The following is a 56,337-nucleotide window of genomic DNA, read 5'->3' on the forward strand; positions in this document are numbered from 1 at the left end:
GTCGGTGCTCGAAGGGCTCCCGCCGGAGATCGTGGAGCCCCTGCTTCGTCGCGTGAACGAGTTGGCCGCGCCCGCCCTTCGCAGGGAGACTGGCTGGATGGCTGACTACGTACGTCTACGCTTTGCCGCTGTTCGGCGTTGATGCGTTGTACATGATGCGTAGGGCTGATTTGCCGGACTATGGTCTGTTCCGTGGGCGGCGAGATTATGGCTGCACCGCTGCGGCGGCGTGAGGGGCTGGTGAACGGAACGGGATGAACTTCTGCCTGAGCGACCTCGTACCACCGTTGAGGTGGAGCGACGCCACGACGATCACGCTGCTCACGGGGCAGCCGGAGCTGCCCGACGCGTGGTGGCGCAGCATGCCCATGCCACGCGTCCTGGCGGCCATCGGCCCCGAGTCGCTGGGCGAGCTGCTGACGGAGATCGCCCTGGAGCACTGGCCCGCGGCGGCGGTGGGTGACGTCCTGCCGGCGCTGCACGTGCTGGATCCCGACGAGGCCGACGAGCCCGCCGTCGCGATCGCCCTCGACCGTGCCGGATCGTGGGCCGGGCTGCTGGCGCTGACCAGCAGGGAGCTGGTGGACCAGCCCTTCATCCAGGCGCGGCCGGTGCTGAACACCCTGTTCTCGGCGGTCCTCGTACATCTGGCGCACCCGCGGGTGGCGCAGCCCGCGCTGCCGGCGCCGGTTGCCGTGGCGAGCGAGCAGGCGGCGCAGGCCGAGCACCGGCACGCCGCGGTGCCCGAGCCGGAGCCCGTGGCCGGGCCTGAGGCCGTGCTCGAGCCGGTGTCCGTGGCCGAGCCGGTGTCCGTGGCCGAGCCGGTGTCCGTGGCCGAGCCGGTGTCCGTGGCCGAGCCTGAGCCCGTCGCCGAGCCTGAGCCCATCGCCGAGGAGCCGGTCGAGGAGCCCGACCCCGTGGTCAGGTTCGCCGCCGTCGGGTCGGTGATCGACGACCCCGAGCCCGCAGCCCACTTCGTCCCCGCCGGGTCGGTGATCGACGATCCCGAGCCCGACGAGGGCGCGGCCGCTCCCGAACCCGCCGAGGCCCCGCACGCCGTCGAGGACGGGCACCCGGCGGACGAGGCGGCCGGGGCCTCCCACGAGGCCGCCGCTCCCCAGGAGGACGAGCCCGAGGCCGCCGCGTCGCACGAGGACGTCCTCCAGAGCGCCGCTCCCCAGGACGACGTCCTCGAGACCGCCGCTCCCCAGGAGGACAGCTCCGAGGCTGTCGCTTCCCACGAAGGCGAGCCCGAGGCTGTCGCTCCCTCGGAGGGCGAGCCCGAGGCCGCCGCTCCCGAGGCCGCTGCTCCCGAGGCTGTAGCACCCGAGGCTGTCGCTTCGGACGAGGGCGAGTCCGAGGCCGTCGCTTCGCAGCAGGGCGCGTCCGAGGGCGCCGAGCCGGTGCTGGACGCCGACGCCGAGCCGGTCGCCGACGAGGCGCGCGAGCCCGAGCCTCAGCCCGTGCTCGACGCCGCCGAGGAGCCCGCCCCCGAACCGGCCGCCCAGGAGGCAGCTGCCCTGGAAGAGGCGGCGGACCAGGAGGCCGGGAACGCGCACGAGGCCCCCGCCCCGGACGGGGCCGAGGCGCCCGGGCCGGAGCCCGCCCAGGCGATCGCCTCCGAGCAGGAGCCCGCCCCGGAGCAGGGGCAGCCGCTGCCCGACCTCATCGAGGCCGCGTTCGCCGGGCTCGACGACAAGAGCTGGGCCGTCGCCCAGAACCGCGTCTTCACCGACGAGCCCTCCGCCGTGGACCAGCTGGCCAAGCTCTTCGCCGTCCCCCCGGCCGAGATCTCCGCCACCGAGGACGAGCTCCGTACCCGCCTCGACCACTGGCTGGCCAGCGAGGAGGCGGCCCCGTACCGGGCCCATCTGGAGGAGCTGCGCAGGACCCTGGGCCCGGCCGCCCACAAGGAGCAGCTCATCGGCGCGGCCGACTGGCACAACGTGGAGATCCGCGCCCTGGAGGTCCCGGCCTGGCAGTTCGTGCTGGCGACGCTGTCACCGCAGCCGCAGCCCCAGTTGCAGCCGCAGTCGGCGTTCGGCGCGCCCCCGATGCCGCCGCCGCCTCCCCCGGGCCCGCCCCAGTTCCAGGCGTTCACCCCGGCCGCCCCGCCGGTGGAGGAGGCCAACGGCGACGGCGAGCACAAGCCGTACCAGCCGCTGAAGGACGTCTCGCAGACCAGGCGCTGCTTCAGGCAGCCCGACGGGCGCTGGTGGCTGCGCATCGACGTGACGGCCGAGCAGCTGGCCGGCGGCGAGTGCGCGCTGCCGACGGGGTTCGCCTCGTACCTGGGCCTGTCCCCCGGCGAGAGCCGGACGGTCAGGAGCGCCGCGGGCGAGCTGACCATGACGTGGCACGGCCGGCCGGTGCTCGAATCCATCGAACGCCTCCTCGTGGACGTGGGCGCGCGAGAGGGCGGGCACCTGTTCCTGACGCTGTCGGACGAAGGCGTGCTCAGGGCTCGGCACCTCCCGGTCGCCGCGCAGGGCGCCGAGAAGATCACCAAGGCGCTCAGGCTGGTCGGGTACACGGCCCCGGGCGGCACCCGAGATCAGGCTGCCAGGGTGATCGCCACCAGGATCGGCATGACAGGACCGGTCGCGCTCCCTGACCTGCTCACCAGGCTCCGCGAGCGCGGGGACCGCGACCTGCTCGCCCTCCTGGACTGAGCCGGTGCCGCGGCTCGCGATCGGCCCGGAGTTTCCCGGGGAGCTCCGCGCACTGGCTCAGCCGGTGCGCAGGGACGCCGTGGTCGCGCTGCGCCGGTTCCTGCTGAACGTGGCCGGCGCCCCGCACCCCGAGCGGGTCAGGGGCGGCCGGGATCCGCGGGTCGCGACACTGCGGCTGGCCGAGGGCCATCGCGGGGTGGTGGTGCGGCAGCGGGACGTGTACTGGCTGCGTACGGTGCTGCCCGACCCCGAGGCCTGGTCATACGCGCGGCGCTTCAGGTTCGGGGTCAACCCGGTGATCGGCGCGGTCGAGGAGTGGGACGCCGAGGCGCTCGAGCGCGTCGAGCCCGCATTACGCCGTTCGGCCAGATCGTCCCGGCTGTTCGACCCGATCTGCGACGGCGATCTGATGGGGCTCGGCCTGGACGTGCACGCGCTGCCGCTGTTCAGGCTGATCACGACCGAGGCCGACGTGGCCGCCCTCGAACCGCTGCTCCCGCCGACCCAGCACGTCCCGCTCGCCGTGCTGGCCCGTGGCGGCACGCTCGCCGAGGCGTGGCGGGAGCTGGACGCCTGGCGCGCGTCCGACGACGAGACGGGGCCGATCGACCCCGACGACCTGCACGCGGCGCTGCGCCGCAGCCCCGACCGGGCGGTGTTCGTCGCCGACAAGGTGGAGCTGGACCGGGTGCTCGGTGCGCCTTCCTGGTGCACGTTTCTCGACCCGCCGCAGCACCGGCTGGCCAGGGCCGCCCGCTTCGAACAGCCGGTGCTGGTCGTGGGCGGGGCGGGCACCGGCAAGACGGTCGTCGCCCTGCAGCGGGCGGCCCACCTGGCCGCGCACGGGTCGGGGCCCGTCCTGCTCGTGACGTTCTCCCAGGCGCTGGCCGAGGACCTGTCGGCCAAGCTGGACCTGCTGATCGAGGACGAGGTGCTCCGCAAGCGGGTCGAGGTCGGCAACACCGAACGCCTGGCCCTGCGCATCGTGGCCGACGCCGAGGGCCGCCGCCCCGCGCTGGTCGGCCCGGGGGCGCGGACGCTGGCCCAGCTGACGGACGAGGCGCTCAGGCTGCTCTCCCTGGCGACGGGCGGCCTGCTCGACGACGTGGATCCGGGGCGCAAGCCGTACCGTCACATCGTCGTGGACGAGGCGCAGGACATCAGCCCGTCGCAGTGGCGGCTGCTGCGCGCGGCGGTACCGCGGGCGCACGACGACCTGTTCGTGGTCGGCGACCCGCACCAGCGGATCACCGACGCGCGGGTGGCGCTCGGCGCGGTCGGCATCCCCGCCGTCCAGCGCACGCTGCGGCTCTCCTACCGGCTGCCCCAGGAGCTGCTGTCCTTCGTGGTACGGCTGCGCGGCGGCGGCCCGGCCAGCGGCCTGGTCAAGGGCACGACCAACATGTACGGCTTCCACTCGACGCGTAACGGCGACCGGCCCGTTGTCAGGGCCTATGAGACGCCGGAGTCGGAGCTGGCCGGGCTGCGGAGCACGGTCGAGTCGTGGCTGGCGGACGGCGTGCCCGCGGACGAGATCGCCGTCGGCGCGCGCAACCCGCGGCTCGTGCGGGATGCCAGGCGGGCGCTGGAAGGGCTGGACGTACGGGCCTCGACGTTCCAACATCTCAAGGGGCTGGAATTCGAGCGGGTGGCACTCATCGGAGTGGCGGAGGGCGTGGTGCCCGAGCCGCCGCCCGAGGATCCGGACGCTCGGGCTCGTGCCCTGCAACGCGAACGGAGCATACTGTTCGTCGCCTGCACGCGGGCTCGTGCGATGCTCTATATCTCCCATTCCGGAAGAGGCAGCCCGTTTTTGTCACTCTAATCACATAGTCTGAACTGCGGATATATCTTCCCTTTGCCGGTTGGACGTCAATGAACCTCAGCCTGAGCGACCTCGCGCCACCCCTGCGATGGACCTCCCCTGGTCAGATCGCGCCGATCGTGGAGGAGCCACAGCTGCCCGAGGCCTGGTGGCAGGCGATCCCCCTCGATCGTGCGTGCGCCATGGTCGGGACGCAGGCCGTGGCCGGCCGCCTGGCCGACCTCGCCGTGGCCTGCTGGGGTCATCTGATGGTCGGCGACATCCTCCCGTTGCTGCGCTTCTCCGACCCCGCCGAGGCCGAGCGGACGCCGGAGACGCTGGGCAAGGACGTGGTGCAGAAGCTGTTCACCGGCGTGTTCGAGCGGTTGCTCGAGCCCGCGCCCGAGACGGCGCCCGCGCCGTCCAGGCCGGACCGGCCGCTGCCCGAGCTGATCGACGACCTGTTCGGGGCGTTGGACGACCGGCAGCGAGCCATCGCCCGCGACCGGCTCTACGCCGCGCAGCGGGCCACGCTGGACGAGCTGGCCCAGCGCTTCTCGGTCACGCGGGAGCGGATCCGGCAGATCGAACGCGACCTGCGCGACCACGTGGAGGCCTGGCTCGGCAAGCCGGACGCCTCCGCCCTCGTCGCGCACGTCTCCTGGCTGCGTGGCCGGCTCGGCTCCGCGGTCCCGGCCGACGACCTGCAGGCCGCCGTGCCGTGGCACCGGGCCGAGCTGCGCTCGCTGGGGATCCCGGCGTGGCGGTTCGTGCGTACGCTGCTGACCGGCTACGAGCAGTCCGACGGATGGCTCGTGGCGGGCGGGGCCGACGAGCTCCGGGAGAAGACGCGGCAGCTGTTCACCGACGGGCCGCGGCCGCTCGGCGAGGCGGTGGCCATGGTCGCCCAGCTCGGCGTGCGCGAGGACCTGGCCGAGCGGTGGATCCTGGCGGTGCCGCAGCTGCGCGTGCTGGGCCAGCACGTCGTGCCGTGGCCGCGCAGCATCAACGAGAAGGCCGAGGCGGTGCTGGCGGTGGCGGGCGCGCCGCTGTCGCCCGAGGAGATCCAGGAGCGCATCGGCGAGGACTACAGCCTGGTCGGCATCCGCAACCAGCTCACCGCCGACGAGCGCTTCCGCCGGGTCGACCGCAACAAGTACGGCCTGACGCGATGGGGCGGCGACGAATACCTGGGGATCAGGGAGATGATCGCCAGGGAGATCGAGCGGGCCGGGGGCGAGGCCTCGGTGAGCACGATCGTCACCAACCTGACCGCCAAGTACGACGTCAGCGAGAGCTCGGTGCGGGCCTACTCGGGCGGGCCGGGCTTCGAGCGGACGCAACGGGGCTGGATCCGGGTGGCCGGCACCTCGCCGACCGGGGAGGCGGAGCCGTACCAGCCGCGCAAGGACGTCTCGGAGACGCGGCGCAGCTTCCGCTCCCGCGACGGCCGCTGGTGGCACCGGGTGGACGTCAACGCCGAGCACCTGCGCGGGTCCGGTTCGCCGCTGCCCACCGGGTTCGCGGCGTACCTGGGGATGGCGCCGGGCGGGCAGCTCACCGCCTCCACCCCGTCCGGGGACGTGGTGATCAGCTGGCACAACCAGCCGACCATGGGGTCGATCCGCAACGTGCTGGCCGACTTCAAGGCGAGCGAGGGCGACCACGTGTTCCTGACCGTGTCGGACGGGGGCGAGCTGCTGACCCGCTACCTGCCGGCCGCGCCGGTCGGGATGCCGCCCGTCAACCGCGCCCTCTACCTCATCGGCTACACCGCCCCCGTCAGCTCTGAGCTGGAGGGGCTGCGGCTGATCGGGGCCAGGATCGGGATGCCCGACACGGCCGCGCGCGAGGAAGTGCTGGGCAGGCTGCGCGAGCGCGGCGACCGGGACATCCTCGGCTTCCTCGGGGGCTGACGCGGCTAGGCTCGGAGGATGCTCCGGATCTACGACACGCGTGCCCGGCAGGTCGAGGAGATCGCCGCGGGACGGGCGGTGCGCATGTACACGTGCGGGCCGACCGTCTACCGCCACGCGCACGTGGGCAACCTCCGCACGTACCTGCTGTCCGACCTGATCAGGCGGGTGCTCGAACGACGGCGGGTACGCGTGCTGGCCTGCCAGAACATCACCGACGTGGGCCACCTGACCGACTCCGGCTCCGACAAGGTCCTGGAGCAGGCGCGGACGGAGGGGCGCTCGGTGGGCGAGCTCGCCCGCTTCTACGAGGACGCCTTCAGGAACGACACCTCGGCGCTCAACCTCCGCCCGCCGGAGCACACGCCCCGGGCGAGCGAGACCGTCGACCTGATGATCGAGCTGATCGCCAAGCTGGTCGAGCGGGGGCACGCGTACGAGGTGCCGGACGGGTCGGTGTTCTTCGACGTCCAGACCTTCCCCACCTACGGCGAAATTTCGGGAAATCGCCTGGATTCGCTCAGGCCCGCCCACCGCATCGACGCCGTCGACCCGCGCAAGCGCTTCCACGCCGACTGGGCGCTGTGGAAGCCCTCCACGGGAGACCTGACGTGGGACTCACCCTGGGGCCGCGGCTTCCCCGGGTGGCACGTGGAATGCTCGGCCATGTCGCTCCGCTTCCTCGGCTCCAGCTTCGAGCTCCATGTCGGCGGGATCGACCTTCGTTTCCCGCACCATGAGGACGAGCGGGCCCAGTCCGACTCGGCGACCGGGCACGAGGTGGTGCGGCACTGGGTGCACGGCGAGCACCTGCTGTTCGACGGCCGCAAGATGGCCAAGTCCACGGGGAACGTGGTGCTGCTCTCGGACGTGGTCGCGGCCGGGCTCGACCCGCTCGCCGTACGCATGGCGTTCCTGGAGCACCGCTACCGGCAGCAGCTCAACCTGACGTGGGACACCCTGCGAGCCGCCGACCGCACGGTGCGGCGGTGGCGCGCCCGGGTGGCCGAATGGTCGGAGTCGCCCAGCGCGCCGATGGCCGCGGACTATGCCGAACGGGTCGAGGCCGCCTTCTCCGACGACCTGGACACGCCGTCCGCGCTGCTGGTCCTCCGGGACCTCGAACGCGACGAGTCCGTCGCGCCCGGGGCCAAGTTCGAGACGTTCCTGCATCTGGACCAGGTGCTGGGGCTCGACCTCTCGACGGAGATCGGCAAGGCGCGGGCGCTGCCTCCCGGGGCCGGGGAGCTCTTGGAGGCGCGCTCCCGTGCCCGGGACGCTCGGGACTGGGAGGAGGCGGACCGGCTCCGGGAGGAGCTGGCGGAGATGGGGGTACGCGTCGCGGACACCCCCGACGGCCAGACCTGGACCTGACCCCACCCGCCCGGGCACGCGCGCAAGACGCGTCACGCGCCGGCTGGCCGGGAGAAGGCGGCCAGGGCGATGCGCAGCGTTCTGTCGTTCTTGCCGGATGCCTTGGCGTCGGTGGAGTTGACCGAGTAGACGAGGGTCCGGCTCAGGTCGCGGGTCGCGCCGACACCGGCGGCGTAGCCGTAGCGGGCGCCGGTCTTGCCGTAGGCGACGATCCCGCCCGGCAGCACGAGCCGCGTCATGCCCGAGGTGTAGACGGCCGGCTGGTTGCCGCACTCGTCGTACATCGTCACGTCCGGGACCGTGAACATCGGCTCCAGTCGCGCGGGCGGCACGACCTTCCCCGAGAACAGCGCCTTGACGAACTTCTCCAGGTCCGCTGCGGTGGAGATGAGATCGCCCGAGGCCCAGGTCGAGGTGACGCTGGTCTCGGTCATGTCGACCACGTGGCCCGCGCCGTAGGCGATGGCGCCGTCGAAGCCCGCGGGCACGGACTGGTAGCCCTTGTGGTGCGGGCCGCGGATGCGGGGCGAGGTGCCGGGCAGGTAGCTGTCCCGCATGCCGAGCGGGCGCAGGATCCTGGACGTGACCTCGTGCTCGTACGAGCGCCCGGTGATCTTCTCGATCAGCAGGCCGGCCACGAACGTGTTGGTGTTGAGGTAGTGCTGCCTGGTGCCGGGCGTGAACTCGATCGGGTTGCGCACGGCCAGCCCGACGTACTCCTCCGGCGTCCAGGTCCTGAACCGGGTCCGGTAGATCCAGTCGAACGTACCGGGCAGGTCGGGCGACGGCAGCCCGCTGGTGTGGTTGAGCAGCTGGCCGACGCGGACCTCGGGGTAGGAGTCGGGCAGCAGGCCGGGCAGGTGGTCCTGGACGGCTCCGTCGAGTGAGATCTTGCCCTCGGCCACGAGCTGCAGCACGACCGCGGTGGTGAACATCTTGGTCACGCTGCCCGCCCGGAACCGTACGTGTGCGGAGGCCTCGCGCCGGGTGGTGAGGTCGGCCACGCCGGTCACGCCCCGCCACGAGCCCTTCGTTCCGCCCACCCGGACGATCGCGGCGGTGGCGTCGGCCGCGGGCAGGTCCTTGATGGACTGCTCCAGCGCGGGGGCGTTGACGGGAGGGACCGGCGCGGTGGGATCGGGCTGGACCACGGCCGGTGGCGGGCACGTACTCGGCGTGGGAGCCGGAGTCGTGGCGGCTGCTTGAGCGGGCGTGGCCACGAGGAGGGTGGCCAGGGCGAGGCAGGCGGCTGACAGCTTCATCGGAGTGTCTCCAAGGGAGGGGGCGCTGGTGGAATGCGCCCATCCTGTCGATCAGCGCTGCCGCCGCGGATCGCCGGTGCGATCGATTTCTCCCTCACTCTTACGAGGGAGCGCCCCTCCCTGCCCTCCGCTACCGCGCCGTGCATCGCCGCGTGCGCCCTCCGCTACCGCGCCGTCCATCCCCGCGTACGCCGCACCGGCGCGGCGCCACCCGCCCACACCGCCCTCTCCCCGTACGGCCGCGTCCCCCGCCTCACCCCACTGGCGCCGGGTCGGCGAGGAGCGGAACGGCCCGGCCCGGCGCAACGCGGACGAAGGCCAGTCAACCCACCACACCGCGGCCCGGCGCAACCCTGCGACGCCCAGCCCGCCCGCACCGGGACCCGGCGCAACGCGCACGCCGCCCCCGGCCGGGCGCGGCGAGTGAGGGAGGGGTGATCGCCCGTAGCCGGGCGGCTCAAAGTCCTCTGCCAGGGTTCGGGAAGGCGGCCGGAGGAGTGATCCCGGACTGACAGACTTAGTGCCAGTTCGGCGGAGATGGAGGTGTCGGTGAGGCCCTATGCGTGGATGCCGCGTTCGTTGCGGTGGTTCGCTCGGGTGCTGTCCGTAGTGCTCGCGCTGGTCCTGGTACTGGCAGGGGTCCTCGTCTACACGGTGCGGAAGTCGTTCCCGCAGGTGGACGGATCACTGCGGCTGCCGGGCCTAACCGGGAATGTGGAGATTTATCGTGATAAATACGGAATCCCGCACATCTACGCCGACACCGCAGCGGACCTGTTCACGGCTCAGGGGTTCGTCCACGCCCAGGACCGCTTCTACGAGATGGACTTCCGCCGCCACCTGACCTCCGGCCGCCTTTCGGAGCTCTACGGCAAGGCCACCCTCGAGAACGACAAGGCCATCAGGACCATGGGCTGGCGCAAGGTCGCCGAGGAGGAGCTGCCCGAACTGTCCCAGGAGACCCGGGACTACATGGACGCGTACGCGCGAGGCGTGAACGCCTGGCTCAGCGCCAACCCCAACGCCTCAGACCGCAGCCTCGAGTACTCCATCCTGAAGATCCAGAACGGCGGCTACCAGCCGGAGAAGTGGAGCGCGGCCGACTCCGTGGCCTGGCTGAAGGCCATGGCCTGGGACCTGCGTTCCAACATGGAGGACGAGATCGACCGCGCGCTGGCGCTGACCGAGCTGCCCAAGGAGCGCGTCGAACAGCTCTACCCCGGCTACCCGTACGACCGCCACAGCCCGATCGTCACCGAGGGCACCATCGACCAGGGGCGCTTCAACCAGAACGCGGAGCCCCAGCAGCGCGCCGGCCGCGCGATCGCCCAGGCCGCCAGGACCCTGGACGCCGTACCGAGCACGATGGGCACGGAGGACCGCGAGGGCATCGGGTCCAACTCGTGGGTGGTCTCCGGCGAGTACACCAAGAGCGGCAAGCCGCTGCTGGCCAACGACCCGCACCTTTCGCCGCAGATGCCCTCCGTCTGGTACCAGGCGGGGCTGCACTGCAGGAAGATCACGCAGGCGTGTCCGTACGACGTGACCGGGTTCACGTTCTCGGGCGTTCCAGGTGTGGTCATCGGGCGCACGGACAAGATCGCATGGGGCTTCACCAACCTGGGCCCCGACGTGGCCGACCTCTTCCTGGAGCAGGTGCAGGGCGACACGTACCTGTACAAGGGCCAGCAGGTGAAGCTGGAGACCAGGAAGGAGCAGATCAAGGTCGCGGGCGGCGCCCCGGTCACGATCACGGTCAGGAGCACCCGGCACGGGCCGCTGATCAACGACGTCATCGGCAGCGCCAAACCCAGCGGCGAGGCCAACGCGGTGGCGCTGCAGTGGACGGCGCTGACGCCGGGCCGGACGGCCGACGCCATCTTCGCGCTGAACAAGGCGGGCGACTGGCAGGAGTTCAGGGCCGCGGCGGCGCTGTTCGACGTGCCGTCCCAGAACCTGATCTACGCCGACACCTCGGGCAAGATCGGCTACCAGGCTCCCGGGCGCATCCCCGTACGCGCCAAGGGTGACGGCACCTGGCCCGTCCCGGGATGGACGGGCGAGTACGACTGGATGACCGCCCCCATCCCGTACGACCAGTTACCTTCCGTGGAGAACCCGGCCGACGGGTTCATCGTCACGGCGAACAACGCCGTCATCGACCCCAAGCGGTACAAACCCCTGCTGACCAAGGACTGGGCGCACGGCTACCGCTCCGAACGCATCCGCGACCGCATCAAGGAAGCGCTCAAGAAGGGCCCGATCGACGCGGCGACCATGTCGGCGATCCAGCAGGACACGTACAACGGCTTCGCCGAGACGCTGGTCCCGGCCCTGATGCAGGTGGACCTGGCGGGGCCCAGCGGCGAGGCCAGGCAGTTGCTGAAGACGTGGGACCGCATGCAGGGCCTCGACTCCACCGCCGCCGCCTACTTCAACGCGGTGTGGCGGCAGGTGCTCACGCTGACGTTCAACGACGACCTGCCCGAGGCGGCGCGCCCCGCCGGAGGGGACCGCTGGTACGAGGTCGTCAGACGCCTGCTCGACGCTCCGGACGACCCCTTCTGGGACGACGTGACCACCAAGAACCTCAAGGAGACCCGCGACGACATCCTCCGCCAGGCGCTCGCCTCGGCGTACCAGGAGCTGTCGGACCGGCTCGGGCCGGAGGTCAAGTCCTGGCGCTGGGGTGACCTGCACCGGTTGGAGCTGGTCAACGGCTCGCTGGGGACCTCGGGGATAGCTCCGGTGGAGGCCCTGTTCAACCGCGGGCCGCTGGCCGTGGCGGGGGGCAAGGACGCCGTGAACGCCACGGGTTGGAACGTCCAGAAGGGGTACGAGATCACCGCCGTCCCGTCGATGCGCATGATCGTCGACCTGTCGGACACCGACAAGTCCCGATGGATCAACCTGACGGGCGCCTCCGGGCACGCCTTCCACGACAACTACTGGGATCAGGCGGAGGCCTGGGCCAAGGGCGACCTGCTGCCGATGTACGGGAAGCCCGAGTCGGTCAAGAAGGCGGCCGTCCACACCCTCAAGCTCACCCCCTGATCACCCTCGTCGTACGACCAGCGTTGTAGAGGCGATCCAAACCCTGGGCCGACGCGCCGGCCCCCGCCGCCTTGTCACCATGGCGGCATGAATCGCCTCTGGTACCTCATCGGAGTCCTGCTGGTGCTCGCGGGCCTCGTTCACCTGGGCGTGTTCGTCGTGGACGGCGGACCGTGGGAGGGCGCGGTGTCGTGGCGCAAGCCGTTCACGTTCGGCGTGTCGTTCGGGCTGAGCGTGCTGACCCTCACCTGGGTCGCCCAGTTCGTACGGCTCCGCGCCCGTTCACTCCTGGTCGGCGCCTTCGCGGTGGCGTCGACGCTGGAGGTGGCCCTGATCACCCTCCAGGCGTGGCGGGGCGTCCCGTCCCACTTCAACATGGAGACCGCCTTCGACACGGCCGTCGCGAGGACCCTGGCGGCAGGCGGCGGCGTCCTCGTCGCCATCGGGATCGCCATGACGATCGCCGCGTTCCGCGCCGATCCAGGCCTCGCCCCGAGCATGCGCCTGGCCGTACGCGCGGGCTTCGCCACGCTCCTGGCCGCCATGGCGTTCGGCGCCGTCATGATCGCCCGTGGCGTCGTCGAGGTGATGACCGGGAATCAGGAGCTCGCGTACACGGTGGCCACCGCCCTGAAGCCCGCCCACGCGATCTTCATGCACGGCGTCCTCCTCCTGCCGGCCCTGTCCTGGCTCCTCGCCCGCACGCTGCCTTCGGAGGACTCCCGCGTCCGCTGGATCCGCCTGGCCACCTGGCTCTACGTGGCCACCGCCACCGCCGTCTCGGCCCTCGCCCTGGCAGGCATCGAGCCCGTGTCCCCGTCCACCGCCTCCGTCCTCTGCGCCGGCGCCGTCTCCGGCCTGGCCATCGCCTCGCTCATGCTGGGCCGGCTGAAAGGCTCGTCAAGACGCGCTCCCGCATCGCAGGGATCGCCCACCTGACACCGGCCTCACTCGCCGCCGCTCCGCCGTCGCCACCACAGCGGGGCGCGGGGGTAGCCGCCGTCCTCCAGGTCGGCCAGGCGCTCGAAGAAGTTGTACGAAGCCTGGTTGCCGCAGACCATCACCGACATGAGCATCGACAGCAGGTAGAGCGGCAGCATGGGGAGCCCCACGCACCAGGCCCACTGGGTAGCGTGCCGGCCCTCGTGGAGGATGAGGCGATCGGGGAGCGAGTCCCACCTGGTCAGGACGACGTTTCCCACGGTGAACGCCCCCGCGATGGGGAAGCGGTAGCGGTAGCCGAAGGCCAGGATGAGCCCGTTGGGGCCGGGGGTCCTGGTCGCGCCACCGATGATCGAGATCAGCAAACCGAGCGGCGTGGCGAGGTTGGCGTAGTTCGCCGCGCGCCGGAACCGGAAGCGCCTGTCCATGCGATTCAGTCTTGACCAATCTTGACAAGTCGGAATAATGATCCCCGTCCTGAAATCTCCCACAAGAGCAGGATTATGAGATTCTCCATCCTGGGCGCGCTGCTCGGCACCGTCGCACTGACAGGAGCCGGCGGAGTCGCGATCACCCAGACGTCAGCAACCGATCCCCTACGATCCACTGACAACCGACCAGGCGCTCTAGGCGCAGAAGTGGCGTTAACCACCGTCCCGCCCACGAGTCCGGCACCCGCGGAGACTCCCACGATCGGGGAGTACACCGCCACGACGAAGGTAGTCAAGAGGCGAGGCGTCTCCTACCTGAATGTATCGATCACAGACGCACAAGCTGCTCTCTTCTCGATCAAGCAGCGCGTGTGCAAGGGCAGATCCTGCAAGACGACCAGTGTCGACCTCCCGGTGACCGAGGGCTCGGGAGAGTCCACGAAGCGGCTCGGCTGGGGCACGTACAAGAAAAGGGGCAAACCGGCGGTCAGCCTGATACCCCTCCCGACGGTGACGGTGAAGGAGCAGGTCACGGTCACCGAGCCCGGGCCGACGGTCACGCAGACGGTGACGTTCACCTGTCAGCCGAGCGTCGAGCCGACGGAGACCCCTCCGCCGACGACCGTCCCGACGGAGACCCCTCCGCCGACGACCGTTCCGACGGACACGGGAACGCCCACCGCCACGGGCACGGAGTCCGCGCCCGCCACGGGCACGGAGTCCCCGCCGGTCACCGACACGCCGGCCCCGACTCCGACCCTGACTGACAGCGCGACCGGAACTCCCACGGAAACCCCGACCGAAACCCCGACCACGACCCCATCCGAGACACCCACCACGACCCCGACGGAGTCCGTGACGCCGACGGAGAGCGCGCCCGGCATCCCCACCTGTCCGCCGCCGGCGGAGGAGACACCGACAGAGCTCCCCTCCGAGACGCCGACGGACACGGCGACGCCGACCGACACCAGCGTCCCGACGGAGACACCGACCACCACGCCGTCGGAATCCCCCAGCGCCACCACCCAGTAGCGGCAGGGGAGGCGAGCAAGTGAGCGGGCCAGGCCAGGCGCCTGGCCCGCCTCATGCCCACGCCCACGCCCACGCCCACGCCGGCGAGCGTCCGCACGCACCCGAGCCCATGGAGGACGCGGGACACCCGAATCCACGGAGCACGCGGAGCACCCGGGCCCGCCGGAAGGCCGCGCTGAAATCGGCTTAGAGGGTCTTGTACTGCCCTTCGTGGTACAGAAGCGGCGCCCCGTCCGAAGGCGTGTCCAGGGCCGTCACCTCGCCCACCACGATCGAATGGTCCCCACCGTCGTGCACCGCCGTCGTCACGCACTCCACCGTCGCCAGGGCCCCGTCGAACAACGCCACCCCCGACTCCCCCAGGTGATGCGGCCACCGCGCGAGCTGCCCGTTCAACGGCCGGCCCCGGTGGGCGAAGAAGCGCGAGGCGTCCTCCATCGAGGCGGGCAGCACGGAGACCCCCCACACCCCCGCCTCCAGCACCGCGTCATGGAACCGGGCCACCTTCTCCGCGCAGAACAGCACAAGGAGCGGATCAAGGGAGACAGAGGTGAACGAATTCACCGTCATCGCATGATCGACATCGCCCAGCCTGGTGGTAACGATCGCGACTCCAGTGGCGAAGCGGCCGACGACCTTGCGGTACGTCCCAGGGTCCACGGGCCGCTCGATGGAATGCACGAACGCTACTTTATGCCTCTACATAGAGTTCTTCGGAGGGTACCCATGCAAGAGCCACGATCCCCCCTCTGACGAGGGCGAAAGCAAATAGGCCGCCACAATGGCCGCCAACCCTCCGTACAGATACACGTATCCGGGCAGGCCATCGGCGATCACCAGATCACCCGCGCTCAGCTTCAGCGTGAACGGCATCGTCACCAGCAACCACCCGACCGCCGCCATGAAAGCCCCGAGCTTGCCCCGCATCAGCTTGCCCGCCCCCAGGCACACCCCGAACAACGCCAGCACCCACAAGATCGCCGCACCCGGGACGGACCCGAGCTCCCACGCCGCATGCGTGAAGCCGCCCACGACCCCCATGACGACGCCCAGCACGAACAGCATGCCGTACGCCGCCCCGCCCAGCGCCGACTCGGCCTGGCTGCGATGTTCCATGTCGCACGAGGTTAGTGGATGCCCGCGAAGAGATCGTTCTCGCGGGTGTGGGGTCCGCCGAGGCCACCGGCCTCGATGGGCGGGCCGGGCACGGCGCGTCCGGGCACGCCGATGGCCAGCCTGTAGTGCTCGACGCCCAGGACCTCCTGCCCGATGTTGTTGGACAGCGCGAACCACGGGTCGTCCACGACGATCTGCGTGGCGTGCGCCCGCATGGCCTCCATCTTGTTGCCGATCCACGGGCGGGCGTCGATCTCGGTGGTGACGTCCTCGTCCGCGTTGCCGAACGGCATGTCCTCCACCTCCTCCACCAGGAAGCCGACGTCCGCCCCGCGCAGCGCCTCGGTCGTGCGCCGCATGACGGATCGGGCGAGGGCCGTGTGGTAGAACTTCGCGATCTGCCACGGTTCGCCCTCGCCGAAGTCGGGTTTCGCGGCCAGCTCGAACGCTCTGCGCGAAACCCGGTGCGCCTGGATGTGGTCGGGGTGCCCGTAGAAGCCGTTGTCGTCGTACGTGACGAGGACCTGCGGGCGTACCTCCCGGATGACCTTGACTAGCTCCCCCGCCGCCTCGTCGAGGTCGGCGCGCCAGAACGCCTTCGGGTGGTCGTTGGACGCCGCCCCCATCATCCCCGAGTCCCGCCAGCGGCCCGGCGCGCCCAGGAAGCGGTGGTCCTCGACGCCGAGCGCCCGGCAGGCGGCGGCGAGCTCGCCGATCCGGTAAGGCCCGAGCGCGTCGTCCTGGTCGGCGGCCAGATGGGCGAGATCGCCGGGAATGACCTCGCCTTCCTCGCCGAGAGTACAGGTCACCAGCGTGACGTGGGCTCCCTCGGCGGCGTACTTGGCCATGGTCGCCCCGGTGCCGATCGACTCGTCGTCCGGATGGGCGTGCACGAGGAGGAGCCGTCGATCAGTCATAGGGATGAGGGTACCGAGGGGCCCTGGACGCCGTTGCGCAGGTACCTCATCGGCGGTGGCAGGATTGGGCCCATGAGCGAGAGCTTCCCGCGACTGTCTGCCAGGACCCGCCGGTTCACCCTCGGAGTGCCCAGGAGCTTCACGATCACTCCGGACGGCGGCAGGGTGGTCTTCCTCCGCACCAAATCGGGCACGGATCCGGTGACGTGCCTGTGGGAGCTCGACACCGAGACCCACGTCGAGCGCCTGGTCGTCGACCCGCGCGCGCTCGACGCCGACGAGGAGAACCTGCCGCCGGAGGAGCGGGCCAGGCGCGAGCGCAGCCGGGAGGCGGCGGGCGGCGTGGTCGCGTACGCCACCGACACGGACGTCACGCGGGCCTCCTTCGCGCTGTCCGGCGCTCTCTATGTCGTGGAGTTCGCGACCGGTCAGGCACGTCGCCTGGACACGCCGGGCGCGGTCATCGACCCCCGGCTGTCCCCCGGCGGGGGACATGTCGCGTACGTCACCGGCGGCGCGCTGCGCGTCCAGGACCTCGAGTCCGGCGAGGACCGCGCGCTGGCCACGCCGGAGTCGCAGACCGTGACGTACGGGCTGGCCGAGTTCATCGCCGCCGAGGAGATGAGCAGGATGCGCGGCTACTGGTGGGCGCCGTCGGGCGATGCGCTGCTGGTCGAACGCGTCGACGAGGCCCCGGTCCACGTCTGGCACATCGCCGACCCGGCCAACCCCGACCGTCCCGCGTCGGCCCAGCGCTATCCGGCCGCCGGCACGCCCAACGCGGTCACCGAGCTGTTCGTGCTGGGGCTCGACGGGTCGCGGGTCGCTGTGCCGTACGGGGAGGAATACCTCACGACGGCGGCCTGGGACTCCCACGCGCTGTCGATCGTGACCCTGACGCGCGACCAGCGGACGATGCGGCTGTTCACGGTCGATCCGGCGACGGGCGCCTCCGCGCTGGTCCGCGAGGACACCGATCCGGCCTGGGTCGACATCGTGTCCGGCGTGCCCGCGCACCTCGACGACGGGTCGCTGGTGTGGGTGGCCGCTTCGGAGGGCGGCAACCGGCTGTTCGTGGGTGACCGCGCGGTCACTCCGCCCACGCTGCAGGTGCGGGCGGTGCTCGGCGTCGATCACGACAGCGTGCTGTTCAGCGCGAGCGGCGATCCGACCGAGGTTCACCTGTGGACGTGGGACGGGCATTCGCTGCTGCCGGTCTCGACCCGTTCCGGGGTGTTCTCTGGGCGGATGTCGGGCGGCGTGGGCGTGCTGACCGAGCAGAGCCTCGACGCCGAGGGCGTGTCGACCACGGTCGTGCGGCGCGACGGCATGGCGGTGCCGATCCCGTCGTTCGCCGAGCGACCCGGCCTCGACCTGCGCGTCTCGCTCGGCCGTTCCGGCCGTCGCGAGCTGGCCACCGCCGTGGTGCTGCCCTCGTGGCACCAGCAGGGCTCCGGGAAGCTGCCGGTCCTCATGGATCCGTACGGCGGGCCGCACGCGCAGCGCGTGCTCAACCGGCGCGGCGCGTTCCTGGAGAGCCAGTGGTTCGCCGAGCAGGGGTTCGCGGTCATCGTGGCCGACGGGCGCGGCACTCCGGGCCGGGGCCCCGACTTCGAGCGGTCCGTGCTCAACGACCTGGCGACCCCCGCGCTCGAGGACCAGATCGACGCCCTGCAGGGGGTGGCCGAGCAGTATCCCGACGATCTCGACCTGACGAGGGTGGCCATTCGCGGCTGGTCGTTCGGCGGCTTCCTGGCCGCGCTGGCGGTGCTGCGGCGGCCGGACGTGTTCCACGCGGCGGTGGCGGGGGCGCCGGTGACCGACTGGCGGCTGTACGACACGTGCTACACCGAGCGATACCTGGGCCATCCGGACGAGCAGCCCGAGGTGTACGAGAACTCTTCGCTGTTCGCGGACGCGCCCAAGCTCGAACGCCCGCTGCTGCTGATCCACGGCCTGGCCGACGACAACGTGGTGGCCGCCCACACGCTGCGCCTGTCGTCCGCCCTGCTGGCGGCGGGCAGGCAGCACAGCGTGCTCCCGCTCTCCGGGGTGACGCACATGACGCCCCAGGAGGTCGTGGCGGAGAACCTGCTGCTGCTCCAGGTCGACTTCTTGAAGAGGTCCCTGGGCTGACCTCCTGGCGCAGGGCCTTACCGACGGAGGTGCTTTACCGGCGCAGGGCCTCACCGGACAGAGGTGCTTTACCGGCGCAGGGCCTCACCCGACGGAGGGCTCTCCTGAACGCAGGACCTTACCGACGGAGGGTCTACCGGCGCGGGGCTTTACTGACGAAGGGCGTCGAGCGCTCGGGACACGGCCAGGCCGACGATCACGACGCCCCCCAGGACGATCATGATGACGTACGCGGGGACGGCCAGCAGGGCGAGTTCACCCTGCACGATCGCCAGGATGAGGACGGCGAGCAGCGTGCCGGCGACGGCCCCACGTCCCCCGTCGGCCACCGTACTCGTCGCACCGGCGCCGTTCGCAAGGTCGGCACCGTTCGTGAGGCCCGCGCCACCCGCAAGGCCCACACCACCCGCAGAGCCCCCGCCACCCGCAAAGCCCCCGCCACTCGCAAGGCCGGCGCCGTTCAGAAGCCCGGTGCCGCCCAGGAGCACGGCCGCCAGCGCGAACACGGCGGTGAACAGCCCCTGAGAGCCAGGCTGCGCCGCTCCCAGCCGCAACAGCAGCATGAACCCACCCAAAGCGGCAAGCACACAGGATCCGGCCAGCCCCACGAGAGGGCCGGCCCACCCCTTGGCGAGCCACTGCCGGAACTCCCGCCGCACCCACAGCAGCCCACCCGCCACCGAGACGACGGCGAACACCGCGAACCCCACCACGGGCGAAAGCGACGGCGCCTCCTGCAGGACGATCGTCCTGCCCTGGGTGAACGCGAGCGACAACGCGTCGCAGACCACGGCGGCGGCGAGCGTGACCGCCCAGGCCGGCGCCTCCAGCAGCACCGTGAACGCCCCCATGACCAGCCCGCAGAGCACGGCGAGCAGGATGACGAGGAGCACCCCGACGACCAGCGGCATGCCGAGGGCGACCACGAGGGAGGCGATGAGCACTCCGGACAGCGCGGAGACCGAGCCCACGGCCAGGTTGGGCGTGCCGACGCGCATCGACAAGGAGAGCGCCACGGCGACCAGGCCGAGCGGCGCGGAGGAGGCGAGGATGCTCAGCAGGTGCGCGCCGGGAGCGGTGAACAGGACCATCCCCAGCCCCAGCACCGTGACGATCCCGAGTGCGCCTTCCCAGGCCCACTGCCATTTGCTCACGCCGTCGATCGTGACAACGCCACCACACCACCGCAAGACCCATCCCACCCACGAATCCCCTCAGACCACCTCCAAACGGTCGAGGCGTGCAGCGGTCTGACAAACCCTGGTAGGACCCGCGCCCCCAAAAGACCAAACTCTGGTCCGACGCGATTCCGCCGCCCCCTCCGGCATCGTGAACGCCATGCTCAAGCCCCTCACCATCACCCTGGCCTTGCTCGGCATGGGGACCCTGCCGACCACCTCGGCGTCCGCGGCGGCCACCGCCGACGGGCCCCAGCAGTGGCAGACCTGCCCCAATGACAAGATCGACATGGAGTGCAGCGACCTCCAGGTCCCGGCCGACTGGCAGAAGCCGGACGGCCGAAAGATCACCCTCAAGCTGGGCCGGCTGAAGGCCACCGGCAAGTCCGAAGGCTCAGTCCTGGTGGCCTACGGCGGCCCTGGCGGCCCCGGCATAGGCATCACGCAGTCCGTCCCCGACTGGTGGGCCAAGCTCCGCGAACGCATGGACATCGTCACGTGGGACACCCGCGGCTACGGCGAGCAGTTCGGGGGCCTCAGCACGGGCCTGCAGTGCGCCTGGACCCGCATCCCCATCCCCGACTCACCCCGCCACGATGCCGACTTCGGCCGCCTGACCGACACCAACCGCGGCTACGCCGAAGCCTGCCGCCTCAAGGACCCTGAGCTGTTCGCCAACATGAGCTCGGCAGATCAGGCCAGAGACATGGAGGCGATCAGAAAGGCCCTCGGCACCGACAAGCTCAACTACTACGGCGCTTCCTACGCGGGCTTCTACGGCCAGGCCTACGCCCGCTTCTTCCCGGACCGGATCCGCACGATGGTCCTCGACGGCACGTGGAGCCACAGCGCCGCCGACTGGAAGCGCGAGCTGGAGGAGATGGCCAAGTCCAACGAGCAGTTCCTGCAACGCTTCTTCACCTGGTGCGCCTCCAACGACTGCGCGGACGTCCCCGCCCTCTGGCGCACCCTGATCGCCCGGGCCGACCGCACCCCCATCCCCACGAAGACCGCCAACGTCGCCTACAAGACCCGCGACCTCCAGAGCTTCGCCCTGGGCCTGGCCCGCCAGGGCACCGCCGCCTGGCCCAAACTGGCCCAGGCGATCCGCAAGGCCGCCGACGGCGACGCCTCCGACTTCGTCCCGCAACGCGGCGCCCGCTACCCCGACCAGGCGACCGGGGTCACCGAATGCGCCGACTGGCCCCGCTTCGCCAACCGCAAGGAGATGACCACCACCATCAAGCGCCTGCAACGCGTGGCCCCCAACACCGGCACGGCCAACACCCTCGCCTCAGCGACCCTCGGCTGCATCGGCTGGCCCCAGCCGGTCACCAACCCACCCGCCCCTCTCCCCAAGGGCCTCCCACCCATGCTGGGAGCAGGCGCCTGGGGCGAGTCGGACGCGGTGACCCGCGTCCTCTCCCAGGTGCCCGGCAGCGCCACCATCCGCCACGAGGGTCCCGGCCACACCCTCTACGGCGCCAACCCTTGCGCCCGCGACCACATCAACCGCTACTTCACCGACCGCACCCTGCCCCCCACCAAGACCCAATGCTGACCGCACCGAGGCCACTACCGACGCTGAGGCCCAGTGTCAGTCTGGTAAGCGCCGGTTCCGAGATCGGCCACCCAAGCCGGTATCGCGGTCAGCACGGATGAAGACCCGACCGATACCGGTGCCAGACCCAGCGAAGGCCCTACACCAAGGCCGGCACCGCTGAAGACCGATTCTGAGGTCACCAGGCCAATACCAGCGTCAGGCCAGAACGGACCCAGCTCGGGACTACGTTCACGCTCCGGCGTAAGAAACCCGGCCCGGACAGCATCGGCGGCGAGAAGACCCTGAGCCGCCCACGAGGGCGTCGTGACCGAAAGGTTTCGGCTGCACTGTCGAACGGTGTCAATGCCGATTCGCATCGCGGATGGCGGCCTCGATCCGGAGCAGCGCTCCCAGGATCGTCTCCTTCCGGTTATCGCACCGCCCGCGTGAGGAGGTCGTTGAGGGTGGCCTGCTCTTCCGATGTGAGCCGGGCCAAGGGGGAGGCCTCGGTGAGCAGGTCGATCAGTCGCTCACGGAGTGCGGCGCCTTCGGAGGTCAGCACGAGTTGCTTGGCCCGGCGATCACCGGGATGAGGGCGCCGTTCGACGATGCCGTGCTCCTCCAGCCGATCGACGACAAAGGTGGCGTTCGACGGCTCGCAGCTCATCCGATCGGCCAGGTCGCGCATGGTCATCGGGCCGGTAAGTTCGCGCAGCGCCACCGCCTGAGCCGCCGTCAGGTCCAGTGCGCCCGCCCGCTCCCTGATGTGACCCTCGATCTGCTTGGCCAAGGCGCCGACGAGACCGCAAAGGTTCCGCTCGGCGATGGCGCGCTCCGCACTGTCGGCGGCGCTACCACTCGTGCCACTACCCGTGGCGGCGCTACCACTACTCGTACCACTGCCGGTGGCGAGGCTATGGCTGGTGCCACTACCGGCAGCTCCGCTGCCACCGGTGGAGCCACTGGCGGTGGCCCTGCTTGCGGCGCTCTCTCCGGCGACGTCAATAGCAGCGGCGTCACCGTCAGTGGCGTCACTACCACTTGCGACACCACGGGTGAGGTCACCAGCCGCAGCGGTACCACCGGTGGCGCCACCAGCAGGAGTGGCAAGACCGGTAGTGGAAGGACCGATGGGGGCAAGGCTAGTGGTGGCAGGGCTGGCAGTGGTGGTGGGGTCGGGCGGCTTCACGTGTACCAGGATAGCTCAAGCATGCATATTTGCAGCTTTAATAGTTCTAGTTGTAAGTTCCTCTGCCATGAACAGCTACGAAGAGCGTCTGCGTCGGCCGTCCGCTGCCCGTTCCCTGCAGCTCGGCGATCTCAAGATCAGCTATGTGCCTGACGGCGCGGTGCAACTGAAGCCGTACGGGTGGTTGCTCGAGACGACAGAGCAGGACTGGAAGGACAACGCAGCGTTCCTCGACCACACGGGGAACCTCGTGGGGAGCATCGGTGCGCTGTTGGTGGAGTACGGCGAGAGGGCCTTGTTGATCGATGCCGGGGTGGGTCCGGTGTCCGTACCCGATGATCCGGAGAACCCGAAGATCGGTTCCATCCGGGGCGGCGAGTTGCTCGACAACCTCGCCAAGCTGGGCCGGCGGCCCAACGAGATCGAGGCAGTGGCCTTTACTCACCTGCACCTCGACCACCTCGGCTGGGCCTGGCACCCTGCGCCCGGCAGCGACCGCCCGGCGTTCACCGAGGCCGACTACCTGATCTCCGAGCCCGAATGGGAGCAGCGGCACCTGAGTCTCGAGCAGGGGACGACCGACGAGATGCTCGCCGCGTTGGCACGCCGGGTGCGCACCGTGCGGGACGACGAGGAGATCTTTCCGGGAGTGCGGGTGGCGCTGGCTCCCGGGCATACGTTCGGGCACGCCACGTACACGATCACGTCCGGCGGCCAGCGTTTGATCGCGTTCGGCGACGCCCTGCACTCCTCAGCCCAGATCCGGCACCCCGACTGGTTCGCCGGTTCGGACCTGGATTCGGTGGAGTCGACGGTGCATCGGCACCGGCTGGTCAACGAGCTACAGCGTCCGGACACGATCGGCTTCGGCGTGCACTTTGCCGACGTGGTGTTCGGCCGCGTCGACCACACTGCCGACGACGGCCCGACCTGGGTGCCCGTAGCATAAGCGCGATTTGTCTAACACCCACGCGCCGCCGTCTGTGCCGTTGAGAGCGCGTTGTGGCGCGGTGCGGCGAACTTGGACTCGGTCCAGTTCCGCCGCGAGCCGTAGGTGGGCAGGAACACCGGCTCGACGTCGTTGTCAGCGCAGCCCAGAAACGGACCTGGGGATGCGCTTGTGCGGCGAGTAATTGTCCGAGGCCACATTCAGCCGCTCGCCCGGCAAGCGGACGCGCAGGGTCTTCAGTAAGGACCAGAAGCTCCCGCCACCACTCGCGCCAGAGGGGTCGTGCCAGCCGCTAAGCGTGCGCAGGTCGTCGAGACGGCGCCGGCAGATGCGGTAAAGAACTTGCCGATGGCCTGATCCAGCCCGGCGATCATGGGCGCGACCCCGTGGCAACGATGGTGGATCGCCCACAGCCGGGCCGAGCCACCTCCCAAGGCTCGCCCCTCCCGCCGAGCTACGTCCCGAAGCCCACCAGCCCCTCAGGCCGAGCATCGGCTACACCCGAAGCCTGCCCGCCCTCTCCCGTCGGGCCGAGCTACATCCCGAAGCCCGCCCCCTGGCGCTTCGGTGTCAGGTGAGCGAGGAGTCGGTCGGCGTGGTCTCGGTCCGTTCGCGGGGGGTGGCGGGCGGGAAGAGCGTGGTGACGGCGCGGATGACGGCGGCGCGGCGGGCGGCCGGGCTGGGGTCGGCGGCGGTGCGGGGGGCGACGGCGCCGAGTTCGGATTGGTCGATCCAGGTCATGGCGATCTGGGCGACCAGCGCCATGATGTCGATGGGGTCCCAGACAGGGTCGAGGTCGCCGTTGGCCTGGGCGGCCCGGATTTTTTCGATCTTGGTGGGGAGCGTGCGCAGGACGGCGCCGGTGTAGGGGGTGGGATCCTCGCCGGGCGTGGTAGCCCGTTCCAGGCGGCCCCAGAGGATGAACCGGTGCCGGTCGGGGTGGGCGGTGAAGTAGTCGAACAGCTGGCCGGCGTAGGAGGGCAGGTCGGCCGGGTCCAGGTGGACGGCGTCGGCGGCGGCGGCGAGTTCGGCGGAGGCGACGTGCTCGTATAGCCCCTCCTTGCTGCGGAAGTAGGCGTAGACGCGTTCCTTGCTGGTGCTGGCGGCCTTGGCGATCCGGTCGACGCGGGCACCGGCGATCCCGTGCTGGGCGAACTCTGCGCGGGCGGCGGCGATGATCCGCTCGTGGGTGGAATCGGTGCTGGCCATGCCCCCACTGTAGCCAACCGAACCGTTCGGTTTGATCTGGCCAAAACGAGGGGTAGTGTGAGAAATATTCATACCAAACGGTTTGGTTTGCTTGGGAGGGATTGCTGTGCAGCAGCGCACTCTGGGCCGTCAAGGCCTGGTCACCTCGGCCGTCGGCTTCGGGTCGATGGGCATCTCCTTCGCCTACGGGCCCGCCGACGAGGCCGGCGGGTCGGCCGCGATCCAGCGGGCCTACGAGCTGGGCGTCACCCACTTCGACACCGCAGAGCTGTACGGGTGGGGTGAGAACGAGAAGCTGGTCGGCAAGACCGTCGCGGCGTTCCGGGACGAGATCACCATCGCCACCAAGTTCGGGTTCACCCGCGACTACGGCACCGACTCTCGTCCCGAGCACATCCGCGAGGTGCTCGACAACAGCCTGCGCTACCTCGGCGTGGACCACGTGGACGTGCTCTACCAGCACCGGGTCGACCCGCAGGTGCCGATCGAGGACGTCGCCGGGACCGTCGGAGAGCTGATCGAGGCCGGGAAGGTGAAGTACCTCGGCCTGTCCGAGGCAGGGCCGGAGACAATCCGCAAGGCCCACGCCGTGCATCCGGTGTCGGTCCTGCAGACCGAGTACTCGCTGTTCGAACGGGACGTGGAGCAGCTGTTCCCGACGCTGCGGGAGCTGGGGATCGGATTCGTCGCCTACTCCCCTCTGGGCCGGGGCTTCCTGACCGGCACCGTCCGGCCCGCCGGGTCCTACGACCAAGGCGACATGCGCAACCATGACCTGCGCTGGCAGCCGGGCAACTTCGAGAAGAACGTCGAGGCCGTCCGGCAGCTGTCGGAGCTTGCCACCGCCAGGGGCGCCACCGTCGCCCAGCTCGCTCTGGCGTGGGTCCTCGCCCAGGGCGAGGACATCGTGCCGATCCCGGGCACCCGCAGCCCCGAGCGAGTGGAGGAGAACACCGCCGCCGCCGACCTCGTCCTCACGCCCGCCGACCTGGACGCCATCGCGGCGATCCTGCCCACCGGCGGCTTCGGCGGCCGCTACGCCGAGGCTTCCCTCCCGACCTGGGTCTGAGCCGCCTCCCCCATGCACGAGCGGTGGGGCGCTGACCATGACCGGCGAACTGCGACGACCAGCGGCCGGGACCTCGGGGGTCGACCCGGGCCGGCAACCGCGCTGGTACACCGACGCCGGCTCGACGCTGTCCGGGTGGTCAAGACCTACGCCGAGCTCGACGCTGTCCGGGTGGTCAAGACCTACGCCGAGCTCGACGCTGTCCAGGTGGACAAGACCTACGCCGAGTGGTTGGGGCGATGTTCAGGAGGAGGAGGAGGAGGAGGAGGAGGTTGGGGTGCCGTGCCAGCTGGTCCAGAGGGCGGCGTAGGAGCCGCCTGCTGCCACCAGGTCATCGTGTGAGCCCAGCTCGCTGATCCGGCCGTCCTCCACGACCGCCACCCGGTCGGCGTCGTGGGCCGTGTAGAGGCGGTGGGCGATCGCGATCACGGTGCGGCCGTCGAGGACGGCGGCCAGTGAGCGTTCGAGGTGGCGGGCCGCGCGGGGGTCGATGAGGGAGGTGGCCTCGTCCAGGACCAGGGTGTGCGGGTCGGCGAGCACCAGGCGGGCCAGGGCGAGTTGCTGCGCCTGGGCGGGCGACACCGCCAGGCCCCCGGAGCCCACCTCCGTCTCCAGGCCCGCGGGCAGCGCGAGAACCCAGTCGAGGGCGTCCACTGCCTCGAGCGCCTGACGCACGGCCGCGCCGGAGGCGTCCGGGCGGGCGATCAGCAGGTTGTCGCGCAGCGAGCCCTTGAACACGTGATGCTCCTGCGTCACCAGCGCCACGTGCCCCCGCAGTTCGTCCAGCGGCAGGTCCACGAGCGGGACGCCGCCCACGGACACCGAGCCGGTACGCGGCCCGTGGATGCCCGCCAGCAACCGGCCCAAGGTGGACTTTCCGGCTCCCGAAGGGCCCACCATGGCGAGCCGCTCGCCGGGCCGGACGGTCAGGGACACGCCGTGCAGCACGTCCCGGCCCTCCCGGTACGCGTACCGGACGTCGGACGCCTCCAGCAGCTCGCCCGAGGGACGCGAGGAGCCGGCCGCGCGGTCGTCGGGTACGTTGGCCACGCCGAGCAGCCGGGCCATGGAGGCCCCGCCCACCTGCAGCTCGTCGATCCACATCAGGAACCTGTCCAGCGGGTCGATCAGCTGCTGCGCGTAGAGCGTGGCGGTGGCCACCTGGGAGAGCGCCACCCAGCCGTTGGTGTAGAACAGGCCCCCGACCAGCAGTGTGGTCACCACCGGGATCACGTAGCCCAGCTCGACGGCGGGGAACCACACCGTGCGGAGCCCGAGCGTGTACCGCTCGGCGGCGAAGGAGCGGCTGATGTCGCCGTCGGTACGCGATCGGCGGCGCGCCTGCAGGCCGAGCGCCTCCACGGCACGGGCGCCCTCGACGGTTTCGGCCAGCCCTTCCGTCATGTCGGCATAGGCGGCGTTCTCGCGGAGGTAGCCGTCTCGTGCCCGCTTGAGGTACCAGCGCGTGGAGACCCAGATCACCGGCCCGGCGATCAGCATCGGCAGCATGAGCAGGGGGCTGACCAGGAACAGCGCGCCGACCGTGATCAGGAAGGTGACCAGGGCGATCAGCGTCTCAGGGACGGCTTTGCGTACGGTGCGGGAAAGGGAGTCGACGTCACGGGAGGTACGGGTGATCAGGTCGCCGGCCCCGGCCCGCTCGACGGTGGACAGCGGCAGCCCGAGCACCCGGTCCACGAACTCCTCACGCAGCTCCGCCAGCACCTTCTCGCCGAGCTTGGCGGAGGCCAGCACCGCGAACCTCATGAGCGCCCCCTGCAGCAGCAGGAAGCCCCCGATGGCGGCGGCCACGACGGCGACGTTGACCTCGGCGCCGTACTGGACGTCCTGCACCAGCCCGCCGAGCTGCCACGGCACCACCAGCCCCGCGACGGCCGCCAGGCCGTGCAGGGTCAGCGCGATCGTGAGCTGTCGCGGGTAGCGGAGGGTGAGTCGCCTGGCGTAGGCACGCACCTGTTTTCGATCGGCGACCGGCAAGATCTCGCGAGCCATGCTGCTTCAATCCTTCCCGAGCGGGCGAACGTCCCGAATGTGACCGTGTCGCCGGTTGCACAGCCCTCCGGCCCCGCTCCACCGGGACGGCGCGCTCTGACGCCCTGCCGGGGACGCGGTCGCCGCCGTGCGCGAGACCGGCCCCGCCACTCCAGCGGTCGCCGCGACCTCAGAGTCGAGGCATGCCCAGGAGCGGGCAGGGGGCAGCGCTTGCCGTGGGGCCGGGGCATGAGGTCAGTCCTCTCCGCGGGTCACGGTGGCGGCGTACTGCGATGAGCTGTCCAGCAGTTGCCGGTGCGTGCCCTCGGCGAGCACCCGCCCGTCCTCCACGTAGACGACGTGGTCCGTGCGGTCGAGCACCAGCGGGCTGGTCGTGCAGATCATCGTGGTCCGGCCGGCCCGGGCCTTGGCCAGGCGTTCGGCGATGCGGGCCTCGCTGTGGGCGTCGACGGCGCTGGTGGGCTCGACCAGGATGAGCACCTCCGGGTCGGCCAGCAGCGCCCGGGCCAGGCGCAGCCGCTGCTGCTGCCCGCCCGAGAACTCGCGCCCGGCCTCGGCCACCGTGGCGGACAGCCCGCCGGGCAGCGCCTCCACGATGTCCTCCGCGCAGGCCGCGTGCAGGGCCTCGCGCAGCTGCTCGTCGGAGGCCTCGCCGCGTACGTCGAGCTCGTCGCGCAGGCGCCCGGTGAACAGCCGGGCACCGTTGTCGGCGACCAGGATGCGGGCGCGGACCTCGTCGATGGGCAGCGTGGACAGCTCGGCCGCGCCGAACGTGACATCGCCGTCGGCGTAGCGGCCGAGCCGGTCGGCGATGGCGATGGCATCGTCCGGGGTGTTGGCCGCGACCGCCGTGAGGCAGCCGGGCTGGAGGGTCACGCCGCTGTAGGAGTCGCGCAGCACGCCGCCCGCGCTGGTGCCGGTGCCGCCGGTGACCTCGGGCTGGATGGACAGGATCCGGATCACGCGCCCGGCCGCCACGTGGCCCTTGGTCAGCTTGTCGGCGGCCTCGGTGAGCGTCCGCATGGGGCCGATCAGGAAGACCGCGTAGAGGTAGAACGCGACGAGCTGCCCCGTGGGGATCTCCCCGGCTGCGGCGAACGAGGCGCCGATGCCGGTGACGGCGGCGATGAGCAGGCCGGGCAGCACGATCTGGGCGCCTTCGAGCACGGACTCGATCCCGGCCACGCTCACCCCGGCCCGCCGGACCCGCTGCGACTCGGCCCGGTAGCGGTCGGCGAACACCTGCTCCCCGCCGATCCCGCGCAGCACCCGCAGCCCGGCCACGATGTCGGCGGCTCTGGTGGACAGGTCGCCGGCCAGCTCGCGCTGCCTGGCCTGGCGCCTGTGCAGGGGCCTGAGCAGCGGCCCCACGGCCGCGGTCATCAGCGGCACGCCGAACAGGACCAGCAGCCCGAGCGGCAGCGAGGTCGAGATGAGGATCACCGTGACGGTGACGATGGCCACGATGGAGCCGACGCCGCGCAGGAGGATGTCGATGGAGTTTCCGATGTGGGCGATGTCGGAGTTGCCGACGCTGACGACCTCACCGGTCGAGAGCCGCTTCGGCAGCGTGGCGCCCAGCCTGGCGGACTGCCTGGCGGTCAGCTGCACGGTGCGGTAGGCGGCGGCCAGCCAGTTGTAGACGGCCATCCGGTGCCGCATGATCCCGGTGAACGCCTGCATCAGCCCCAGGCCGAACAGGACCGACGCCCAGAGCAGCAGCGCCCCGGTGTCCTTGGCGGTGACGGCGTCGACGCCCTTCCCGAGCGCCGCCGGCATCAGCGCCTGCACCAGCCACCACAGGGTGGCGAAACCGATGCCCGCGAGAAGGTGCGCCGACTGCCGCCGCGCGTTCCACCACAGGTAGCGGAGCGGGCTGCGGATGTCGGGCACGCCGGGATCGGCTTCAGGAAGGGATCGCATGGCCTGACAAGGTTGACAAGGCGCACCCCGGCTCGGCAAACGGTTTTCGAGCAGCTGGAGCGTACGAAACCCGCTCCTAGAGCGTCCGGAACGCCCGGTACGTGTACGTGAGCGCCGCCAGCGCAGTCACCGCCAGCAGCAAATATCCGACCGTGTACGCCCCCGTCGCGGTGAAGACGACCCCCATCACCAGCGGCGGGAAGTACCCGCCCAGCCCTCCGGCGGCCCCGACGAGCCCGGTCACCGTCCCCACCCTGGACGCCTCGACCAGCCTGGCCACCAGGGCGAACACGCCGCCGGTCCCGAGGCCCAGGAAGAACGCCATGAGCACGAAGCTCACCCCGGCGGGCACCTCGGGCGGCGGCCGCAGGGCCAGCACCAGCGCCATCATCACGGTCCCGCCGAGCGACACGAACAGGACCCTGACCGGCCCGATCCGGTCGGAGAGCGCCCCGCCCAGCGGTCTCGACAGTACGGCCGCGATCGAGAACCCGGCCGTACGCAGCCCGGCGTCGGTCTGAGCGAAGCGGTACACGTTCTGCAGCAATGTCGGCAAATAAGTGGAAAAAGCCACGAAGCCACCAAAAGTCACCGCATACAGGAACGCGCACTGCCAGGTCGCCCTGATCCGCACCGCCTCCCGGATCCCAGGCAACGCGGCCGCGCCGGCGGGCGACCCCGACGGCGACCCCGACGGCGACCCCGTAGACGACCCCGCGGACGACCCCGCGGACGACCCCGACGGCGACCCCGACGGCGGCCCCGACGGCGACCACGCGGGCGAGTCCCGGCTTGCGCCCAGCATGATCACCCCCATCAGCGCCAGCACCGCCGCCATCAGCACATGAGCCCCCGCCCGCCCGAACTCCTCCACCAGCCGCGGCGTGCAGAACGAAGACAGCGCCGTGCCACCCATCCCCGCCCCGAAGACGCCGGTCGCGAACCCCCGGCGCGCGGGCTCGTACCAGGCGTTGACGAACGGGATGCCGACCGCGAACGACGTCCCCGGGATCCCCAGCAGGAACCCCCAGAACAGCAGCCACCCATACGAACCGGACCACCCCACGAACAGCACCGGCACGATCGACACGAAGCAGATGACCGCGAACATCCGCCGCCCGCCGAGCCGATCGGTCAGCACCCCCACCGGGATCCGCCCCAGCGCCCCGACCACCACCGGGATCGCCACCAGCAGCGAGGTCCGGGTCGGCGACAGCCCCAACTGCCTGCTGTAGCTCCCGGACAGCGGCCCGATCAGGTTCCACGCCCAGAAGGTCACCGCGAACGCCGCAGTGGCCAGGGCCAGGTTCGACACCTGACCTTTACGAAGCTCAGACATGCACCCTGTGTAACAGACGGTCACTATCTGTGATGGAGTGGGGGTATGAGTGCGGAGGAGCTCCTGCTGAAGACCGGTCGCTATCTGCGCAGATCGGTCACCAGCGCCGATCTGCACACCATCTATCTGAAAGGCGGCGTGGAGGGAGACATCTTCTACCGCGACCGATGGAGTCACGACAAGGTGGTCCGCTCCACGCACGGCGTGAACTGCACGGGCTCGTGCTCGTGGAAGGTGTTCGTCAAGGACGGCATCATCACCTGGGAGGCGCAGGAGACCGACTACCCGAGCGTGGGCCCCGACCGCCCCGAGTACGAGCCGCGCGGCTGCCCGCGCGGCGCCGCCTTCTCCTGGTACACCTACTCGCCGACCCGGATCCGCTACCCGTACGCCCGGCGCGTCCTCGTCGAGATGTACCTGGAAGCGAAGAAACGCCTGAACGGCGACCCCGTGGACGCATGGGCGTATGTCGTGAAGAACCCGTTGAAAAGGCGGCGCTACCAGTCCGCCCGGGGCACCGGCGGCCTCGTCCGCGTCACCTGGGACCTCGCCACCGAGATGATCGCCGCCGCCCACGTCTACACCATTCAGAGGTACGGCCCCGACCGGATCGCCGGCTTCTCCCCCATCCCCGCCATGTCGATGGTCTCCCAGGCGGCCGGCTCGCGGTTCCTGTCGCTGATCGGCGGCGCCATGCTCTCCTTCTACGACTGGTACGCCGACCTGCCCGTCGCCTCCCCCCAGGTGTTCGGCGACCAGACCGACGTGCCGGAGTCCGCCGACTGGTGGGACGCCGCGTACCTGATGATGTGGGGCGCGAACGTCCCCGTCACCCGCACCCCCGACGCGCACTGGATGGCCGAGGCCCGCTACCGGGGCCAGAAGGTCGTCGTGGTCTCCCCCGACTACAGCGACGCCGCCAAGTTCGCCGACGAGTTCGTCAGCGTGCGGCCCGGCACGGACGGCGCGCTGGCCATGGCCATGGGGCACGTGCTGCTGAAGGAGTTCTTCGTCGAGCGCGGGACGCCCTACTTCACCGACTACGTCAAACGCTTCACCGACCTGCCGTTCCTCGTCCGGCTGGAGGAGCGCGCGGGCGCGTACGTGCCCGGCAGGTTCCTCACGGCCAAGGACCTGGGCTCCGAGGAGGAGGCGGCCGAGTGGAAGACCGTGCTCATGTCGGAGGCCGGCGAGCCCGTCGTGCCGAACGGCTCGGCCGGCTTCCGCTGGACCGAGTCCGGCAAGGGCCGCTGGAACCTCGACCTCGGCACCGACCCCAAGCTCACCCTGTACGGGGGCGAGCCGGCCGAGGTCCTGCTGCCCCGCTTCGACGGCGGCCGTTCGGTACGCAGGGGCGTCCCGGTGGCCAGGGTCGGGGACCACCTGGTGACCACGGTGTTCGACCTGCTGCTGGCCCAGTACGGGGTGGCGCGCGACGGGCTCCCGGGCGTCTGGCCGGCGGGCTACGAGGACGCCGCGGAGCCGTACACGCCGGCCTGGCAGGAGGCGATCACGGGCGTGCCCGCACGGAGGGCGGTGAAGATCGCCAGAGAGTTCGCGAGGACGGCCGAGTCGACCCGGGGGCGCTGCATGATCATCCTCGGGGCGGGCACCACGCACTGGTTCCACGGCGACACGATCTACCGGGCATTCCTGTCGCTCCTGCTGCTGACCGGCTGCCAGGGCCGCAACGGCGGCGGCTGGGCGCACTACGTGGGCCAGGAGAAATGCCGTCCCCTGGGCGGCTGGGCGCTGCTGGCCGGCGCCCTCGACTGGGCGCGGCCGCCGCGGCAGGTCCCGGGCACGCCGTACTGGTACCTGCACACCGACCAGTGGCGTTACGACCACTTCGACGCGGGCGACCTGGCCTCGCCCCTCGGCCCCGGCAAGTTCCGCGGCAAGCACACCGCGGACCTGGTGGCGGAGGCGGTCAGGAACGGCTGGATGCCGATGGCCCCGACGTTCGACCGCAACCCCCTGGAGCTCGGCGACGCCGACGACCCCATCGCCTACACGCGCGAGGAGCTGCGCGCGGGGCGGCTCGGATACGCCGCCGAACGCCCGGACGACCCGCGCAACTGGCCCCGCGTGCTCACGCTCTGGCGCTCGAACCTCCTCGGCTCCTCCGCCAAGGGCAGCGAGTACTTCCAGCACCACCTTCTCGGCGCCATCTCCAACCTGGAGGATCCCGACCACCGGGCCCCGAGCGGCAAGCTGGACCTCCTGGTCACGCTCGACTTCAGGATGACGTCCTCGACGGTCTTCTCCGACATCGTGCTCCCGGCCGCCACCTGGTACGAGAAGCACGACCTGTCGTCCACGGACATGCACCCGTTCGTGCACGCGTTCAACCCGGCGATCAGCCCACCCTGGGAGACAAAGACTGATTTTTCGGCCTTTCATGCCATCGCTCGGACCTTCAGCAAGCTCGGCGAGAAGCACCTCGGCGTCCGCAGGGACGTGGTCGCGACGGCGTACCAGCACGACACGCCGGGCGAGCTGGCGGTGGGCGGCGGGCCCGAGCTCAAGGTGGTGGAGCGCGACTACGGCGCCATCGCCGAGAAGCTGGCGGCGCTCGGCCCCCTCACGGAGAAGCTGGGGATCCCGGTCAAGGGCGTGACGTTCATGCCCGACGAGGAGGTGGCCTGGCTGGGCCAGTCGTGCGGCCTGGTGCCGCGCGGCCCGGCCAAGGGCCGGCCGGTGCTCGACACCGACGCCAAGGCGTGCGAGGCCATCCTGGCGCTGTCGGGCGTCAGCAACGGCCGGCTGGCCGCGCAGGGCTTCAGGCAGCTCGCCGAGCGTACGGGCGCCGACTTCGAGGACCTGGTCAACGTGTGGCACCGGATCGTCTTCTCCGACACCCAGGCCAGGCCGGTGCAGGTCGCCGCCAGCCCCGAGTGGTCGGGCAAGGAGTCGCACGAGCGCCGCTACTCCCCCTTCACGATCAACGTCGAGAACGGCAAGCCCTGGCACACGCTCACCGGTCGCATGCACTTCTTCCTCGACCACGACTGGATGCACGAGTACGGCGAGTCGCTGCCGATCTACCGTCCGCCACTGGACCTGGCGGCGATGTTCGGCGAGGCGGGCACGCTGCGCTACCTGACCCCGCACAGCAAGTGGTCGATCCACTCCGAGTTCCAGGACAACCTGCTCATGCTGTCGCTGTCGAGGGGCGGCCCGACGATCTGGATGTCGGTCGAGGACGCGGCCGGGCTCGGGATCGCGGACAACGACTGGATCGAGGCGGTCAACCGCAACGGCGTGGTCGTGGCCAGGGCGATCGTCTCGCACCGCATGCCGAAGGGCACGGTGTACATGTACCACGCGCAGGAGCGCCTGATCGACGTGCCCAAGTCGGAGGCGACCGGCCGCAGGGGCGGCATCCACAACGCGCTGACGAGGGTGCTCATCAAGCCCACCCACATGATCGGCGGTTACGCCCAGCTCTCGTACGGCTTCAACTACTTCGGCCCCACCGGCAACCAGCGCGACGAGTTGACCACCATCCGCCGCAGATCACAGGAGGTGCGCTTCTGATGGCCACGATCATGGCCCAGATCGCCATGGTGATGAATCTGGACAAGTGCATCGGCTGCCACACCTGCTCGGTCACCTGCAAGCAGACCTGGACCAACAGGGCGGGCGTCGAGTACGTCTGGTTCAACAACGTCGAGACCCGCCCCGGCCAGGGCTACCCGAGGCGCTACGAGGACCAGGACCGCTGGCGCGGCGGCTGGACGCTCGACAGGCGGGGCAGGCTCAAGCTCAGGGCGGGCGGCCGCCTCCGCAAGCTGCTCACCATCTTCGCCAACCCCCTCATGCCCGCGCTCCGGGACTACTACGAGCCCTGGACGTACGACTACGAGAACCTCATCAGGGCGCCCCTCTCCGAGGACGTCCCCGTCGCGCCGCCCAGGTCGCTCATCAGCAACCGGCCCACCAAGATCGAGTGGAGCGCCAACTGGGACGACGACCTCGGCGGCGACCCGTCGCCCGACCCCGTGCTCGCCAAGGTGTCGGACCAGGTCAAGCTGGCCTTCGAGCAGGCGTTCATGTTCTACCTGCCGCGCATCTGCGAGCACTGCCTCAACCCGTCGTGCGTGGCCTCGTGCCCGTCGGGCGCCCTGTACAAGCGGGCCGAGGACGGCATCGTGCTCGTGGACCAGGACAAGTGCCGGGGCTGGCGCATGTGCGTGACGGGCTGCCCGTACAAGAAGATGTACTTCAACCACAAGACCGGCAAAGCGGAGAAGTGCACGTTCTGCTATCCGCGCGTGGAGGTCGGGCTGCCGACGGTCTGCTCGGAAACCTGCGTCGGGCGCCTGCGCTACCTCGGGGTCCTGCTGTACGACGCCGAACGCGTGGCGGCGGCCGCCTCGGTGGCCGACGAGCGCGACCTGTACGAGGCCCAGCTGGACCTGTTCGTCGACCCGCACGACCCGGCGGTGGACGCCGCGGAGCTGCCTGCCGACTGGGTGGAGGCCGCGCGCAGATCCCCGGTGTACGACTTGATCAAGAAATATCGGATAGCGCTGCCGTTGCACCCGGAGTACCGCACCCTCCCGATGGTCTGGTACGTCCCGCCGCTCTCCCCCGTCGTCGACGCGCTCGCCGAAGGCGGCCACGACGGCGAGGACGCGGTCAACCTGTTCGCCGCCATCGAGTCGCTGCGCATCCCCGTCGGCTACCTGGCCGAGCTGTTCACCGCCGGCGACCCGGCGCCCGTGACCGCCGCGCTGCGCCGGCTGGCGGCGATGCGCTCGTACATGCGCTCGGTCAACCTGGGCGAGCCGCCCGTCCTGGCGGACACGGGCCTGTCGGAAGACCAGGTACGCGACATGTACCGGCTGCTGGCGCTGGCCAAGTACGACGAGCGGTACGTGATCCCGACCGCCTACGGCAACATCCCGCCCGGGATCGTGGAGGAGGGCGGCTGCAGCCTCGACTACGACGGCGGGCCCGGCATGCAGGCCCCGTTCGGCGAGGCGTCGGGCCGGCCCGTCCCGGTCTCGGTGGAGACCTTCCACAGCCTGAAGCAGCGCCAGACCGGCGACGAGGTCACCCACGAGCGGGTGAACCTGCTCAACTGGGACGGCCGCGGCACCCCCGCCGGCCTGTTCCCGCTCAAGAGGAGAAGACCATGAGCAGTGCCGTCACGGGGGCCGTCGTCTGGCAGGCCGCCGCCCACCTGCTCGCCTATCCCGACGAGCGCTTCTGGAACCGGCTGCCGCTCATCAAGGAGGCCGCCGAGCCGCACTTCGGGACGTTCCTGTCGCACGCCTCCGGCCTCGGGCCCGGCGAGCTGGCCGCGCACTACGTGGAGACGTTCGACCTGCACCGGCGCTGCTGTCTCTACCTCACCTACTACGCCGACGGCGACACCCGCCGCCGCGGCCGGTCGCTGGCCGCGCTGAAACAGCGCTACCGGGCGGCCGGGTGGGAGCTGATGGAAGACGAACTGCCCGACTTCCTGCCGGTGATGCTGGAGTTCGCCGCGCTCGATCCTTCGGGCGCCGAGCTGCTCAGGGAGCACAGGCCGGGGCTGGAGCTGCTGCTCACGGCCCTGACCGATCACGACTCGCCGTACGCGTACGTGATCGGCGCGGTGTGCGCGGCCCTGCCGCCGATCACCGCCGCCGAGCGGCTCCAGGCCACGCGCCTGGCCCAGGCCGGGCCGCCGGCCGAGACCGTAGGAGGTTACCTGTGAGCTGGGCGGAGAGCACGCTCTGGGTGGTCATGCCGTACCTGACCCTGCTGGTCTTCGTGGGTGGGCTGATCTGGCGCTACCGCTACGACAAGTTCGGCTGGACGACTCGCTCGTCCCAGCTCTACGAGAGCCCGCTGCTGCGCGTGGCCAGCCCGCTGTTCCACTACGGCCTGATCTTCGTGATCGTCGGCCACGTGACCGGCCTGCTGATCCCGGTGGGCTGGACCGACGCGATCGGCGTGTCCAACGTCGCCTACCACCTGAACGCCCTCGTCTGGGGCGGGCTCGCGAGCCTGGTCACGCTGGTGGGGCTGGCCCTGCTGATCTACCGCCGCCGCGCCACCGGCCCGGTGTTCATGGCGACCACGGCCAACGACAAGGCGATGTACGCGGTGCTGGCCGCCTCGATCCTGGCGGGCGTGGTGACGACGGTCGCGGGGTTCGTGCCGAGCGACGTCAGCTACCGCACCACGGTCGCGCCCTGGTTCCGCGGCGTCTTCATCCTCCAGCCGGACGCCGACGCGATGCGTCAGGCCAACGTTCTTTACAAGGTGCACACGCTCATCGGGATGGCACTGTTCGTACTTTTCCCGTTCAGCCGCCTGGTGCATGCCCTTTCCGCCCCGTTGGGCTATTTGTTCCGTCCTTACATCGTGTATCGGAGTCGCACCCGATAGCGTGCCGGGGCGCCTGGCAGGGGCGGGAGTAGGCGAGAATCGACCCTTGTGAAGCACGGGTACACCAACAGCACGGTTGGCGACGGCGCCCTGGTCGTGAAGTGCTACCAGGGCCCGGAGGCGGCGTTCCGGCTCGGCACGGAGAGCAGATACCTGCGCCGGCTGCGCGGCCGGCTCCCGGTCCCCCGCGTTCACCAGGTCACCTCGACCAGCCTGACCACCCGCTTCGTCTCCGGCGCCCACGGCCAGGACCTCATCGAGGAGGGGCACGCCGCCGAGGTGCTCGCCGAGTGCGGCCGGACCCTGTCCGGCATCCACCGGCTGGGGATCGTGCACGGCGACTTCGGCCCGCAGAACATGCTGTTCGACCCGGCCACGTTCCGGACGGCAGCCATCCTCGACTGGGAGTGGGCCCATCCCGGGCGCCCGGTCGAGGACCTCGCGTGGTGCGAGTGGATCATCCGCAGCCACCACCCGGAGCACGTTCCGCTGCTCTCGCGCTTCTTCGCCGCGTACGACGGGCCCGTCCCCTCGTGGGCGGAGCGCCAGGAGGCCATGGTGGCGCGCTGCCGCGACCTGATCGACTTCTGCTCCCGCTGGGAGCCCGGCGGGGCGGCCGAGAAGCTCTGGCACGAACGCCTCGAAACCACCGCCGCCTGGACGGCGTAGCGGCGCCTCAGCCCGCCCCGGGCGGCCTCAAGCCGCGGATCGACGCCACCGCCGCGTCCAGCAGCCCGACCTCCCGCTCGGTGAGCGCCTGGTCGGCGGCCCGGCGCGCCCTGGCCCGGTCGAGCCCGTCGCCGAAGTCCATGGCGGGGCCCAGCCCGGCGACCAGCGCGACGAGGGCCCGCCGCGCCACGTGGGCGAACTCGATCTCGTCCACGGCCGCCTGGGCGAAGATCACCGCGGACATCGCGCAGTCGAGCCCGGGCGGCCCGTCCTGGCTGTTGCACCAGTCGATCACGACCGGCCCCCGGGGCGTGAGCATGACGTTGTCGGGATGCAGGTCCAGATGCAGCACCCGGTCACCGGGGTCGGCGGACGCCAGCGCCGGGATCTCGTGCAGCCGCCGCAGCAGCCGGGCGACGGTCCCGCCCGCCTCCTCGGCCGTGATCTCCCCGTCGAGCATCGCCCGCAACATCGTCGGCCCCGGCAGCCGCCCCATCACCAGGTCGGTGGCCGCCCGCGCGCCGGGGTAGAGGTCGGGCACCGGATATCCGTGGCCGGCCACGTGCGCGATGACCGCCGCCTCCCGCCGCGCGTCGATCGGGATCCGGTAGCGGCGTAAGACCCGCTCGTCATCGATCGCGTACACGTCCGCGGTGCGCCCGGATCCCAGCAGCTCGCCGACCTCCATGCGCCACAACCTAGTCAAAAAAGCCGTGGCCCGCCGACGCGGGCGCGGGCTAGGTTCCGTCCATGGCCGAGATACACGGTGTGTGCGAGGACCGCTTCGGCGAGATGCGCGAGATGCTGGCCGCCTCCCTGGCCAAGGACGACGTCGGCGCCTCGGTCGCCGTCTACGTGGACGGCGAGCCGGTGGTGGACATCTGGGGCGGGTACGCCGACGCCGCCCGTACCGTCCCCTGGGAGCGCGACACCATCACCAACGTCTGGTCGACCACCAAGCCGATGACGGCGCTGTGCGCGCTGATCCTCGCCGACCGGGGCGAGCTCGACCTGGCGGCGCCGGTCGCCGCCTACTGGCCGGAGTTCGCCGCCGCGGGCAAGGAGCGCGTGCTCGTACGCCACCTGCTCTCCCACACCGCCGGCCTGCCCGTCTGGGACGAGCCGATGACGGTCGAGGACCTCTACGACTGGCACCTGGCCACGACGCGGCTGGCCGGGCAGGCGCCGCGCTGGGAGCCGGGCACCGAGGCCGGATACCACGCGGCCACCCAGGGTTTCCTGGTCGGGGAGGTCGTCCGCCGCGTCACCGGGCGCAGCCTGGGCGCCTTCTTCGCCGAGGAGGTGGCCGGACCTCTGGGGGCGGACTTCCACATCGGCCTCGCCGCCGAGCACGACCCCCGGGTCTCCCCCGTCATCCCGCCCCCGACGCTCATGGAACCCCCGTCCGACCTGCCCGCCAATCCCCTGCTGCGGCCCGAGGAGGCCAACACCGCCCCCTGGCGGCGCGCCGAGATCCCGGCCGCGAACGGGCACGGCAACGCCCGCTCGGTCGGCCTCGTACAGTCCGTCCTGGCCTGTGGCGGGACGGTCCGAGGCGTGCGACTGCTGTCGGAGGAGGGCTGCGCGCGTGCCGTCGAGGAGCAGTTCCGGGGCTTCGACCGGGTTCTGGGCACGCGGATGTGGTACGGCATGGGCTACGGGCTGCTCGAGCCGCGTCCCCTGCTTCTGGGGCGGGATGGGCGGCTCGCTGGTCGTGATCGACCTCGACGCCCGCATGACGGTGGCGTACGTCATGAACCGGATGCTCGGCCAGGGCGACGACCGTGGCATGGGTTTCCTGCTGGCCGCCTACGAGGCGTTGTCCTCCTGACGGATTTGTGGCCGCTCTATAGCGGTCTTATAGGGCTGTCCATGATCGTTGTATGCGAGAGCTCCCCCGGAGAAAGGGAAGATCACGCATGCGCGTTCGTGCAGGTATCGTCGCCGCGGGCATCGCGGCGCTGGCCGCCATCGGCATCGCCGCCCCGGCGCAGGCGGCCGGCTGGACATACATCGGCGAATACACCAGCTACTCGAAGTGTGTAGACATGGGCCAGTCGTATCAGCGTGAGGGCTGGGACGACTGGAAGTGCACACAGAACGCCACCGGCTGGTACTACCTCTGGGTCAAGTAGTCCCCGTCCCCGGCGGCGCCTCCTCACGAGAGGGGGCGCCGTTCGCGTGCCGGGAGGAGGGCGGCTCTAGGAGACCTGGCGGGACTCGTCGTTCGTGCTGCTGCGGATCTGCTGGATGCGCTGCTTGGTCAGGCCGAGCAGCTCGCCGATGTCCCCGTCCGACAGGCCGAGCTCGTGCATGTGCTTGACGCGCTTCTTGAGCGTGCGCGTGTAGTCCTCGGCGATCGCGGCGGCCTGGCGCTGGAGGGCGGCGAAGTCGTCGAGGTCCTGCTCCGACAGGCCGGGCAGCGCGTAGTGGTAGACGGGCTTGGGCGGCTGGGGACGGTCGGCGAAGAGGAACGGCAGCCCCTCGGCGACATCCCCGTGCAGCTCCTTCAACGTGCGGGCGGACATGCCGCCGGCCACGCCGTCCACCTGGGCCAGCCACAGGCTGCCCGCCATGGTGATGTGAACGTCAACGCGGTCCGCGGTCATGGATCCTCCAGCCAGTCGTCACCGAACAGGTGCGCGAGCCCCCGTTCGAGGGAGTCCACCAGGTGCGGGGTCTCCCCAGGGTAGAGCGGGACGATCGCGCGGGCCGCCACCCGGCCCTCGGCGTCCCACAGCAGGAGGAATCGCTGGCGTTTCGTCGTTTCCGCCCAGTCGCAGCGCAAGCCATGGGTGTGGGAGAGCCCGATGATCCGATCGCGGATGGCCGCATAGTCGTCTCGTTCCACCACACGCGCCAGACTATATAGCTTGCCCCTCACCGACAAGGGACCTTGTCGCCGAGATTAGTCAGCGCCCCAGGCGTCGAGGAACGCGCGCACCGCGGCACGCGCCGGCCCCCGCAGCTCGTCCTCCGGGATCGTCCGCGTGCCCATCTGGGAGCGGGCCTCCAGTGGGCCGGCGAGCAGGGCCATGAACTGCTCGGCCACCGTGTCGGGATCGGCGGCCCGCGAGCGCGACGTGGAGGCGCTCAAGAAGCACGGGCTGCCGGTCGAGGAGGGCATCAAGCCGATCGTCGCCCGCATCGACGACCCGCCCGCCGAGCCGCTCAGCGCCTTCATCCGAGAGCGCCGGATCGCCCTCGGCCCCGGGCCCTTCGACCCGGCCGCCGCTGAACGACTCCACGAGCTCACGCTGAAGGTGATCGACTCGACGGGGAATCGAGTGTCCTACCCCTTGTAGTTGAAGATCTGGCGGAGCGTGTGCTGGACCTCCACGAGGTCCCGCTGGTCCGCCATCACCTGGTCGATCGACTTGTACGCCTCGGGGTGCTCGTCCACCAGCGCGGCGGCCCGATCCGCGTTCCAGGTGCGGCCGCTCATCGCCGCGGTGAGGGAGGCCGCGGACAGCTCCCGCTTCGCCTTCGTCCGCGACATGCGGCGGCCCGCACCGTGGGAGCACGAGTTGTACGACTCGGGGTTACCGCGCCCGCGCACGATGTACGAGCGCGTGCCCATCGAACCCGGGATCACGCCCTCGTCACCGGTGTCGGCCTTGATGGCCCCCTTGCGGGTGATCCACAACGTCTTGCCGTAGTGGGTCTCCTGCTGGGTAAAGTTATGGTGGCAATTGATAGTACGGACCCGCTCGCCCTTGCCGACGACCTTGAACAGGGCGTTGATCAGGACCCTGTCCATCCGCGCCCGCGAGGCCATGGCGTAGTGCTGGGCCCACAGCATGTCCTCGATGTACGCGGTGAACTCCGGCGTGCTCTGCACGAGATAGGCCAGGTCCGGGTCCTCCAGGCTGCGGGCCTGCTGCTTCATCAGCTTCTTCGCGCCCGTGATGTGCAGCTGGGCGAGCTGGTTGCCGATGCCGCGCGACCCCGAGTGCAGCACCGTCCAGACGTGGTCCCGCTCGTCCAGGCAGACCTCGACGAAGTGGTTGCCCGAGCCGAGAGTGCCGAACTGGTCGCTGACCTTCTTGGCCTGCTTGGGGGTGAGGTCGGTGTGCGGGAGCCCGAGGTCGCTGAGCGCGCGGTCGACCGCCGGGTCTTCGTGCCCCTTGCCGACGCCGGCCGGGATGCGGTGCTCCACCATCGGCATCAGGGCGGCGAGGGTCTCGGGCAGGTCGGCGGCCGTGAGCGTCGTCTCGGTGGCCACCATGCCGCAGCCGATGTCCACGCCGACGGCGGCCGGGATGATCGCGTTCTCCGTGGGGATCACCGAGCCGACCGTCGCACCGATGCCGACGTGCGCGTCGGGCATGAGAGCGACGTGGCCGGAGACGAAGGGCAGGCGTGCGGTGCGGGCGGCCTGCATGATCGCGCCTTCGTCGATCTCGCTGGCCCACGACAGCAGGTTCGGTGCGGGCTGGTTCGGCACGGGTGATCTCCTCACTGGTTCTTGATCAGTCTGGCGTGACCAGGAAGGATTTCCCACCTATTTTAACGAAGCCGAGTTTGACGGGCGGTGTTCGCGATCCTTCCCGGTGGGCGACCGTCGACGAACGTGACCGTCTCGTCGAGCGGCGCGCGGCCCGTACGGATGTAGTCCACCGTGACGTCCTCGAACCCGATCGACATGCCGCAGAAGAGGACGAGCCCGTCCGGAGGTGACAAAACCTCCGCGACGGTCTTGCGATAGACCGACCACGCCATCTGCGGGCAACTGTGTAGCCCTTCGGCGCGCAGCAGCAGCATGACGGTCTGCAGAAACATGCCGAGGTCAGCCCATTGGGGCCGGCCCATGTCGCGGTCGATGTAGCAGAACAGGGCCGCGGGCGCGCCGAAGCACTGCCAGTTCGCCGAAGCGGCCCGCTGGCGCGCCTCCCAGTCGTCGCGCGTAATGCCGAGCGCGCTGTAGCGCTCCTTGCCGAAGGCGGATCGGCGCTCGTGGTAGGGGGACTTCAGCGCGGGCGGGTACATCTCGTACTCCCGCTCGTCCCAGGGATCGCCCGCGGCCACGCGCTCGCCGGCGCGCTTCTTGAGCTCGGCCAACGGCTCGCCGGTCAGCACGTAGGCGTGCCAGGGCTGGAGGTTCGATCCGGACGGCGACCAGGCCGCGGCGGACAGCACGCGTTCCAGCACTTCCCTCGGGACGGGCCGGTCGGCGAATCCGCGGACCGCCCGTCGACTGATGACCGCCTCGTATACGTCCAAGATCACCGACCCCCCATCGGCTCTGCGTCTGATTCAGTCACGGTAGCCGACGCGTTCAGGAGCGACGATGGTGGTAGTGCTCAAGGCCAGGTTCGCCGCAAAAGCCGCAGAGAACGAAGCGCGCCTACGCCTCACCAGCTGCGGGATAGGCGAACCGGGTCAGCAGCTCTCTGAGCTGCTCGCGCTCGCCGGGCCCCAGATCGGCAACCAGACGCTCGGCCAGCGGCTCCGCCGCCACATGCGCCGCGTCGAAAAGCTCGACACCCTGAGGCGTGATCTCCACCGCCCGCACCCGCCGGTCCCCCGGAACGGCCTTGCGTACGGCCAGGCCCTTGCGCTCCAGGTCGTCCACGACCCGCATGATTCCCGCCTTGTCCGACCCCGTCGCCGCCGCCAGGTCGCGCTGCACCGTGGGGCCGCGGTTGACCAGCACGATCAGCACGGCGAAATGCCGCAGCTCGATGCCGAGCGGCCGGAGTGCCTCCGTCATCACCGTGGCCGCGCGCCAGTGCGCCTGGCGCAGCAGCAAGCCGAGAGCGAAAGGCGAGGAATCTCCGGGGCGGTCGGTCGCACGCGAGGCGGCGGCTTCGCGAGGAACGTCGGCGGTCATGAGACCATACTACCGCCACCATTTCACTCGATACGGTATCGAATGAAATCACATGCGCGCGCCGGCGCCCTCGTAGTCGCGGTAGCCGTCCTCCATGCCGGTCAGGATCCGCTCCAGCCGGAAGTAGGGCGTGGCGAACAGGACGCTGTCGCGCAAGGCCTCGAACAGGTGGTTCCACGTCCGCAGGTCGGCGGTCTCGGCGATCAACACGTCGCTGCAGTCGGCGGTGAACGACTCCGTGTCGATCCACCTCACCCGCACGTCCCGATGGGCGCCCAGCACCGGCTCGAGCGAGGCCACGACGGCACGGCGGCGCTCGCGGTCGAGGGCGAGCCAGGCCTGCAGGGCGGTGAGCTGCACGACGACCACCCATCGAATTTCTGTACCACTCGCTTCACTCACAGGGTCGGACTATACATGTAGCGACTGGTACAGTAAAGGCATGGCTCGACAGATCGACAGCGCCCGCCGCGCCGAGCTGCTCGACGCCACGATGCGTTACGCGGCCGAGCACGGGGTGGCCACGCTCTCCCTGCGCCCCCTGGCAGCCGCGCTGGGCACGAGTTCCCGCATGCTCATCCACTACTTCGGCACCAAGGAGGAGCTCGTCGGGCAGGCGCTCGCCGCAGCCCGGCCCGACGTTCCCGCACTGCTCGCCGAGCGGCAACGAGCCGGTCACCCGCCCGCGGAGATCGCCACCGCCCTGTGGCACGACCTGACGACCGGTGGCGAGCAGGAGCCCCGCACCCGCCTGCTGCTCGAGGTGATGGCGCTCGCCGTCACCCAGCCCGACTTCTACGGCCGGCACGCGGCCGAGGCCGTCCATCAGTGGGTCACCCCGCTCGCGAACAGCCTCCGCACAGCGGGCCGGGACCCACAGGACGCCCTGGCGAGGGCGACGATGCTGGTCAGCGGGCTGCGCGGGCTCGCCCTGGATCGCTACGTCACCCGCGACCGGCAGCGCACGGACGACGCCGCCCACCTGCTCATCCGCACCGCCACCGCTGATCCCTGACCCGCCGATCCGGCCGGTCGAGATCGATCACGCCGTCCTGCGCCGGCAGCGCGACCACCAGGTGCGCCGCGCAGCACCCGCCTCGGTCATCGGTCGCGCTCCGGGTCGGCCAAGGCGCCCTGCTCGTCACCCACCACCTCGGCGATGGCCGCGAAGAAGGCGGCGATGCCGGGCAGGTTGGCGCCCTTGGCACGGGAGGCGGCGAAGTCGTCCGCCGACCGCCACTCGACGATGTCCAGCCACTCCTCGTCCGGCAGCCGTACGAGCCGGGCGTCCACGAACCCCTGCCGGTCGGCGCGGAAAGCCGTCAACATGGCGGGCCGGGCGGCCAGCAACGCGTCGACCTGGTCCGGCGCCACCTTGAACCGTGTCAGCTCCACGAAGGTCGTCATCGTCATCTCCTCGATCGGTTCCGCCATCAGACGATATAGTCACTATTTATTATAGTCAAGATTAGTGACAATCACTGGAGTCGCCGATCCAACGCATTGTCGAATCGCTGCCAGGCATGCCCCGGCCAGGCGAGGACCCTGGTCCGGGGTGGGTTCCAGCAGGCCCAGCCGGTAACCGGGCAACGGGCGGGCCCGACCAGTCGCCGAAGGCGGGGGTGCGCCGACAGGCGCCTTGATAGGAGACAGCCTGAGCCCCGAGCGCGAAGCGCTTCCTTGGGAAGCCCTTTTTGCTCGGGGCGGGCATCAGACGGCCCACTGTCCGGATGGGGCAGGCGCGTAACCTGCTACTTGGCGTTGGCCTTCAGGTAGTCGGTGTTCATCTGGGCGATGGTGTCCAGCGGGATGCCCTTGGGGCACACCGCCGTGCACTCTCCCGTGTTCGTGCAGCCGCCGAACCCCTCCGCGTCCATCTGGTCCACCATGGCCTTGGCGCGCGACAGTCGCTCCGGCTGGCCCTGGGGCAGCAGGCTCAGGTGGGTGATCTTGGCGGCGGTGAACAGGGAGGCGGAGCCGTTCGGGCAGGCCGCCACGCACGCGCCACAGCCGATGCAGGTCGCCGCGTCGAAGGCCGCGTCCGCGTCCTCCTTGCGTACGGGGATGCTGTGGGCGTCCGGGGCCGAGCCAGCCGGGACCGAGACGAAGCCGCCCGCCTGGATGATCCGGTCGAAGGCGCTGCGGTCCACGACCAGGTCCTTGACGACGGGGAAGGGGGCGGCGCGCCACGGCTCGATGGTGATCGTGGCGTCGTCCTCGAAGTGACGCATGTGCAGCTGGCACGTCGTCGTCGCGCGCTGCTCCCCGTGCGCGACGCCGTTGATGACCATGCCGCACATGCCGCAGATGCCCTCGCGGCAGTCGTGGTCGAAGGCGATCGGGTCGTCGCCCTCCAGGATGAGACGCTCGTTCAGGACGTCCAGCATCTCCAGGAAGGACATGTCCGGGGAGACGTCTTCAACCCGGTAGGTCACCATCCGGCCGGAATCGGTAGGGCCGCTCTGGCGCCAGACCTTGAGGGTCAGATTCACTTGTAGCTCCGCTGGCTCATCTTGACGTACTCGTACTCGAGCGCTTCCTTGTGCAGCACCGGCCCGTCGGGCGTGGACTCCCAGGCCGACACGTGCGCGAAGTGCTCGTCGTCGCGCAGGGCCTCGCCGTCGGCGTCCTGGGACTCGGCGCGGAAGTGGCCGCCGCAGGACTCCGTGCGGACCAGCGCGTCCAGGCACATGAGCTCGGCCAGGTCGAAGAAGTCGGCGACGCGGCCGGCCTTCTCCAGGACCTGGTTCAGCTCCTCCGCCGTGCCGCTCACCTTGACGTTCTGCCAGAACTCTTCGCGCAGCTCGGGGATGCGCTCCAGCGCCTTGCGCAGCGATTCCTCGGTGCGCTCCATGCCGCAGTAGTCCCACATGAGCTTGCCCAGCTCGCGGTGGAAGGAGTCGGGGGTACGGGTGCCGTTCACGGACAGGAGCCGGTCGATCTTGTTCCGGACCTTGATCTCGGCCTCCGCCACGGCCTCCTCGTCCACGTCGCCGAACGGCCCGGCGGCCAGGTAGTCGCCGAGGGTGGTCGGCAGGACGAAGTAGCCGTCGGCCAGGCCCTGCATCAGCGCCGAGGCGCCGAGGCGGTTCGCGCCGTGGTCGGAGAAGTTGGCCTCGCCGATGACGAACAGGCCCGGGATCGTGGACTGCAGGTCGTAGTCCACCCACAGCCCGCCCATCGTGTAGTGGACGGCCGGGTAGATGCGCATCGGCACGTCGTACGGGTTCTCGCCGGTGATGCGCTCGTACATCTCGAAGAGGTTGCCGTACTTCTTCTCCACGGCCTCGCGCCCGAGACGCGCGATGGCATCGCGGAAGTCCAGGTAGACGCCCAGACCGCCGGGGCCGACGCCGCGGCCCTCGTCGCAGACGTTCTTGGCGGCGCGGGAGGCGATGTCACGCGGGACCAGGTTGCCGAAGGCGGGATAGATCCGCTCCAGGTAGTAGTCGCGCTCCTCGTCCGGGATGTCCCCGGGGGCGCGGGTGTCGTTCTTGCGCAGCGGCACCCAGACGCGGCCGTCGTTGCGCAGCGACTCCGACATCAGCGTCAGCTTCGACTGGTACTCGCCGGAGACGGGGATGCAGGTCGGGTGGATCTGCGTGTAGCAGGGGTTGGCGAAGTACGCGCCGCGCTCGTGCGCCCGCCAGATCGCCGTCGTGTTGCAGCCCTTGGCGTTCGTGGACAGGAAGAACACGTTGCCGTAGCCGCCCGTGGCCAGCACCACGGCGTCGGCGAGGTGGCGCTCGATCTCGCCGGTCACCATGTCGCGCACGATGACGCCGCGCGCCCGCCCGTCGGAGACGATCACGTCGAGCATCTCGTGCCGGGTGTGCATGGTCACGGTCCCGGCCGCGATCTGCCGTTCCAGCGCCTGGTACGCGCCCAGCAGGAGCTGCTGGCCCGTCTGGCCGCGGGCGTAGAACGTACGGGAGACCTGGGCGCCGCCGAAGGAGCGGGTGTCGAGCAGGCCGCCGTACTCGCGGGCGAAGGGGACGCCCTGGGCCACGGCCTGGTCGATGATGTTCACCGAGACCTGGGCCAGGCGGTAGACGTTCGACTCGCGGGCGCGGAAGTCGCCGCCCTTGACCGTGTCGTAGAAGAGCCGGTAGATGCTGTCGCCGTCACCGCGGTAGTTCTTGGCGGCGTTGATCCCGCCCTGCGCGGCGATGGAGTGGGCGCGGCGCGGCGTGTCCTGGTAGCAGAACGACTTGACGTTGTAGCCCAGCTCGCCCAGCGTCGCCGCGGCCGAGCCGCCCGCCAGGCCGGTGCCGACCACGATCACGTTGAGCTTGCGCTTGTTGGCGGGGTTGACCAGCTTCGCGCTGAACTTCCGCTTCTCCCAGCGCTCCTCGATGGGCCCGGCCGGAGCCTTGGTGTCCCGGATCTCCGGGCCTTCCGTGAATTTCATTACTTCACAACTCCGAAGGTGATCGCGAGTGGCGGCGCGAGGAACCCGATGACCAGCACGGCGGACACCAGCCCGGCGACCGGACGGAGAGCCTTGTTACGCGTGCGGTTGGCCCAGCCGAGGGTCTGGAAGGCGCTCCAGACGCCGTGCCGCAGGTGCAGGCCGACCATGACGACGGCGACCACGTAGATCAGGGTCACCCACCACCGGGAGGGGTCGAAGCCGGCGATCATCCGGTCGGCGGGCGCGGAGTCGAAGCCCTTGGGGTTCACGACGCCGAAGGTCAGGTCCAGCAGGTGCCAGACGAGGAAGAGCAGGATGGTGAGGCCGCCGAACCGCATGATGTGCGTCGCGTAGCCGTTCGCCTGCGACTTCTTGGCGACGTACTTGACCGGCCTGGCGTGGTGGGCGCGGCGGGACAGCGAGATCGCGGCCCACATGTGCAGGACGACCGACGCGACGAGGACGACCTCGAGCAGGGTCAGCACCGTTCGATATGGCGCGATCGGCTCCAGGAGCGTACGCAGCGCGTGGGCGTACTCGTTGAACGAGTCCCGGCCCAGGAAGATCTTGAGGTTGCCCAGCATGTGGAGGACGAGGAAGAGCACCATCACGGCCCCCGTGACGGCCATGACGGCTTTCTTGCCGTTCGACGAGCGCAGGAACCCGCTGGGCCTCCTGCTCGTTGGAGCGTTCTTGCGAGCGGTAACAGGCGCGGTGGCTGCGCCGCGCTCTATCGTGGCAGTCACGTCTTCAGACGCTAGGTATCCAGCAATCATCCGTCCAAGTCATGACGGGTCTGGTTTCGATAGCCACCGGCTATGATGCTTGGTTTGTACGGTCGCCCCACGGAAATGACGCCGCTCGGTGCGAGGAAAATCACATGCAGTTGCAACAGCTCGCGTACTTCGTGGCGGTCGCGGAGAGCAGGCACTTCACCCAGGCGGCCGAGCGCATGAGGGTCGCGCAGCCGTCGCTCAGCAAGCAGATCAAGGCCCTGGAGTCCGATCTGGGCGCCCCGCTGTTCTCCCGGGCCCGGGGCAATGTCACGCTGACGCCGGCCGGTGAGGCGCTGCTGCCGCTAGCCCGCAGGATCCTCGCCGACGCCGACACCGCCAGGCAGGAGGTGGCCCAGCTCGCCGGGCTCCGCCGGGGGCGGGTGCGGCTGGGCGCCACGCCGTCGCTCTGCGCGGGGCTGATGGCCGACGCGCTGGCCCGCTTCCACCGCGCGTACCCGGGGATCGAGCTGCTGGTGGAGGAGGGCGGCTCGCGTGACCTCGTCAGGGCGCTCGCGCGGGGGCAGCTCGACCTGTCGCTGATCATCATGCCGCTGCAGAGCGACGACCCCTCGCTGGTGACCGAGGAGATCCTGCGGGAGAACCTGGTGGTGGCCGCCCCTTCCCACGAGCGGCCGAAGGGCCCGTACATGGAGATCGAGGCCCTGCGCGGGCGGCAGATGGTGATGTTCAGGCGCGGCTACGACCTGCGGGAGGCCACCCTGGCGGCCTGCCGGCAGGCCGGGTTCGAGCCCAGGTTCGCGGTGCAGGGCGGCGAGATGGACGCCGTGCTGCGGTTCGTGGAGGCGGGGCTGGGCGTGGCCGTGGTGCCCTCGATGGTGCTCGACGGGCGCCCGGGGCTGTCCGGCACGCCGCTCGCGCCGCCGGGGCTCAGCCGTACGATCGCGCTGGCCCAGCGCAAGGACGTCGAGCCGACCAGGGCCGCCCAGGCGTTCAGGGAGACCCTGCTGTCGTTCGTGGTGGAGGCCGGTCACGAAGGCACGCTTCCGCAAGGGGTGGATCTCATCGCAGAATGACCTGGACGGACCGACTCCCTGGTGAGGCGTTTTGACGGCACATCTTTCGGAGACGCTGACGCTGCTCCTGATCGAGGACGACGACGGCGACGCCTTCCTCGTGGAGGAGCTGCTCAAACAGGCCCTCGCGCCGCCGAAGGTCTTCTGGGCGCGCAGCCTGGAGGAGGCCAAGGCCAAGCTGACGTCCCAGATCCAGTGCGTGCTGGTCGATCTCTCGCTGCCCGACGCCAGCGGCCTGGAGGCCCTGGAAGCGGTCCTCGCGCTGGCGCCGCACACCGCCGTGCTGGTCCTCACCGGGCTCAGGGACGCGCACGTGGGGGTGGCCGCCGTCCAGGCCGGCGCGCAGGACTACCTGGTCAAAGGCGACGTCGACGAGCGGCTGCTGGCCAGGGCCATCCGATACTCGATGGAGCGCAAGCGGGCCGACCTGGCCCATCTCAGCCTCGTGCAGGCGGAGCTGACGGCCAAGGAGAACGCCAGGCTGCAGGGCGCCCTGCTCCCCGGCCCCCTGCTGCGTACCGACGCGATCGAGCACGTCACCCGCTACCTGCCGGGCAGCGGCGGCACGCTGGCCGGCGACTTCTTCGACACCGTTCAGACGCCGGACGGCTCGGTGCACATCGTGATCGGCGACGTCTGCGGGCACGGCCCCGACGAGGCGGCGCTCGGTGTGGCGCTGCGCATCGCCTGGCGCACGCTGGTCCTCGCCGGCCAGACGGACGACACGCTGCTGCGCACGATGGACGCCCTGTTGCGGGCCGAGCGGAACACCCCCGAGATCTTCACCACCCTGTGCATGGCCACGCTCAGCCCCGACCTGCGGCACGCCAGGATGCGCGTGGTCGGGCACCCGCCGCCGGTGCTGGTGCGCGACGGCGAGGTCCAGGTGGTCGGCGGCGCGCCTTCCGGACCGCCGCTCGGGATCTTCTCGGACGCGGAGTGGTCGGTCATCGACGTGCCGCTGGGCGACGAGTGGTCCATGATGCTCTACACCGACGGCCTGATCGAGGCCGCGGTGGGCGAGGGCGAAGAGCTGCTCGGCGTGGAGGGCCTGCTCGATCTCGTACGCGAGCACGGCGCCATCGATCTCGACCGGCTCATCACCCACGTGGGCACGCTGAGCGACGACCTCGCCGTGGTCCTGGTCCGGAGGAGGAGACGATGAGCATCAACCCGCTGCCTCCCCCCAAGGAGCCGATCGGGCTGGGCAGGCTGCCCGTGGCCCGCTGGTTCCTGATCATGGGCCTGGTGGCCGGTGTCGTGTTCCTGGCCGGGATCGTGGTGGCCATGATGTTCAGCGCGCGCGCCCGCGCGCTGGCGCGGGTGCCCGCCGTCGAGGAGCAGCTCGACCAGCTCAACATGGCGCTGATCGTGCTCTTCGCGGTGATGGCCGCGTTCGGCATCGCGCTGGCCTTCATCATCCGGTACGCCGTGCTGAAACCCATCGACCAGCTCGCCCTGCAGGTCCGCACCGTGGCCGCCGGCGACTTCGACCACGCCCTGCACGTCGACAGGCCGGCGGAGCTGGCCGAGCTGTCCAGCCACGTCGACTCCATGCGCAGGCGCATCGTGTCGGCCTGGCGGACGGCCGACGACCAGGCCGAGGAGCTGCGCAGGTCCAACGGGGAGCTGGAGCAGTTCGCGTACGTGGCCAGCCACGACCTGCAGGAGCCGCTGCGCAAGGTCGCCAGCTTCACGCAGATGCTGGAGCAGCGCTACGGCTCCGAGCTCGACGAGCGGGCCAAGCAGTACATTCACTACGCGGTCGACGGCGCCAAGCGCATGCAGCTGCTGATCAACGACCTGCTCGACTTCTCCAGGGTCGGCCGGGTGACCGGCGGGAGGATTACGGTCGACTCGGGGAAGGCGCTCGACACGGCGCTGGACAACCTGTCGGCCACGATCGAGGACAGCGAGGCCACGGTCACCAGGGACGAGCTGCCCGCGGTCAAGGGCAACCGGGTGCAGCTCACCCAGCTGTTCCAGAACCTCATCGAGAACGCCGTCAAGTTCCGCTCCGAGGAGCCCCCGCGCATCCACATCGGGGCCACCAGGTCCGGCGGCATGTGGGAGTTCAGCTGCTCCGACAACGGCATCGGGGTCGAGCCCAAGTACGCCGACCGCATCTTCCTGATCTTCCAGCGACTCCACCCCCGCGACGTGTACCCGGGTACTGGCATCGGGCTGGCACTTTGCCGCAAGATCGTCGAGTACCACGGCGGACAGCTCTGGCTCGACGGCGAGGCCGAGGGCCAGGGCACGACGTTCCGCTGGACGCTGCCGGCCGCGGGAGACGACGATGAATGAGGGGCGCCCCATCGAGGTGCTTCTGGTGGAGGATGACCAGGGGGACATCCTGCTCACCAAGGAGGCCTTCGACTTCAACAAGGTGCGAAACCGCCTCAACGTGGTCAACGACGGCGAGCAGGCGATGGCGTTCCTGCGCAATGAGGACGGATTCGCCGACGCGCCGAGGCCGGACCTCATCCTGCTCGACCTCAACCTGCCGAGGATGAGCGGCCTGGAGGTGCTGGCCGAGGTCAAGGCCGACGCCGGGTTGCGGACGATCCCGGTGGTGATCCTGACGACCTCTGAGGCGGAGGAGGACATCCTGCACAGCTACCGGTTGCATGCCAATGCGTATGTGTCCAAACCGGTGGACTTTGAGCAATTTATCCGGGTTGTCCGGCAGATAGATGATTTTTTCGTGACTGTGGTTAAGTTGCCCGCCCACGGGCAGCGCCCCTGACGGGCGTACGTGACAGGAATCACAGCTAGTCATCGAAATTGTGAGTGACCCCGCTCACAAATTCGCATGCTGTCGTCGTAACGTATCCCCCACCAACGCGCGCCTGAGCGGTCGCTCGCCGCCCGCGCGCCCAGCGAATACGAAAACCACGGACCCCCTGCGCGACGGGTCCGCGGGAGGTGGAGAGGTCCGCGATGACCCAGACTACGCCCGACGCTCCGGTCAGAAGGCAGCGAGCGCAAGTCAAGGTGCGCACCCTGCGCACCGACCGATGGTGGCTTGTGCCGCTGCTGACGTTCCTCGGGCTCAGCTCATTCCTTGTCTACGGCGTGTGGGCGATCATCGACAACAGCTATTTCGTCGATCCCTACATAGCGCCGTTCTCGTCGCCCTGTCTGGCGACGTCATGTCCCGAGGGAGCCCGGCTGTTCGGCCTGGCGCCGTTCGGCGACTGGTACGCACTCCCGCCGGGGCTGCTGATCCTCGGCCTGCCGGGCGGTTTCCGGCTTACCTGCTACTACTACCGCAAGTCCTACTATCGCTCCTTCTGGCTCTCGCCTCCGGCGTGCGCCGTCCAGGAGCCGCACGGCAAGTACACCGGCGAGCGGCGCTTCCCGCTGATCCTGCAGAACGTGCACCGCTACTTCTTCTACGCGGCCATCGTGATCGGCCTCATCCTGGCCTACGACGCCGTCCTGGCGCTCGTCCACAAGCCGACCGGCCTGGGCACCTGGATCCTGGTCGTCAACGCCGTCCTGATCAACGCCTACTCGCTGTCGTGCCACTCCTGCAGGCACATCACCGCGGGCAGGCTCAACCACTTCTCTCGCCACCCGCTGCGCTACCGGGCCTGGACGTTCGTGTCCAAGCTCAACGCCAAGCACCAACCCCTCGCGTGGGCCTCGATGTTCTCCGTCATGGGCGCCGACCTGTATGTCCGCCTGGTGGCCAAGGGCATCATCGCCTTCCCGTACGCGTAAGGACCAGCTTCAGTGGATAACTCGCTTAACACAGAGCGTCACGAATACGACGTCGTCGTCATCGGCGCGGGCGGCGCCGGCCTGCGGGCCGCGATCGAGGCCCGCCAGCAGGGCAAGAAGACGGCGATCGTGTGCAAGTCGCTGTTCGGCAAGGCCCACACGGTCATGGCCGAGGGCGGCGCGGCCGCCGCGATGGGCAACGTCAACTCCGACGACAACTGGATGGTGCACTTCCGTGACACCATGCGGGGCGGCAAGTTCCTCAACAACTGGCGGATGGCCGAGCTGCACGCCAAGGAGGCGCCCGACCGCGTCTGGGAGCTGGAGGCCTGGGGCGCGCTGTTCGACCGCACCAAGGACGGCAAGATCAGCCAGCGGAACTTCGGCGGGCACGAGTACCCGCGGCTCGCACACGTGGGCGACCGTACCGGCCTGGAGCTGATCCGCACGCTGCAGCAGCGCGTCGTCGCCCTCCAGCAGGAGGACTACGAGAAGCACGGCGACTACGAGGCCTACATCAAGGTCTTCGCCGAGTGCACGGTCACGCGGCTGCTCAAGGACGGGGACCGGATCGCGGGCGCGTTCGGCTACTGGCGCGAGACCGGGAACTTCATCCTTTTCGACGCGCCCACCGTGGTCCTGGCCACCGGCGGCATCGGCAAGTCGTACGTCGTCACGTCCAACTCCTGGGAGTACACCGGCGACGGCCACGCCCTGGCCCTGCTCGCCGGCGCCAACCTGATCAACATGGAGTTCATCCAGTTCCACCCCACCGGGATGGTCTGGCCGCCCTCCGTGCGCGGCATCCTCGTCACCGAGTCCGTCCGCGGTGACGGCGGCGTGCTGCGCAACTCCGAGGGCAAGCGCTTCATGTTCGACTACATCCCGGACGTCTTCAAGGACAAGTACGCGACCACGGAGGAGGAGGGCGACCGCTGGTACACCGACCAGGCCAACAACCGGCGCCCGCCGGAGCTCCTGCCGCGTGACGAGGTGGCCCGCGCGATCAACGCCGAGGTGAAGGCCGGTCGCGGCTCACCGCAGGGCGGCGTCTTCCTCGACGTCTCGACCCGGCTGCCCGCCGAGGAGATCAAGAAGCGGCTGCCGTCGATGCACCACCAGTTCAAGGAGCTGGCCGACGTCGACATCACCGCCGAGCCCATGCAGGTGGGCCCGACCTGCCACTACATCATGGGCGGCGTCGAGGTGGACGCCGACACCGGCGCGGCGGCCGTGCCGGGACTCTTCGCCGCGGGCGAGGTGTCCGGCGGCATGCACGGCTCCAACCGGCTGGGCGGCAACTCGCTGTCCGACCTGCTGGTGTTCGGGCGCCGGGCGGGCGCGGGCGCGGCGGCGTACGTGGACTCGCTGGAGGCCCGTCCCAAGGTCCTGCCCGAGCTCGTGGAGGAGGCCCGCCAGGAGGCGCTGGCGCCGCTGGGGCGCGACGGCGAGAACCCGTACGAGGTCCACCACGAGCTCCAGCGGACGATGAACGACCTGGTCGGCATCATCCGCAAGGCCGAGGAGGTCTCCGAGGCGCTCCAGGTCGTGGAGAAGCTCAAGGAGCGCGCGCAGGTGGTCGGCGCGGCCGGGTCCCGGATCTACAACCCCGGCTGGCACCTCGCGATCGACCTGCGCAACATGGTGCTGGTCTCGCAGTGCGTGGCGCGCGCCGCTCTGCTGCGCGAGGAGAGCCGCGGCGGGCACACCCGCGACGACTTCCCCGGGATGAACCCGGAATGGCGCCGCAAGCTGCTCGTCTGCTCCACCGAGGACGGCTCCACGGTCAAGGTCGAGGAGAAGCTCCAGCCGGCCATGCGGGACGACCTGATCACGCTGTTCGACCGGGACGAGCTGAAGAAGTACCTCACCGACGAAGAGATGACCGAGTTCGACGGGATTTCGAAATGAGCTACAAGGCGAAGTTCAAGGTCTGGCGCGGTGAAGGCGGTGAGGGCAAGCTCGAGGACTTCACCGTCGAGGTGAACGAGGGCGAGGTCGTCCTCGACATCATCCACCGGCTGCAGGCCACGCAGGCGCCCGACCTGGCGGTGCGCTGGAACTGCAAGGCGGGCAAGTGCGGCTCGTGCAGCATGGAGATCAACGGCAAGCCGCGCCTGGGCTGCATGACCCGGATGTCCACCTTCGAGGAGGACGAGACCATCACGGTCACGCCGATGCGGACGTTCCCGGTCATCAAGGACCTGGTGACGGACGTGTCGTTCAACTACCAGAAGGCGCGGGAGGTCCCGTCCTTCACGCCTCCGGCCGGCGTACGGCCCGGCGAGTACCGGATGCAGCAGGTCGATGTCGAGCGGTCCCAGGAGTTCCGCAAGTGCATCGAGTGCTTCATGTGCAACAACGTCTGCCACGTCATCCGTGACCACGAGGAGAACAAGGCCGACTTCTCCGGCCCCCGGTTCCTCA

Annotated in this window: 50 protein-coding genes (2 of these 50 only partly in view); 27 read left to right on the plus strand and 23 right to left on the minus strand. The window is 70.2% G+C overall.

Annotated features, from left to right (window positions below; all coding sequences use genetic code 11):
* From ACFKCF_RS29255 to cysS, 5 genes are all read left to right on the plus strand, one after another.
* Positions 1-142, plus strand: partial view of a class I SAM-dependent methyltransferase gene (locus tag ACFKCF_RS29255; protein ID WP_394498471.1) — the 3' end only. 635 nt of this gene lie to the left of the window's left edge; the window shows 142 of its 777 coding nt (coding positions 636-777); its start codon lies beyond the left edge, outside the window; it ends in the stop codon at positions 140-142.
* A gap of 112 nt (positions 143-254) precedes the next feature.
* The gene (locus tag ACFKCF_RS29260; RefSeq protein ID WP_394498472.1) at positions 255-2,672 is read left to right on the plus strand and encodes a hypothetical protein; all 2,418 of its coding nucleotides are present in this window, start codon (positions 255-257) and stop codon (positions 2,670-2,672) included.
* A 4-nt stretch (positions 2,673-2,676) separates the two neighbouring features.
* Positions 2,677-4,497: a UvrD-helicase domain-containing protein gene (locus tag ACFKCF_RS29265; protein ID WP_394498473.1), complete on the plus strand. Its 1,821-nt coding sequence runs from the start codon at positions 2,677-2,679 to the stop codon at positions 4,495-4,497.
* A gap of 50 nt (positions 4,498-4,547) precedes the next feature.
* Positions 4,548-6,392 (plus strand): sigma factor-like helix-turn-helix DNA-binding protein, encoded by a 1,845-nt coding sequence (locus tag ACFKCF_RS29270; protein ID WP_394498474.1) that lies wholly within the window; start codon positions 4,548-4,550, stop codon positions 6,390-6,392.
* An 18-nt stretch (positions 6,393-6,410) separates the two neighbouring features.
* Positions 6,411-7,766: a cysteine--tRNA ligase gene (gene cysS / locus ACFKCF_RS29275; RefSeq protein ID WP_394498475.1), complete on the plus strand. Its 1,356-nt coding sequence runs from the start codon at positions 6,411-6,413 to the stop codon at positions 7,764-7,766.
* Positions 7,767-7,798: 32 nt separating this feature from the next.
* On the opposite strand, the gene ACFKCF_RS29280 is transcribed toward cysS, so the two are convergent.
* Entirely contained in the window at positions 7,799-9,028 is a 1,230-nt protein-coding gene (locus tag ACFKCF_RS29280; RefSeq protein ID WP_394498476.1) for a serine hydrolase domain-containing protein, read from the minus strand.
* Between the two features lie 567 nt (positions 9,029-9,595).
* On the opposite strand from ACFKCF_RS29280, the gene ACFKCF_RS29285 reads away from it, so the two are divergent.
* On the plus strand, positions 9,596-12,082 hold the full coding sequence (locus ACFKCF_RS29285) for a penicillin acylase family protein (RefSeq protein ID WP_394498556.1): 2,487 nt from the start codon (positions 9,596-9,598) through the stop codon (positions 12,080-12,082).
* An 87-nt stretch (positions 12,083-12,169) separates the two neighbouring features.
* A complete protein-coding gene (locus ACFKCF_RS29290; protein ID WP_394498477.1) occupies positions 12,170-13,021 on the plus strand; it encodes a hypothetical protein in 852 nt (283 codons plus the stop codon).
* A gap of 8 nt (positions 13,022-13,029) precedes the next feature.
* Here ACFKCF_RS29290 and ACFKCF_RS29295 read toward each other — a convergent pair whose 3' ends face one another.
* Positions 13,030-13,452 carry a hypothetical protein gene (locus ACFKCF_RS29295; RefSeq protein ID WP_394498478.1) on the minus strand — a complete coding sequence of 141 codons (423 nt, stop codon included), beginning with the start codon at positions 13,450-13,452 and terminating at the stop codon, positions 13,030-13,032.
* Positions 13,453-13,527: 75 nt separating this feature from the next.
* Here ACFKCF_RS29295 and ACFKCF_RS29300 point away from each other — a divergent pair, with 75 nt between their 5' ends.
* Positions 13,528-14,487 carry a hypothetical protein gene (locus ACFKCF_RS29300; RefSeq protein WP_394498479.1) on the plus strand — a complete coding sequence of 320 codons (960 nt, stop codon included), beginning with the start codon at positions 13,528-13,530 and terminating at the stop codon, positions 14,485-14,487.
* Positions 14,488-14,673: 186 nt separating this feature from the next.
* Here the strand turns inward: ACFKCF_RS29300 and ACFKCF_RS29305 are convergent, their stop codons facing one another.
* Genes ACFKCF_RS29305 through mshB form a run of 3 tightly spaced genes read right to left on the minus strand, consistent with a single transcriptional unit; the run spans position 14,674 to position 16,520 of the window.
* A complete protein-coding gene (locus ACFKCF_RS29305) occupies positions 14,674-15,168 on the minus strand; it encodes a flavin reductase family protein (RefSeq protein ID WP_394498480.1) in 495 nt (164 codons plus the stop codon).
* A gap of 18 nt (positions 15,169-15,186) precedes the next feature.
* Positions 15,187-15,603, minus strand: coding sequence for a DUF6113 family protein (locus ACFKCF_RS29310; RefSeq protein ID WP_394498481.1), 417 nt, complete (start codon positions 15,601-15,603; stop codon positions 15,187-15,189).
* Between the two features lie 11 nt (positions 15,604-15,614).
* Positions 15,615-16,520: an N-acetyl-1-D-myo-inositol-2-amino-2-deoxy-alpha-D-glucopyranoside deacetylase gene (mshB, locus tag ACFKCF_RS29315; RefSeq protein WP_394498482.1), complete on the minus strand. Its 906-nt coding sequence runs from the start codon at positions 16,518-16,520 to the stop codon at positions 15,615-15,617.
* A 72-nt stretch (positions 16,521-16,592) separates the two neighbouring features.
* Between mshB and ACFKCF_RS29320 the strand changes: the two genes are divergently transcribed.
* On the plus strand, positions 16,593-18,656 hold the full coding sequence (locus tag ACFKCF_RS29320; RefSeq protein ID WP_394498483.1) for a prolyl oligopeptidase family serine peptidase: 2,064 nt from the start codon (positions 16,593-16,595) through the stop codon (positions 18,654-18,656).
* Between the two features lie 149 nt (positions 18,657-18,805).
* Here ACFKCF_RS29320 and ACFKCF_RS29325 read toward each other — a convergent pair whose 3' ends face one another.
* On the minus strand, positions 18,806-19,810 hold the full coding sequence (locus ACFKCF_RS29325; protein WP_394498484.1) for a hypothetical protein: 1,005 nt from the start codon (positions 19,808-19,810) through the stop codon (positions 18,806-18,808).
* A gap of 184 nt (positions 19,811-19,994) precedes the next feature.
* On the opposite strand from ACFKCF_RS29325, the gene ACFKCF_RS29330 reads away from it, so the two are divergent.
* Positions 19,995-21,395: an alpha/beta fold hydrolase gene (locus tag ACFKCF_RS29330; protein WP_394498485.1), complete on the plus strand. Its 1,401-nt coding sequence runs from the start codon at positions 19,995-19,997 to the stop codon at positions 21,393-21,395.
* Positions 21,396-21,807: 412 nt separating this feature from the next.
* Here the strand turns inward: ACFKCF_RS29330 and ACFKCF_RS29335 are convergent, their stop codons facing one another.
* Positions 21,808-22,167 (minus strand): MarR family winged helix-turn-helix transcriptional regulator, encoded by a 360-nt coding sequence (locus ACFKCF_RS29335; protein ID WP_394498486.1) that lies wholly within the window; start codon positions 22,165-22,167, stop codon positions 21,808-21,810.
* A 466-nt stretch (positions 22,168-22,633) separates the two neighbouring features.
* Here ACFKCF_RS29335 and ACFKCF_RS29340 point away from each other — a divergent pair, with 466 nt between their 5' ends.
* Positions 22,634-23,515, plus strand: coding sequence for an MBL fold metallo-hydrolase (locus ACFKCF_RS29340; protein WP_394498487.1), 882 nt, complete (start codon positions 22,634-22,636; stop codon positions 23,513-23,515).
* 570 nt (positions 23,516-24,085) lie between these two features.
* On the opposite strand, the gene ACFKCF_RS29345 is transcribed toward ACFKCF_RS29340, so the two are convergent.
* Complete coding sequence (locus tag ACFKCF_RS29345; RefSeq protein ID WP_394498488.1) at positions 24,086-24,724, minus strand: TetR family transcriptional regulator; 639 nt, start codon at positions 24,722-24,724, stop codon at positions 24,086-24,088.
* A 106-nt stretch (positions 24,725-24,830) separates the two neighbouring features.
* Between ACFKCF_RS29345 and ACFKCF_RS29350 the strand changes: the two genes are divergently transcribed.
* Complete coding sequence (locus ACFKCF_RS29350; protein WP_394498489.1) at positions 24,831-25,793, plus strand: aldo/keto reductase; 963 nt, start codon at positions 24,831-24,833, stop codon at positions 25,791-25,793.
* Positions 25,794-26,036: 243 nt separating this feature from the next.
* On the opposite strand, the gene ACFKCF_RS29355 is transcribed toward ACFKCF_RS29350, so the two are convergent.
* From ACFKCF_RS29355 to ACFKCF_RS29365, 3 genes are all read right to left on the minus strand, one after another.
* Entirely contained in the window at positions 26,037-27,806 is a 1,770-nt protein-coding gene (locus ACFKCF_RS29355; RefSeq protein ID WP_394498490.1) for an ABC transporter ATP-binding protein, read from the minus strand.
* Between the two features lie 234 nt (positions 27,807-28,040).
* Positions 28,041-29,729, minus strand: a complete 1,689-nt coding sequence (locus ACFKCF_RS29360) for an ABC transporter transmembrane domain-containing protein (protein ID WP_394498491.1) — start codon at positions 29,727-29,729, stop codon at positions 28,041-28,043.
* 76 nt (positions 29,730-29,805) lie between these two features.
* Positions 29,806-31,068, minus strand: coding sequence for a nitrate/nitrite transporter (locus ACFKCF_RS29365; protein WP_394498492.1), 1,263 nt, complete (start codon positions 31,066-31,068; stop codon positions 29,806-29,808).
* Positions 31,069-31,113: 45 nt separating this feature from the next.
* Between ACFKCF_RS29365 and ACFKCF_RS29370 the strand changes: the two genes are divergently transcribed.
* From ACFKCF_RS29370 to ACFKCF_RS29390, 5 genes are read left to right on the plus strand one after another with little or no spacing between them, the layout of a single operon-like run.
* Positions 31,114-34,608: a nitrate reductase subunit alpha gene (locus tag ACFKCF_RS29370; protein WP_394498493.1), complete on the plus strand. Its 3,495-nt coding sequence runs from the start codon at positions 31,114-31,116 to the stop codon at positions 34,606-34,608.
* The gene (narH, locus tag ACFKCF_RS29375; RefSeq protein WP_394498494.1) at positions 34,608-36,215 is read left to right on the plus strand and encodes a nitrate reductase subunit beta; all 1,608 of its coding nucleotides are present in this window, start codon (positions 34,608-34,610) and stop codon (positions 36,213-36,215) included. Before ACFKCF_RS29370 ends, narH begins: the two co-directional genes overlap by 1 nt.
* Positions 36,212-36,778, plus strand: coding sequence for a nitrate reductase molybdenum cofactor assembly chaperone (gene narJ / locus ACFKCF_RS29380; RefSeq protein ID WP_394498495.1), 567 nt, complete (start codon positions 36,212-36,214; stop codon positions 36,776-36,778). Before narH ends, narJ begins: the two co-directional genes overlap by 4 nt.
* Entirely contained in the window at positions 36,775-37,455 is a 681-nt protein-coding gene (gene narI, locus ACFKCF_RS29385) for a respiratory nitrate reductase subunit gamma (protein ID WP_394498496.1), read from the plus strand. The genes narJ and narI overlap by 4 nt, the downstream gene beginning before the upstream one ends.
* A gap of 48 nt (positions 37,456-37,503) precedes the next feature.
* Positions 37,504-38,124 carry a phosphotransferase gene (locus ACFKCF_RS29390; protein ID WP_394498497.1) on the plus strand — a complete coding sequence of 207 codons (621 nt, stop codon included), beginning with the start codon at positions 37,504-37,506 and terminating at the stop codon, positions 38,122-38,124.
* A 7-nt stretch (positions 38,125-38,131) separates the two neighbouring features.
* On the opposite strand, the gene ACFKCF_RS29395 is transcribed toward ACFKCF_RS29390, so the two are convergent.
* Positions 38,132-38,812 (minus strand): phosphotransferase, encoded by a 681-nt coding sequence (locus ACFKCF_RS29395; RefSeq protein ID WP_394498498.1) that lies wholly within the window; start codon positions 38,810-38,812, stop codon positions 38,132-38,134.
* Positions 38,813-38,874: 62 nt separating this feature from the next.
* Between ACFKCF_RS29395 and ACFKCF_RS29400 the strand changes: the two genes are divergently transcribed.
* Complete coding sequence (locus ACFKCF_RS29400) at positions 38,875-40,170, plus strand: serine hydrolase domain-containing protein (protein ID WP_394498499.1); 1,296 nt, start codon at positions 38,875-38,877, stop codon at positions 40,168-40,170.
* Between the two features lie 155 nt (positions 40,171-40,325).
* Here the strand turns inward: ACFKCF_RS29400 and ACFKCF_RS29405 are convergent, their stop codons facing one another.
* From ACFKCF_RS29405 to ACFKCF_RS29415, 3 genes are read right to left on the minus strand one after another with little or no spacing between them, the layout of a single operon-like run.
* The gene (locus tag ACFKCF_RS29405) at positions 40,326-40,733 is read right to left on the minus strand and encodes a hypothetical protein (protein ID WP_394498500.1); all 408 of its coding nucleotides are present in this window, start codon (positions 40,731-40,733) and stop codon (positions 40,326-40,328) included.
* Positions 40,730-40,978: a hypothetical protein gene (locus ACFKCF_RS29410; protein WP_185068507.1), complete on the minus strand. Its 249-nt coding sequence runs from the start codon at positions 40,976-40,978 to the stop codon at positions 40,730-40,732. Before ACFKCF_RS29410 ends, ACFKCF_RS29405 begins: the two co-directional genes overlap by 4 nt.
* Positions 40,979-41,032: 54 nt before the next feature.
* Positions 41,033-41,176 carry a hypothetical protein gene (locus ACFKCF_RS29415; RefSeq protein WP_394498501.1) on the minus strand — a complete coding sequence of 48 codons (144 nt, stop codon included), beginning with the start codon at positions 41,174-41,176 and terminating at the stop codon, positions 41,033-41,035.
* Between ACFKCF_RS29415 and ACFKCF_RS29420 the strand changes: the two genes are divergently transcribed.
* Complete coding sequence (locus ACFKCF_RS29420) at positions 41,160-41,429, plus strand: hypothetical protein (RefSeq protein ID WP_394498502.1); 270 nt, start codon at positions 41,160-41,162, stop codon at positions 41,427-41,429. The two genes, ACFKCF_RS29415 and ACFKCF_RS29420, sit on opposite strands and share 17 nt — an antisense overlap.
* On the opposite strand, the gene ACFKCF_RS29425 is transcribed toward ACFKCF_RS29420, so the two are convergent.
* The 4 genes from ACFKCF_RS29425 to ACFKCF_RS29440 form a co-directional block, all read right to left on the minus strand.
* On the minus strand, positions 41,417-42,571 hold the full coding sequence (locus ACFKCF_RS29425; RefSeq protein ID WP_394498503.1) for an RtcB family protein: 1,155 nt from the start codon (positions 42,569-42,571) through the stop codon (positions 41,417-41,419). The genes ACFKCF_RS29420 and ACFKCF_RS29425 overlap by 13 nt on opposite strands.
* 62 nt (positions 42,572-42,633) lie before the next feature.
* A complete protein-coding gene (locus ACFKCF_RS29430; protein WP_394498504.1) occupies positions 42,634-43,353 on the minus strand; it encodes a nitroreductase in 720 nt (239 codons plus the stop codon).
* 118 nt (positions 43,354-43,471) lie between these two features.
* Entirely contained in the window at positions 43,472-43,957 is a 486-nt protein-coding gene (locus ACFKCF_RS29435; RefSeq protein ID WP_394498505.1) for a MarR family winged helix-turn-helix transcriptional regulator, read from the minus strand.
* Positions 43,958-44,005: 48 nt separating this feature from the next.
* Complete coding sequence (locus tag ACFKCF_RS29440) at positions 44,006-44,359, minus strand: darcynin family protein (protein ID WP_394498506.1); 354 nt, start codon at positions 44,357-44,359, stop codon at positions 44,006-44,008.
* 40 nt (positions 44,360-44,399) lie between these two features.
* Between ACFKCF_RS29440 and ACFKCF_RS29445 the strand changes: the two genes are divergently transcribed.
* Entirely contained in the window at positions 44,400-44,972 is a 573-nt protein-coding gene (locus ACFKCF_RS29445) for a TetR/AcrR family transcriptional regulator (protein ID WP_394498507.1), read from the plus strand.
* Between the two features lie 86 nt (positions 44,973-45,058).
* Here the strand turns inward: ACFKCF_RS29445 and ACFKCF_RS29450 are convergent, their stop codons facing one another.
* The 4 genes from ACFKCF_RS29450 to ACFKCF_RS29465 all read right to left on the minus strand — a co-directional run bounded on the left by ACFKCF_RS29450 (position 45,059) and on the right by ACFKCF_RS29465 (position 49,117).
* Positions 45,059-45,391 carry an antibiotic biosynthesis monooxygenase family protein gene (locus ACFKCF_RS29450; RefSeq protein ID WP_394498508.1) on the minus strand — a complete coding sequence of 111 codons (333 nt, stop codon included), beginning with the start codon at positions 45,389-45,391 and terminating at the stop codon, positions 45,059-45,061.
* A 317-nt stretch (positions 45,392-45,708) separates the two neighbouring features.
* Complete coding sequence (locus tag ACFKCF_RS29455) at positions 45,709-46,449, minus strand: succinate dehydrogenase/fumarate reductase iron-sulfur subunit (RefSeq protein WP_394498509.1); 741 nt, start codon at positions 46,447-46,449, stop codon at positions 45,709-45,711.
* Positions 46,446-48,368 carry a fumarate reductase/succinate dehydrogenase flavoprotein subunit gene (locus tag ACFKCF_RS29460; RefSeq protein WP_394498510.1) on the minus strand — a complete coding sequence of 641 codons (1,923 nt, stop codon included), beginning with the start codon at positions 48,366-48,368 and terminating at the stop codon, positions 46,446-46,448. The genes ACFKCF_RS29455 and ACFKCF_RS29460 overlap by 4 nt, the downstream gene beginning before the upstream one ends.
* Entirely contained in the window at positions 48,368-49,117 is a 750-nt protein-coding gene (locus ACFKCF_RS29465) for a succinate dehydrogenase cytochrome b subunit (protein ID WP_394498511.1), read from the minus strand. The genes ACFKCF_RS29460 and ACFKCF_RS29465 overlap by 1 nt, the downstream gene beginning before the upstream one ends.
* A gap of 134 nt (positions 49,118-49,251) precedes the next feature.
* Between ACFKCF_RS29465 and ACFKCF_RS29470 the strand changes: the two genes are divergently transcribed.
* The 7 genes from ACFKCF_RS29470 to ACFKCF_RS29500 all read left to right on the plus strand — a co-directional run.
* Positions 49,252-50,181 (plus strand): LysR family transcriptional regulator, encoded by a 930-nt coding sequence (locus tag ACFKCF_RS29470; RefSeq protein WP_394498512.1) that lies wholly within the window; start codon positions 49,252-49,254, stop codon positions 50,179-50,181.
* Between the two features lie 31 nt (positions 50,182-50,212).
* The gene (locus tag ACFKCF_RS29475; RefSeq protein WP_394498513.1) at positions 50,213-51,346 is read left to right on the plus strand and encodes a PP2C family protein-serine/threonine phosphatase; all 1,134 of its coding nucleotides are present in this window, start codon (positions 50,213-50,215) and stop codon (positions 51,344-51,346) included.
* The gene (locus tag ACFKCF_RS29480; protein WP_394498514.1) at positions 51,343-52,488 is read left to right on the plus strand and encodes an ATP-binding protein; all 1,146 of its coding nucleotides are present in this window, start codon (positions 51,343-51,345) and stop codon (positions 52,486-52,488) included. Before ACFKCF_RS29475 ends, ACFKCF_RS29480 begins: the two co-directional genes overlap by 4 nt.
* On the plus strand, positions 52,481-52,930 hold the full coding sequence (locus tag ACFKCF_RS29485) for a response regulator (RefSeq protein ID WP_394498515.1): 450 nt from the start codon (positions 52,481-52,483) through the stop codon (positions 52,928-52,930). Before ACFKCF_RS29480 ends, ACFKCF_RS29485 begins: the two co-directional genes overlap by 8 nt.
* A 194-nt stretch (positions 52,931-53,124) precedes the next feature.
* Positions 53,125-53,910: a hypothetical protein gene (locus tag ACFKCF_RS29490; RefSeq protein WP_394498516.1), complete on the plus strand. Its 786-nt coding sequence runs from the start codon at positions 53,125-53,127 to the stop codon at positions 53,908-53,910.
* 12 nt (positions 53,911-53,922) lie between these two features.
* Positions 53,923-55,821 (plus strand): fumarate reductase/succinate dehydrogenase flavoprotein subunit, encoded by a 1,899-nt coding sequence (locus ACFKCF_RS29495; RefSeq protein WP_394498517.1) that lies wholly within the window; start codon positions 53,923-53,925, stop codon positions 55,819-55,821.
* Positions 55,818-56,337, plus strand: partial view of a succinate dehydrogenase/fumarate reductase iron-sulfur subunit gene (locus ACFKCF_RS29500; RefSeq protein ID WP_394498518.1) — the 5' portion only. It continues 233 nt past the right edge of the window; only the first 520 of its 753 coding nucleotides appear in the window; its start codon is at positions 55,818-55,820; its stop codon lies off the right edge, out of view. Before ACFKCF_RS29495 ends, ACFKCF_RS29500 begins: the two co-directional genes overlap by 4 nt.

It is taken from the genome of Nonomuraea sp. JJY05 (genome assembly GCF_043496855.1).
GTDB lineage: Bacteria > Actinomycetota > Actinomycetes > Streptosporangiales > Streptosporangiaceae > Nonomuraea.

What these genes read in the sequence shown, in the direction of transcription:
- ACFKCF_RS29260 (WP_394498472.1), top strand. Translation starts at nt 255, where the DNA reads ATGAACTTCTGCCTGAGCGACCTCGTACCACCGTTGAGGTGGAGCGAC.
- ACFKCF_RS29270 (WP_394498474.1), top strand. Translation starts at nt 4,548, where the DNA reads ATGAACCTCAGCCTGAGCGACCTCGCGCCACCCCTGCGATGGACCTCC.
- cysS (WP_394498475.1), top strand. Translation starts at nt 6,411, where the DNA reads ATGCTCCGGATCTACGACACGCGTGCCCGGCAGGTCGAGGAGATCGCC.
- ACFKCF_RS29280 (WP_394498476.1), bottom strand. Translation starts at nt 9,028, where the DNA reads ATGAAGCTGTCAGCCGCCTGCCTCGCCCTGGCCACCCTCCTCGTGGCC.
- ACFKCF_RS29285 (WP_394498556.1), top strand. Translation starts at nt 9,596, where the DNA reads ATGCCGCGTTCGTTGCGGTGGTTCGCTCGGGTGCTGTCCGTAGTGCTC.
- ACFKCF_RS29290 (WP_394498477.1), top strand. Translation starts at nt 12,170, where the DNA reads ATGAATCGCCTCTGGTACCTCATCGGAGTCCTGCTGGTGCTCGCGGGC.
- ACFKCF_RS29295 (WP_394498478.1), bottom strand. Translation starts at nt 13,452, where the DNA reads ATGGACAGGCGCTTCCGGTTCCGGCGCGCGGCGAACTACGCCAACCTC.
- ACFKCF_RS29300 (WP_394498479.1), top strand. Translation starts at nt 13,528, where the DNA reads ATGAGATTCTCCATCCTGGGCGCGCTGCTCGGCACCGTCGCACTGACA.
- ACFKCF_RS29310 (WP_394498481.1), bottom strand. Translation starts at nt 15,603, where the DNA reads ATGGAACATCGCAGCCAGGCCGAGTCGGCGCTGGGCGGGGCGGCGTAC.
- mshB (WP_394498482.1), bottom strand. Translation starts at nt 16,520, where the DNA reads ATGACTGATCGACGGCTCCTCCTCGTGCACGCCCATCCGGACGACGAG.
- ACFKCF_RS29320 (WP_394498483.1), top strand. Translation starts at nt 16,593, where the DNA reads ATGAGCGAGAGCTTCCCGCGACTGTCTGCCAGGACCCGCCGGTTCACC.
- ACFKCF_RS29330 (WP_394498485.1), top strand. Translation starts at nt 19,995, where the DNA reads ATGCTCAAGCCCCTCACCATCACCCTGGCCTTGCTCGGCATGGGGACC.
- ACFKCF_RS29340 (WP_394498487.1), top strand. Translation starts at nt 22,634, where the DNA reads ATGAACAGCTACGAAGAGCGTCTGCGTCGGCCGTCCGCTGCCCGTTCC.
- ACFKCF_RS29345 (WP_394498488.1), bottom strand. Translation starts at nt 24,724, where the DNA reads ATGGCCAGCACCGATTCCACCCACGAGCGGATCATCGCCGCCGCCCGC.
- ACFKCF_RS29355 (WP_394498490.1), bottom strand. Translation starts at nt 27,806, where the DNA reads ATGGCTCGCGAGATCTTGCCGGTCGCCGATCGAAAACAGGTGCGTGCC.
- ACFKCF_RS29360 (WP_394498491.1), bottom strand. Translation starts at nt 29,729, where the DNA reads ATGCGATCCCTTCCTGAAGCCGATCCCGGCGTGCCCGACATCCGCAGC.
- ACFKCF_RS29365 (WP_394498492.1), bottom strand. Translation starts at nt 31,068, where the DNA reads ATGTCTGAGCTTCGTAAAGGTCAGGTGTCGAACCTGGCCCTGGCCACT.
- ACFKCF_RS29370 (WP_394498493.1), top strand. Translation starts at nt 31,114, where the DNA reads ATGAGTGCGGAGGAGCTCCTGCTGAAGACCGGTCGCTATCTGCGCAGA.
- narH (WP_394498494.1), top strand. Translation starts at nt 34,608, where the DNA reads ATGGCCACGATCATGGCCCAGATCGCCATGGTGATGAATCTGGACAAG.
- narJ (WP_394498495.1), top strand. Translation starts at nt 36,212, where the DNA reads ATGAGCAGTGCCGTCACGGGGGCCGTCGTCTGGCAGGCCGCCGCCCAC.
- ACFKCF_RS29395 (WP_394498498.1), bottom strand. Translation starts at nt 38,812, where the DNA reads ATGGAGGTCGGCGAGCTGCTGGGATCCGGGCGCACCGCGGACGTGTAC.
- ACFKCF_RS29400 (WP_394498499.1), top strand. Translation starts at nt 38,875, where the DNA reads ATGGCCGAGATACACGGTGTGTGCGAGGACCGCTTCGGCGAGATGCGC.
- ACFKCF_RS29405 (WP_394498500.1), bottom strand. Translation starts at nt 40,733, where the DNA reads ATGACCGCGGACCGCGTTGACGTTCACATCACCATGGCGGGCAGCCTG.
- ACFKCF_RS29420 (WP_394498502.1), top strand. Translation starts at nt 41,160, where the DNA reads ATGAACTGCTCGGCCACCGTGTCGGGATCGGCGGCCCGCGAGCGCGAC.
- ACFKCF_RS29435 (WP_394498505.1), bottom strand. Translation starts at nt 43,957, where the DNA reads ATGACCGCCGACGTTCCTCGCGAAGCCGCCGCCTCGCGTGCGACCGAC.
- ACFKCF_RS29445 (WP_394498507.1), top strand. Translation starts at nt 44,400, where the DNA reads ATGGCTCGACAGATCGACAGCGCCCGCCGCGCCGAGCTGCTCGACGCC.
- ACFKCF_RS29450 (WP_394498508.1), bottom strand. Translation starts at nt 45,391, where the DNA reads ATGGCGGAACCGATCGAGGAGATGACGATGACGACCTTCGTGGAGCTG.
- ACFKCF_RS29460 (WP_394498510.1), bottom strand. Translation starts at nt 48,368, where the DNA reads ATGAAATTCACGGAAGGCCCGGAGATCCGGGACACCAAGGCTCCGGCC.
- ACFKCF_RS29470 (WP_394498512.1), top strand. Translation starts at nt 49,252, where the DNA reads ATGCAGTTGCAACAGCTCGCGTACTTCGTGGCGGTCGCGGAGAGCAGG.
- ACFKCF_RS29480 (WP_394498514.1), top strand. Translation starts at nt 51,343, where the DNA reads ATGAGCATCAACCCGCTGCCTCCCCCCAAGGAGCCGATCGGGCTGGGC.
- ACFKCF_RS29485 (WP_394498515.1), top strand. Translation starts at nt 52,481, where the DNA reads ATGAATGAGGGGCGCCCCATCGAGGTGCTTCTGGTGGAGGATGACCAG.
- ACFKCF_RS29490 (WP_394498516.1), top strand. Translation starts at nt 53,125, where the DNA reads ATGACCCAGACTACGCCCGACGCTCCGGTCAGAAGGCAGCGAGCGCAA.